Here is a 56179-nt window from a genome sequence, read left to right as displayed (position 1 = left end):
CAACTGTCCGGAATGGATTTCGGCTGAAGGCGCCATCGAAGCCGGTACGCCGGCCAAGCTCAAGCGCATATTGAAGACGCTAGGCCGTCGCCAACTGCCGATTATCGTCAACTCCCCTGGCGGCAATGTCGACGCCGCGCTCCAGCTCGGCCGCATAATCCGCAAGAACAAACTCGATGTAGCCGTCGGTGCCACCAAATTCTCCGGCTGTCAGCCGGGGATGGGCGATTGTCGGGCCAAGGATGGCAAGGGCGCCACCTACTTCGGCATCGCGTCCGACGGCGGTGCCATGTGTAATTCCGCCTGTCCGCTGATGTTTGCCGGAGGTGTCCAACGCCTGGTCGGGCGATGGGCTTATCTGGGCGTCCACCAGATCACCACGACATTCCAACGCCAACAGGTCTACTACCGTACCACGTACAGAATTGTGCGTGGCAGGAAGAAGGTTATCAGCAGCAAGATCGTCAGCCGTACGAACGTCGGCACCTACAAGACCTACGAGATGAGCAAGGCGGTTGAGAGGAAGCTGTCGGCCTATCTCAGGGAAATGGGTGTAGGACAGGGTGTTCTCGACATCATGAAAGCCACGTCCGCGGGTGACATCCGCCAGGTCACCCTCGACGACATGACCACGATGAAGTTGGTCACCAGCAAGGGCACTGTCGACCTGCTTATATGGGCGGGCATATGCCTGCGAAGTCCGGCGCCGACGAGCTGCAGGGAAATCCCTGCAAACGCCAAGCCGGCCGACGTGGCGGCCATTGAGGCCAAGCCCGCACCCTCCCAACCGGCTCAAGTCTCACTTTCGCAGCCTGTCAAGGCAGCACCCACTCAGCCTGCCGAGGCAGCATTAACTCAGCCTATCAAGGCAGCACCGGTCCAGCCTGCCAAGGCAGCAACAACCCAGCATGCCAAGGCTCCGCTCCCCAAGCCGTTCTGGGCCGCGCCAGGAAATGGGGCGCCGGAGATGCGCTTCGTGGTTGTTCGTGGCAGCGACGCGCTCTGCAATCCCGACTGCCCGGAATGGATCTCGGCCGAAGGCGCGGTCACGCCTCAGGCCCCGCAGAGGCTTAGCCAGTTGCTCGCCATGCTTGGCAAAACGCGGCTGCCCGTTGTGATCAGTTCACGGGGAGGCGACCTGTTCAGCGCTTTGATGGTGGGTCGGCTCATCCGGGAACGGAGGCTCGACGTCGCGGTCGCCCGCACCAATATCACCGGCTGCGATCCGGTAGGGGGATCTTGCTTGGCCGACAACGGCGCCTATATCGGGCTGATCAGCGATTTTGGCGTAGAGTGCGATTCAGCCTGCGCGCTCGTGCTTGCCGGCGGCGTCAGGCGGCTGGTCGATCCCGAGGCCCGGGTCAGCATGTACACAATGGGGCAGAAGCGGATAGTCAAAGCCTACCTGGAGGAAATGGCGATCGATCCCGGTCTGTTCGCGGCGCTCGAGCAGCGCTCGGTCGAGCGCCAGCTTGAGCCCGAGCTGATGCTGAGGATGGGATTGATCACCGGGCCGCAATCGGTCAACGTGCTGACAGGCCCCACCATTTGCAAATCAGCGCCAAAACCGGACAATTGCCGGTCTCTGTCATCGGCTGACGCCGAGGCAAGGACGCCGCCTAAACTTTAGCGTTGGAGTAATTTGGAGGCCGGAACGCGCCAAGTCATAACTCTACTGGTTCTGTTGACGACGGCGCTGGCCTTTCAAAGCCCGGCGTTCGGAACAGGTTGCCCCGAACGTCCCGCATGCAAGGGGTGCGGTTGCAAGGGAGGGCCTGGTTATCGTGGACCTGACGGCAAATGTGTAGGGTTCAAAGCCCTGGACAAGGTCTGCGGGATTCCGCCGGAAACGCGTTGCACTTTCGAGAATGCGCCTGGCACCGGAGCGAACCATGACTGCGCCCTGGCCCCCAAAAAAGCCAAAGACCAGACACCCGTTTCACTGCCTCCTCAGTAGCCTTCCTCAACGACAAATGACGAGGCGGCTCTCCGGCTGCCTTTTTCTGCTTTTTCACCCCAGCGACACCACGTGCCAGCTATGTCGAACCCTGTTGCAAGCCTTTGGGCCTCGTCTAGTATAGGTTGCGCCGAGGGAGCTTTGCCGCAGTGGTTCCGGACAGCCGTTTGGACAGGGATACATGGTGGTCGCAGGCGCTGGCTGGTCTTGCGCTGTTGATTGCCATCGCACTGCTTGCTGCGGCGGCGCAGGCCCAGGAGCAGTCGCTGGAGATACCCTCGATGCGGTTTGCCGTCGTGCGCAGCAATGCGCCGGGTTGCGAGCCTAATTGTCCGGAATGGATATCGGCCGAAGGCACCATCGAGGCGGGCACACCGTCGCTGCTCAAGCGAACGCTCAAGGCGCTCAAAGGCCGGCAATTGCCGGTGGTCGTCAATTCCCCCGGCGGCAATGTCGATGCGGCGGTGACACTTGGCCAGATGATCCGCAAGAACAAGCTCGACATCGCCGTCGGTACGACGGTGTTTTCCGGCTGCGAGCCGGAGATGAAGAATTGCAGGGATAACCAGGGCAAGGGCGCCGACTATTTCGGCATGGCCTATGACAGCGGCGCCATGTGCAATTCCGCCTGCCCGCTGATGTTTTCCGGCGGTGTCCGCCGCGTCGTCGGGGATTTCGCCTATCTCGGCGTCCACCAGATCACCACCACCTATAAGCGCGAGAAGCTGCTTTACCGAACCACCTACCGGATCGTGAACGGTAAGAAGAAGATCATCAGCACCAAGGTCGTCAGCCGCAAGAACGCGGGCAGCTACAAGACCTACGAAATGAGCAAGGCGGTCGAGAAGAGGCTTTCGGCCTATTTGCAGGGGATGGGGATAGGCCAAGGCGTGTTCATCACGATGAAGAACACGCCGGCCAGCGAAATCCATCAGCTGGTTCTCGACAACATGCTCCGCATGAACCTCGTCACCTCGCTCGACACCGTCGAGCTTTTCACCGGCGGAACCATTTGCAAGGCAAATCCGATGCCGGGAAACTGCCGGGAGATACCGGCTGATAAACAGGCGACGCCGGCCAATCTCCCGACCGCCCAGGCAAAACCGGCTCCCGCTGCGCCGGCTGAGGCCCCGAAGGAGGCGGACATGCGCTTCGTGCTTGTCCGCGGCAGCAACCCGCTCTGCAATCCCGACTGCCCGGAATGGATCTCGGCGGAAGGCACGATCACCGCGCAGACGCCGGAAAAACTACGCCAGGCACTCGATGCCGTCGCCGGCCGGCGGCTACCGATCGTCATCAGCTCGCAGGGTGGCGATGTCGAGAGCGCGCTTGCCGCCGGCAGGTTGATCCGCGAACGCAAGCTCGATGTCGTCGTCGCCCACACGGATTTCGTCGATTGCGATCCCTCGGCGGATTGCATGGCCAAGGACGGCACCCACACCGGGCTCACCATCGAATCGGAGGGCGAATGTGCTTTAGCCTGTCCGATCATGGTTGCCGGTGGCGTCAGGCGCTTCATCGGCCCGTCCGTGCGCCTCAGCGTGAGCTCCGTTGGGCCTGCGGATAAGGTCAAGGCGTATCTGGACGAGATGGCGATCGGACCCGGCCTGTTCGCCGCCATAGAGCTCTCCTCATCCAAACGGCAGCTCTATCAGCAGGCGATACTGAAATTCGGGCTGGCGACCGGGCCGCAGTCCGCCGACGAACTGACGGGCGCCACCATCTGCAGGTCGTCTCCGAGACCGGAAAATTGCCGGGTCATGCCGTCAGCCAACGCCGAAGCCGACATGCCGGCCAAGCTGTAACTGGCCATCGAGGCAGGTTGAGGCCCGTCGGGTCTTTCCGCTACCGTCCGTGACGATCGAGGACAGGTGACCGCCATGCGCAAGGATGTTCCGACACTCTACGAATGGGCCGGCGGCAGCGACGCCCTGAACCGGCTGACACAGACCTTCTATGACAAGGTGGCAAAGGATCCGGTCGTCGGGCCCGTGTTCAAGACCATGTCGCCGGATCATCCCGCCCATGTCGCCGCCTTCATCGGCGAAGTCTTCGGCGGACCGAAGACCTACAGCGAAAAGTTCGGCGGCCACCGCGAGATGGTGATGCATCATCTGGGCAAGCATTTGACCGAAGAGCAGCGCCGCCGCTGGATCAACCTGCTTGCCGACGCCGCCGATGCCGTCGGTCTGCCCGACGATCCCGAATTCCGCTCGGCCTTCATGGGCTATGTCGAATGGGGATCGCGGCTGGCCAAGATGAATTCCAATCTCGGCGAGACCTGCGATCCCGAGACCGAACCAATGCCGGCCTGGGGCTGGGGCGTGCCCGGCGGGCCGTATACGCCGCCGGAAACAAAGTAGCTTCCAGCCGCCCGGAGTGCAGGACTGTGTCGGATGATTTGAAGATCGTGCGCTGGCGCGAGTGGGACGGCCCCGGCATCGAGCATCTCGAACTGCGCGAGCGGGCAGGGGAGGTCCTGGCCGACTCCGTCGTCATTTGCTCCGGCCAAACCCCTTTTGCCGTCCGCTATCGCATAGAGTGCGACGTGATCTGGCGCACGAGGAGTGTCCAGCTCGACATGATCGGCTCTGGCCGGACGCTGGTTCTTGCCTCCGACGGTGACGGCCGCTGGACTCGGGACGGTCTGCCGATGCCAGAACTGGACGGTGTGCTCGACCCTGATCTCACCGTCACCCCGTTCACCAACACGCTGCCGATCCGGCGCTTGCGGCTTTCCACCGGGCAGAGTGCCGAGATCACCACCGCTTTCATCGAATTCCCGGCGCTCACGGTCGTCAGCAACCCGCAGCGCTACACATGCCTCGAGGAGGGCAGGCAATATCTTTATGAATCGCGCGCCAGCGACTTCAAGCGCGAACTCGAGATCGACCGCGATGGGCTGGTCGTTGCCTATCCCGGTTTCTGGCAAAGGGGATGAAGGCGCGTTTGCGTGCAAACCACTCTTTACAGAGAGCGCGGAAGCTTTTAGGAAGCCCCTGCTGCGCCGAGGCGCGCACGATACGGGCATAGCTCAGTTGGTAGAGCGGCGGTCTCCAAAACCGCAGGTCGTAGGTTCGAGCCCTGCTGCCCGTGCCATTTCAAGAATGGCCATTGGAAACGATTTTTTGTGGGCCGCCTTTGAAAATCGGCGACACGCTTGCCATATCAGGCCGATTGAGGCATAAGGGCGCCATAGCCGGGACGGAACGACTGGATGGTTCCGAGGCGGTGTTTGGTCATAAAGCGGACACTTGCCACTTGCGTGGATCAAGAATCGGTTTTATGTAGACAGAACAGACACGCGACGCGTGGAGCTGGGAAACCGGCTTTACGCGTCTGATTTGCATGGGCGAAATGATTGCGCTGATTCGGCGCGATACTGGGCTCAGGCGGCACGTCCCGGCCAGCGGGATCATCCAGGAGACCCGGCCAACGGGTCTTGAAGACAGAGCGGCATATGGCTTCGAAAACCACAAATCCTTTCGTCTTTCTCCAGCAGGTTCGCTCGGAGACCGCCAAGGTGACTTGGCCGTCGCGGCGCGAAACGATGATCTCGACGGTGATGGTTCTGGCCTTCGCTGTGATTGCGATGATTTTTTTCTTTAGCGCCGATCAGCTGATGGGCTTCGCGATCGAACAGATTCTGGGCATTGGACGCTAAGTCCGGCGACTACGGAGAAGTCTAAAAAAATGGCTGCGCGCTGGTACATCGTCCACGCTTATTCGAACTTTGAAAAGAAGGTCGCCGAGGACATCGAGAACAAGGCCAAGCAAAAGGGCCTGTCCGCCGATATCGAGCAGATCGTGGTGCCGACCGAGAAGGTCGTCGAGGTTCGCCGTGGCCGCAAGGTCGATGCCGAGCGCAAGTTCTTCCCGGGCTACGTGCTCCTGAAGGCCAATCTGACCGATGCCGTGTTCTCGCTGGTGAAGAATACGCCGAAGGTCACCGGCTTCCTGGGTGACTCCAAGCCGGTGCCGATCACCGAGGCGGAAGCACAGCGCATCCTGAACCAGGTGCAGGAAGGCGTCGAGCGACCGAAGCCCTCGGTCACTTTCGAGATCGGCGAAGCGATCCGCGTTTCGGACGGTCCTTTCGCGTCCTTCAACGGTTTCGTCCAGGAAGTGGACGAGGAGCGGGCGCGGCTCAAGGTGGAAGTTTCGATCTTCGGGCGCGCTGTGCCTGTCGATCTGGAATTCGGACAGGTCGAAAAGGGCTGATCCGAAATCCCCGATGTTGAGCCGGCGATGCCGGCTCGACGATCAGGGCGGGCGGTGCGGAAACGCGCGGCCTTGGGAACGGTGGAGACGAATGCGGCTTTAGCCGGCCGCATGGATCGCACCACCAGACTGCAACCGCCGGTGTTTCCCAGATGGTGGGGCCGGCATAGACAAAGGCAGGAAAAGAGATGGCTAAGAAAATTGCAGGCCAGCTCAAGCTCCAGGTTAAAGCGGGATCGGCTACGCCGTCTCCGCCGATCGGCCCGGCGCTTGGTCAGCGTGGCATCAACATCATGGAATTCTGCAAGGCGTTCAACGCGCAGACCCAGGAAATGGAAAAGGGATCGCCGGTTCCGGTCGTCATCACCTATTACCAGGACAAGTCGTTCACCTTCGTCATGAAGACGGCACCGGTGAGCTACTTCCTGAAGAAGGCGGCGAACCTCACGTCAGGTTCGAAGGAGCCGGGCAAGGTCAAGGCTGGCACCGTTTCACGCGACAAGGTTCGCGAGATCGCCACTGCCAAGATGAAGGATCTGAACGCAAACGACGTCGAGGCGGCCATGCGCATGGTCGAGGGCTCCGCCCGCTCGATGGGTCTGGAAGTGGTGGGTTAAGATCATGGCAAAGATTGCAAAGCGTGTATCGAAGACCCGTGAAGGCATTGATCCCAACAAGGCTTATGCCCTGGGTGATGCGCTGAAGCTGCTCAAGGACCGTTCCTCGGTCAAGTTCGACGAGACCGTCGAAGTCGCCATGAACCTCGGCGTCGACCCGCGCCACGCCGACCAGATGGTCCGCGGCGTGGTCAATTTGCCGAACGGCACCGGCCGCTCGGTTCGCGTTGCCGTGTTCGCCCGTGGCGACAAGGCGGAAGAGGCCAAGGCCGCAGGCGCCGACATCGTCGGTGCCGAGGATCTGGTCGACATCGTCCAGAAGGGCACGATCGATTTCGATCGATGCATCGCCACGCCGGACATGATGCCGCTGGTCGGCCGTCTCGGTAAGGTGCTCGGCCCGCGCGGCATGATGCCGAACCCGAAGGTCGGCACCGTCACCACCGACGTCGCCGCCGCCGTCAAGGCATCGAAGGGTGGCGCGGTCGAGTTCCGCGTCGAGAAGGCCGGCATCGTTCATGCCGGCGTCGGCAAGGTCTCGTTCGACGTCAAGGCGCTGGAAGAGAACATCCGTGCCTTCACTGACGCGGTGACCAAGGCAAAGCCGGCTGGCGCCAAGGGCAACTACGTCAAGAAGGTGTCGGTCACCTCGACGATGGGCCCGGGCCTCAAGCTCGACGTCTCGACGCTCGCAGCGTCCTGATTAAGACCATTTGGATCGGCCGCTGGAAGGCTGATCCGTGACTGAATTCCGGGCCTCGGATTTATCCTGGGCCCGGTGCCGGAAGTCGAAAGGCTTCCGGACATCCTGTCCGAGATTGCAGGCGGCCCAAAAGCCTTAATTCATGTGGGCCTGCATGAGACGGGTGAAGACCCGACAAAGGAGCAAGTGCTCCAATGAAAGGTTCGAACCGTGTTTGCCTTTTGTCTGCGCATCGTCGGCTTGCCGGCGGTGTGGCGAAAGGGGGCAGGATCCTCGAGCGTCGTTCGGGAGATCCGTTACTGGATGGCCCGGCCGGCAAAAGGCAACCCGACGCCTGTCCTCGTCAATGGGAATGTTCCCGTTGAACAGGATAGGGGTCAACTGGAGATAGGCAGTGGACAGAGCGGAAAAACGCGAACTCGTCACGGGCCTGAATGATGCGTTTTCGGGCGCAGGTTCAGTCGTAGTGGCCCACTATGCCGGTATCACCGTCGCGCAAATGAACGACCTTCGGTCGAAAATGCGCGCTGCCGGTGGCACCGTTAAAGTCGCGAAGAACCGTCTCGCCAAAATCGCTCTTCAGGGCACGGACTCCGCATCGATCATCGACCTGTTCAAGGGACAGACGCTGATTGCTTATTCGGAGGATCCGATTGCGGCGCCGAAGGTCGCGTCCGATTTCGCCAAGGGGAATGACAAGTTGATCATTCTCGGCGGCGCAATGGGCACCACCTCGCTCAATGCTGACGGTGTGAAGGCACTCGCCACACTTCCGTCGCTCGATGAGCTGCGCGCCAGGCTGGTTGGCATGATCGCCACGCCGGCAACCCGGATCGCCCAGATCGTCAATGCGCCAGCGGCTTCGGTCGCGCGCGTCATCGGCGCTTACGCCCGGAAGGACGAGGCGGCATGAGGCCGTTCCTCGCTATCACAAACACACGTTCGAACCTTATGAAGGAATACAACAATGGCTGATCTCGCAAAGATCGTAGACGACCTTTCGAAGCTGACCGTCCTCGAGGCGGCCGAGCTGTCGAAGCTTCTGGAAGAAAAGTGGGGCGTTTCGGCTGCTGCTCCGGTGGCGGTTGCCGCTGCTGGCGGCGCTGCTGCTGCCGCTGCTCCGGCCGAGGAAAAGACGGAATTCGACGTCGTCCTCACCGAAGCTGGCGCTCAGAAGATCAACGTCATCAAGGAAGTCCGCGCCATCACCGGTCTTGGCCTCAAGGAAGCCAAGGACCTGGTCGAAGCGGCTCCGAAGCCGGTCAAGGAAGGCGTTTCCAAGGCCGACGCTGACAAGTTCAAGGCCCAGCTGGAAGCAGCCGGCGCCAAGGTCGACCTGAAGTAAGCGTAAAAGCGGCGGGCGGCCTCGCGCCGTCCGCCACTCCCTTCGCCCGAAGGGAGGACGCGTAGCGCGAGATGTACGAGAACCTCTTTCCTGAGGGCCGCAACCGGCCTTCAGGAAACGGGTTTTCTCCCGTTTTAGCCGGCCGCCGCCAAGCAATTGGTTGGGGCGGACGGAGAACAGACAGAGAGCCGCCGCCCAGGCGGCTCGGTATGCAAGGCGGGCCGCGGCGAGGCCCGTCCCGAGTTTAGAGCTAAGGAGCGACGATGGCCCAGACCCAGACTTTCAATGGCCGCAGACGCGTACGCAAGTTCTTCGGAAAGATTCCGGAAGTTGCGGAGATGCCGAACCTGATCGAGGTTCAGAAGGCATCTTATGACCAGTTCCTGATGGTGGCGGAGCCCAAGGGTGGGCGTCCGGACGAGGGACTGCAGGCTGTTTTCAAGTCGGTCTTCCCGATTCAGGACTTTTCCGGCTCCTCCATGCTGGAGTTCGTGAAGTACGAGTTCGAAGGACCGAAATTCGACGTTGACGAATGCCGTCAGCGCGACCTGACCTATGCCGCGCCGCTGAAGGTGACGCTGCGCCTCATCGTGTTCGATATCGACGAGGATACCGGCGCCAAGTCGATCAAGGACATCAAGGAGCAGGACGTCTACATGGGCGACATGCCGCTCATGACCTTGAACGGTACCTTTATCGTCAACGGCACCGAGCGCGTCATCGTCTCGCAGATGCACCGCTCGCCGGGCGTCTTCTTCGACCACGACAAGGGCAAGTCGCACTCGTCTGGCAAGCTTTTGTTTGCCGCGCGCGTCATTCCCTATCGTGGTTCGTGGCTCGACATCGAGTTCGATTCCAAGGACGTCGTGCACGCCCGCATCGACCGTCGCCGCAAGATTCCGGTGACGTCGCTCTTGATGGCGCTCGGCATGGATGGCGAAGAGATCCTGTCGACCTTCTACAACAAGATCACCTACAAGCGTGCCGGCGACCACTGGCGCATCCCGTTCAACGTCGAGCGTTTCCGCGGCCTCAAGGCTGTCGGCGACCTGGTCGACGCCGATACGGGCGAGATCGTTGTCGAAGCTGGCAAGAAGATCACCGCCCGCCAGGCCAGGGCGCTTGGCGAAAAGGGTCTCAAGGCGATCAAGGCGACCGACGAGGATCTGCTCGGCAACTACCTGGCCGAGGACATCGTCAACTACGCCACCGGCGAGATTTTCCTCGAAGCCGGCGACGAGATCGATGAAAAGACGCTGAAGGTGCTGCTTGGCACGGGCGAGAACGAGATCAAGGTTCTCGACATCGACCACGTCAATGTCGGCGCCTACATCAGAAACACGCTCAACGTCGACAAGAACGAGAGCCGCCAGGACGCGCTGTTCGACATCTATCGTGTCATGCGCCCCGGCGAGCCGCCGACGCTCGAGACCGCCGAAGCCATGTTCAACTCGCTGTTCTTCGACAGCGAGCGCTATGACCTGTCGGCCGTTGGCCGCGTCAAGATGAACATGCGCCTCGAACTCAAGGCCGAGGACACCGTGCGCGTGCTGCGCAAGGACGACATCCTGGCCGTGGTCAGGACGCTGGTCGAACTGCGCGACGGCAAGGGCGAGATCGACGACATCGACAATCTCGGCAACCGCCGCGTGCGTTCTGTCGGCGAGCTGATGGAGAACCAGTACCGCGTCGGCCTGCTGCGCATGGAGCGCGCGATCAAGGAGCGTATGTCTTCGATCGAGATCGACACGGTGATGCCGCAGGACCTGATCAACGCCAAGCCGGCGGCTGCCGCCGTGCGCGAGTTCTTCGGTTCCTCGCAGCTGTCGCAGTTCATGGACCAGACCAACCCGCTGTCGGAGATCACCCACAAGCGTCGTCTTTCGGCGCTTGGACCGGGCGGTCTGACCCGCGAGCGCGCCGGCTTCGAAGTGCGCGACGTGCACCCGACGCATTACGGCCGTATCTGCCCGATCGAGACGCCGGAAGGCCCGAATATCGGCCTGATCAACTCGCTGGCCACTTTCGCACGTGTCAACAAGTACGGCTTCATCGAGAGCCCGTACCGCAAGATCGTCGACGGCAAGCTGACCAATGACGTCGTCTATCTCTCGGCGATGGAAGAAGCCAAGCACCATGTCGCGCAGGCCAACGCCGAGCTCGACAAGAATGGCGGCTTCGTCGACGAGTTCGTCATTTGCCGCAGCGCCGGCGAAGTGATGATGGCGCCGCGCGAAAACGTCGATCTGATGGACGTTTCGCCGAAGCAGATGGTGTCGGTGGCCGCGGCCCTGATCCCGTTCCTCGAGAACGACGACGCCAACCGCGCGCTGATGGGCTCGAACATGCAGCGTCAGGCCGTGCCGCTGGTGCGCGCCGAGGCGCCGTTCGTCGGCACCGGCATGGAGCCGATCGTTGCCCGTGACTTAGGCGCCGCCATCGGCGCCCGCCGCGGCGGCATCGTCGACCAGGTGGACGCGACACGTATCGTTATCCGCGCGACGGAAGATCTCGATCCGGGCAAGTCCGGCGTCGACATCTACCGGTTGATGAAGTTCCAGCGTTCGAACCAGAACACCTGCATCAACCAGCGTCCGCTGGTGCGTATGGGTGACCGGGTCAACAAGGGCGACATCATTGCCGACGGTCCGTCGACCGAGCTCGGTGATCTGGCGCTCGGCCGCAACGTGCTGGTCGCGTTCATGCCGTGGAATGGCTACAACTACGAGGACTCGATCCTGCTCTCCGAGCGCATCGTCGCCGACGACGTCTTCACCTCGATCCACATCGAGGAGTTCGAGGTCATGGCGCGCGATACCAAGCTCGGTCCGGAGGAAATCACGCGTGATATTCCGAACGTTTCGGAAGAAGCGCTGAAGAACCTCGACGAAGCCGGCATCGTCTATATCGGTGCGGAAGTTCAGCCGGGCGACATCCTGGTCGGCAAGATCACGCCGAAGGGCGAAAGCCCGATGACGCCGGAAGAGAAGCTTCTGCGCGCCATCTTCGGTGAAAAGGCTTCGGACGTGCGCGACACTTCGATGCGCATGCCTCCGGGCACCTTCGGCACCGTCGTCGAGGTGCGTGTGTTCAATCGCCACGGTGTGGAGAAGGACGAGCGCGCCATGGCGATCGAGCGCGAGGAGATCGAACGCCTCGCCAAGGACCGTGACGACGAGCAGGCCATTCTGGACCGCAACGTCTACGCGCGTCTTTCCGACGTGCTTGTCGGCAAGGAAGCGATCGCTGGACCGAAGGGCTTCAAGAAGGGCTCGACGCTGTCCAAGGATACGCTCGACGAGTATCCGCGTTCGCAGTGGTGGCAGTTTGCCGTGGAGAACGAAAAGCTCCAGAGCGAACTGGAAGCCCTGCGTGGCCAGTACGACGACTCCAAGAAGGCGCTCGAGCAGCGCTTCATGGACAAGGTCGAGAAGGTCCAGCGCGGCGACGAAATGCCTCCGGGCGTCATGAAGATGGTCAAGGTCTTCGTGGCGGTGAAGCGCAAGATGCAGCCGGGCGACAAGATGGCCGGCCGTCACGGCAACAAGGGTGTCGTGTCGCGCATCGTTCCGGTCGAGGACATGCCTTTCCTCGAGGACGGCACGCATGCCGATATCGTGCTCAACCCGCTGGGTGTGCCGAGCCGCATGAATGTCGGCCAGATCCTGGAAACGCATCTGGGCTGGGCTTGCGCGGGCATGGGCAAGAAGATCGGCGAGCTGATCGACGCGTACAAGGTGGCCGGCGACATCAAGCCGCTGCGCAAGACGCTCGAGAGCTTCATTCCGGCGAATGACCGCAACGAGCCGGTCCGTGATTATGACGACGAGAGCATTGTTCGCCTCAGCGAGCAGATGCGCCGCGGCGTCTCGATCGCGACCCCGGTGTTCGACGGCGCGCACGAGGCTGACATCAACATCATGCTGGAGCAGGCGGGCCTGCACACCAGCGGTCAGTCGCAGCTCTATGATGGACGCACGGGCGAGCCGTTCGATCGCAAGGTGACGATGGGCTATATCTACATGCTCAAGCTTCACCACCTGGTGGACGACAAGATCCACGCGCGTTCGATCGGTCCGTACTCGCTCGTCACCCAGCAGCCTCTGGGCGGCAAGGCGCAGTTCGGTGGCCAGCGCTTCGGCGAGATGGAGGTCTGGGCGCTGGAAGCCTATGGCGCCGCCTACACGCTGCAGGAAATGCTGACGGTGAAGTCGGACGACGTCGCCGGCCGCACCAAGGTCTACGAGGCGATTGTCCGCGGCGACGACACCTTCGAGGCCGGCATCCCGGAGAGCTTCAACGTGCTCGTCAAGGAAATGCGGTCTCTCGGCCTCAATGTCGAGCTGGAGAACACCAAGCTCGACGACAACCCGATCCGGCTGCCCGACGCAGCCGAGTAAGACGAAGACATGGCGCGTCGCGGAAGCCTGCGACGCGCCTATCGAATTCGACGGCCAGTGGCCGACAAAGACGGCGGGCGTTTGGTCCGCGTTAGATGCAAGGGGTTTCGAGGACCCCGAAAAGGAGAACGGCATGAACCAAGAGGTCATGAATCTCTTCAATCCGCAGGCGCCGGCGCAGGTGTTCGATTCCATCCGGATATCGCTCGCCAGCCCTGAGAGATTCTGTCCTGGTCGTTCGGCGAGATCAAGAAGCCGGAGACCATCAACTACCGCACCTTCAAGCCGGAGCGTGACGGTCTGTTCTGCGCGCGCATTTTTGGCCCGATCAAAGACTATGAGTGCCTGTGCGGCAAGTACAAGCGCATGAAGTACAAGGGCGTCATCTGCGAGAAGTGCGGCGTCGAAGTCACGCTGTCGCGCGTCCGCCGCGAGCGCATGGGCCATATCGAGCTCGCCGCGCCCGTCGCCCATATCTGGTTCCTGAAGTCGCTGCCCTCGCGCATCGGCACGCTGCTCGACATGACCTTGAAGGACATCGAGCGCGTCCTCTACTTCGAGAACTACATCGTCACCGAGCCTGGCCTCACCGCGCTGAAGGAGCACCAGCTGCTCAGCGAGGAAGAGTACATGATCGCCGTCGACGAGTATGGCGAGGACTCGTTCACCGCCATGATCGGCGCCGAGGCCATTCATGACCTTCTGGCCGGGATGGACCTGGAGAAGATCGCCGGCGACCTGCGTTCGGAACTGGCTTCGACCACGTCCGAGCTGAAGCAGAAGAAGTATCTGAAGCGGCTCAAGGTCGTCGAGAACTTCATGGAATCCGGCAACCGTCCGGAATGGATGATCATGAAGGTGGTTCCGGTGATCCCGCCGGACCTGCGTCCGCTGGTTCCTCTGGATGGTGGACGTTTCGCCACCTCGGACCTGAACGACCTCTATCGCCGCGTCATCAACCGCAACAACCGTCTGAAGCGGCTGATCGAGCTGCGCGCCCCCGGCATCATCGTGCGCAATGAAAAGCGCATGTTGCAGGAAGCCGTCGACGCACTGTTCGACAACGGCCGTCGCGGCCGCGTCATCACCGGCGCCAACAAGCGTCCGCTGAAGTCGCTGTCCGACATGCTCAAGGGCAAGCAGGGCCGGTTCCGCCAGAACCTGCTCGGCAAGCGCGTCGACTATTCCGGCCGCTCGGTCATCGTCACCGGTCCGGAGCTCAAGCTGCACCAGTGCGGCCTGCCGAAGAAGATGGCGCTCGAACTGTTCAAGCCCTTCATCTACGCCCGTCTCGACGCCAAGGGTTATTCCTCGACCGTCAAGCAGGCGAAGAAGCTGGTCGAGAAGGAGCGTCCGGAAGTCTGGGATATCCTTGACGAGGTCATCCGCGAGCACCCGGTTCTCCTGAACCGCGCGCCGACGCTGCACCGCCTCGGCATCCAGGCGTTCGAGCCGATCCTGATCGAAGGCAAGGCGATCCAGCTGCATCCGCTGGTCTGCACGGCCTTCAACGCCGACTTCGACGGCGATCAGATGGCCGTTCACGTGCCGCTGTCCTTGGAAGCGCAGCTTGAAGCCCGCGTTCTGATGATGTCGACCAACAACATCCTGCACCCGGCTTCCGGCGCGCCGATCATCGTGCCCTCGCAGGACATGGTTCTCGGTCTCTACTATCTCTCGATCGTCAACCAGAACGAGCCGGGCGAGGGCATGGTGTTTGCCGACATGGGCGAACTCCAGCATGCGCTCGAGACCAAGGCGGTCACGCTGCACGCCAAGATCAAGGGCCGCTTCCGCACGGTCGACGCCGAAGGCAAGGTCGTGTCGAAGATACATGACACCACGCCTGGCCGCATGATCATCGGCGAGCTTCTGCCGAAGAACGTCAATGTGCCTTACGAGACCGCCAACCAGGAGATGACCAAGAAGAACATCTCCAAGATGATCGACACCGTCTACCGCCACTGCGGTCAGAAGGAGACGGTCATTTTCTGCGATCGCATCATGGCACTCGGCTTCGCTCATGCCTGCCGCGCCGGCATTTCGTTCGGCAAGGACGACATGCTGATCCCGGATAGCAAGATCAAGCTGGTCTCCGACACCGAGGCTTTGGCCAAGGAATACGAGCAGCAGTACAATGACGGCCTGATCACGCAGGGCGAGAAGTACAACAAGGTCGTCGACGCCTGGGCCAAGTGCTCGGAAAAGGTCGCCGACGAGATGATGGCCCGCATCAAGGCGGTCGAGTTCGAGGACAATGGCCGTCAGAAGCCGATGAACTCGATCTACATGATGTCGCACTCCGGTGCGCGTGGCTCGCCCACCCAGATGCGTCAGCTCGCCGGCATGCGCGGCCTGATGGCGAAGCCCTCGGGTGAAATCATCGAGACGCCGATCATCTCGAACTTCAAGGAAGGCCTGACCGTGCTCGAGTACTTCAACTCGACCCACGGCGCCCGCAAGGGTCTGGCCGACACCGCCTTGAAGACGGCGAACTCGGGTTACCTCACCCGCCGTCTGGTCGACGTGGCGCAGGACTGCATCGTCAACTCCGTGGATTGCGGCACCGACAAGGGCCTCACCATGCAGCCGATCGTCGATGCCGGTCAGGTTGTCGCTTCGGTCGGCCAGCGCGTGCTGGGCCGCACCTCGCTCGACGACATCAACCATCCGGTGACCGGCGACCTGCTGGTCAAGGCCGGAACGCTGATGGACGAGCGTGACGTGGAACAGATCGAAAAGGCCGGCGTCCAGTCGGTCCGCATTCGCTCGGCACTGACCTGCGAAGTCAGGATCGGCGTCTGCGCGGTCTGCTACGGTCGCGATCTGGCGCGCGGCACCCCGGTCAACCAGGGTGAAGCCGTTGGCGTCATCGCGGCGCAGTCGATCGGTGAGCCGGGTACCCAGCTCACCATGCGTACCTTCCACATGGGCGGTACCGCGCAGGTGGTGGACTCTTCGTTCCTTGAAGCCTCCTATGAGGGGAAGGTCGAGATCCGCAACCGCAACGTGGTGCGCAACTCCGACGGCCAGCAGATGGTCATGGGCCGCAACATGGCGGTGCTGATCCTCGACGAGGCCGGCAAGGAACGCGCCACGCACCGTGTCACCTATGGTTCGCGTATCTTCGTGGACGATGGCGACAAGGTGAAGCGCGGCCAGCGCATCGCCGAGTGGGATCCCTATACCCGCCCGGTCCTCACCGAAATCGAGGGCAAGGTGTCGTATGAGGATCTGGTCGACGGCATTTCCGTTCAGGAAACGGCCGACGAGTCGACCGGCATCACCAAGCGTGAGGTCATCGACTGGCGCTCGACGCCGCGCGGCAACGACCTGAAGCCGGCGATTGCCATTCAGGACGCCAAGGGCAAGGTCGGCAAGCTGTCGAAGGGTGGCGACGCCCGCTTCCTGCTCTCGGTCGAGGCCATTCTCTCGGTCGAGCCGGGTGCGCAGGTTCGTCCCGGCGACGTGCTGGCGCGTATCCCGATGGAAAGCGCCAAGACCAAGGACATCACCGGCGGTCTGCCGCGTGTTGCCGAACTGTTCGAGGCACGTCGTCCGAAGGATCACGCCATCATCGCCGAGATCGATGGCACGATCCGCTTCGGCCGCGACTACAAGAACAAGCGCCGCATCATCATCGAGCCGCATGACTCGACGCTTGAGCCGGTCGAGTACCTGATCCCGAAGGGCAAGCCGTTCCATCTCCAGGACGGCGACGTCATCGAGAAGGGCGACTACATCCTCGACGGCAATCCGGCGCCGCACGACATCCTGGCGATCAAGGGCGTGGAAGCACTTGCTTCCTACCTCGTCAACGAGATCCAGGAAGTCTACCGCCTGCAGGGCGTGTCGATCAACGACAAGCACATCGAGGTGATCGTTCGCCAGATGCTGCAGAAGGTCGAGATCACCGTGCAGGGCGACTCGACCTACATTCCGGGCGACCACGTCGACGTGATCGAGCTGGAAGAGGTCAACGAGCGCCTGGTCGAGGACGGCAAGAAGCCGGCCGAAGGCCTGCCGGTTCTGCTCGGCATCACCAAGGCCTCGCTGCAGACGCCGTCCTTCATCTCGGCCGCCTCCTTCCAGGAGACGACCCGGGTGCTGACGGAAGCCGCGGTTGCCGGCAAGACCGACATGCTGCAGGGCTTGAAGGAAAACGTCATCGTCGGCCGGCTGATCCCGGCCGGTACCGGCGGCACGATGAGCCAGATCCGGCGCATCGCCACCTCGCGCGACGAACTGATCATCGACGAGCGCCGCAAGGCCTCCGGTGTGGAAATCGCCGAGCCGATGCTGGCCGATATGACAACCGCCGCGCAGTAAGCGCGGCGCCAAGACATCTCAGGCAACAAGGCCGTCGGGGCAACCCGGCGGCTTTTTGTTTTCCGGGGCATGGCGAAGTTGGTATCCATGGCGGCAAGAGAGGTTCACGCGTTCCTACCCTTTCGCCTTTCGGCTCTCGATCGGAGAAGACAACGATGAGCAAGAAGACCTGGGCTGCTGTCGACGGCTACATCGTTGATGCCCTGTTCGAGGCGGATCCCGCCCTCGATGCTGTCCCGGCGGCCAACCGTGATCAAGGTTTGCCACCGATCGACGTCTCGCCGGCGCAAGGCAAGCTGCTTTCACTTCTGGCGCGCATTCAGGGAGCGAAGAAGATCCTCGAAATCGGCACGCTGGGCGGCTATTCGACGATCTGGATGGCGCGCGCCTTGCCTGCGAGCGGCAGGATCGTGACGCTTGAACTCGACCCGCATCACGCCAGCGTCGCGCAGTCGAATTTCGAACGGGCAGGTGTGTCGGAACGGGTGGACCTGCGAATCGGGCCGGCCCTCCAGTCGCTTGCCGCACTAAGCACTGAGAATGCCGGGCCGTTCGATCTTATCTTCATCGACGCCGACAAGCCGAACAACCCGAATTATCTGTCCTGGGCGATGCGGCTTTCGCGGCCGGGGACAGTGATCATCTGCGACAATGTCATCCGCGACGGCGCAGTGCTCGACGGGGGCGGCCATGACGCCAATGTCGTGGGCGCTCGGGCGGCCTTCTCGTTCATCGGCGGCGACAAGCGTCTGGATGGCACCGCGATTCAGACGGTCGGCGCCAAGGGCTATGACGGCTTTGCGATTGCGATCGTCGAGTGAAAACGCAAACCGGATCTCGAAGGGTATTTGACAGATGAAGGAGACAGCTCTCTGGGACCTGATCAACGAGCGCCGGGAGCGAATGAGCTTTGCGCAGCGAAGGCTCTGGAACACGATTAGCATTGATCCGGAACAATGGATTCACCGGACCCTCGGCTGGCGCTGATCTTCACATTTGGGTTGTAGCGCTGATCGGCCGAACTGTGATCTCATACAACGATCTTGAGCACGGTTTCGACCGCTCAAATTTCGTTAGGTATGGCGAGATCACGCAGCTTGGCTGGGGTCAATCCGATCTTGAGATCGCCGTCCAAGATGTGTTGAACGAGCTGGAATTCGGACGTCGCACCGCACCAAACGTCTCCGAACCTAAGCCGGGAACATATCCCGGCCAAGGTTCACGATAGCAACGCCTCGGTTCAATCGAAGAACGCCTCGACCACGTTGCGCTTGCCGAGCATGAAGGCATCGGCGACATGCTGCAGCGGAGCCAGATCGACGTCGGAGGTGCCGGCGCGCACGATCTCGGCGAAGCGGCGGTAGAGCTGGGGATATTCGGCTTCCGGCTCGTCATGAACCACCTTGCCGTCAATGGCGAGCTTGGCGCCGCCACCGGAAAGCACCATCTTGCCCTGGTCCGTGTCGGCCAGGATGTCCCAGCTCTGCGGGCCGGTTTGCAGCCAATCGAGGTCCATTGTCACCGGCAATCCGTTCGAGGTGCGGAAGGTGACTTGCGCCGCGACCGGGGCGGCGCGGTTTTCCGGAAAATCGAGCACGGCCGAGGTGATGAACATCGCCGGCAGGATGTGGGTCGCGATCGACAGCGCGTTGATGCCGGGATCGAAGACGCCAAAGCCGCCGGGCGCCCAGATCCAGTCCTGGTTGGGGTGCCAGCGACGGACATCTTCCTTCCAGTTGATGGCCGCCGACTTGACCTTGGCCGAAGCCAGGAAGGCGCGTGCGGCTTCCACCGCCGGCGCGTAGCGCGAATGCCAGCTGGCGAACAGCGAGACGCCATTGACTGTTGCCAATCTCTTCAGGTCCTCGACCTCGCTGACCGTGGCGCCGGGCGGCTTCTCCAGGAAGACGTGCTTTTTCGCGATCAGCGCCGTGCGCGCCGCATCGTAGCGGAACTGCGGCGGCATGCAGAGTGACACGGCCTCGAGTTCAGGCACTGCGTCGAGCATTGCTTCGATGGTCGGGAAATTCGGAATGTTGTCGACCTTGCCGTGCCGGCTGGCGGCGGCGATGAGGCGATAGCTCTGGTCTTTCGCCAAAGCCGGCAGGTGCTGGTCGCGGACGATCTTGCCGACGCCGACGATGCCGATCTTGATGGGGCCTATCTTGATGGGCTCGGACACGGCCGCTCCGTCTGTTTGGTGATGGTGAGCGTTTCTAGCAGAACACTTGCCCCGGGCAAGCCGAAGCCGCCAAGTGGGAGCCAGAAAGCTCAGCCCCAGCTTTCCTCGAACTGCAGCGCCAGCTTTTCGCCCGCCAGAAAGGCTTCGATCGCAGGTTCGAAGGGCGAGGGGTCGAGGCCGTTGGCGGCCAGCCATTCGTCGGAATAATAAGTGTTGGCATAGCGGTCGCCGGAATCGCAGATCAGCGTCACCAGCGAACCGGTCTTGCCATGCTCGATCATGCGCGCGGCCTGAAAGCACATGGCTATGAAGTTGGTGCCGGTCGAGCCACCGACACGGCGGCCGAGTCGGCGCGACAACACCCGCATCGCCGCCAGCGATAACGCATCCGGTACCCTCAGCATGTGGTCGATCACGCCCGGCACGAAGGATGGCTCCATGCGCGGCCGACCGATGCCCTCGATTCGCGACGGCTGCTCGCAGCGACAATCGCGATCATGCGTGGCAAAGCCGTCAAAGAAAGCCGAGCGCTCGACGTCCACGACCGACAGCCGGGTCGCATGCCGCTTGTATCGCAGGTAGCGGCCGATCGTGGCCGTGGTGCCGCCAGTGCCGGCACTCATCACGATCCAGCTTGGGATCGGGTGCCGCTCCTCGCGCATCTGTCCGAAGATGGAATCGGCGATGTTGTTGTTGCCGCGCCAGTCGGTGGCCCGTTCGGCGTGAGTGAACTGATCCACGAAATGACCGCCGAGCCGTTCCGTGAGTTCGGCCGACTCGGCATAGATTCGCCTGCCGTCATCGATGAAATGACAGTTGCCGCCATAGTGTTCGATCGCGGCTATCTTCTCGCGCGAGGTCGAACGCGGCATCACCGCATAGAACGGCACGCCGATCATGCGGGCGAAATAGGCTTCCGACACCGCCGTCGAACCGGATGACGCCTCGATCACCGGCGAGCCTTCGCGGATGAGGCCATTGCACAGCCCATAGAGAAACAGTGAACGCGCCAGCCGGTGCTTCAGGCTGCCGGTCGGATGGGTGGATTCATCCTTGAGATAGAAGTCGATGCCAGCCAGCGCCGGCAGGTCGAGTTTCCAGAGGTGGGTGTCGGCCGAACGATGCTGATCGGCCTCGATCGCGGCGACCGCCCGGTCGGCCCATGCCCGGGATGCAGGTTCAACCGCTTTCGCTCCAGCCATTATCTATGCCCTTGGGTTCAGATCGGCACGTCGAAGGTGACGATCGACACTTCGCCTTCAAGCGCGCCCTGGAAAGCGGAAAGATGCGGCTCCTCGTCGGGCACGCCGTCCATATCGCCGATCTGGTCGAGCTCGGCCTCGGCGTAACCCTCCGCGGCAAGCGATTCGAGCGCGCGGCGCACTGCCGAATCGTCGTCGGGCGCAACCAGCATGACATGCACGCCCTCCACCTTGCCGCCCTTCCTCTTCCATACCCGGCCGGTGATGATGGTGACCGGGCGCTCCTCATTGTCGTTCACGGGCTAATTCCTGTTTTTGCCAAAGATACTGGGTGGGCGAGGGGATTTGGGCTGCTCATGGCGACTTTTCGCATGAAGCATGGCTTTGCAACAGTCGAACGCGGGTCACTTTCTTCCTTGCGCTTGCAAAACGGCGAAAGAAAATTACATGCGGTTTTCGCATAGCTGCCAAGCCCCGGCTTCGATGCAATATTTGCCACTCCGGGGTTGACGGTTCGCGGGCTTACGAGTAGAAGCCGCCCAGTCAGAACCGATGTGAGGCTCTCCCTTCCGAAGCGACACGCTTTGGAGTTTGCCTCAAACAGGGTTCGTTTTACGAGCGAAAAGACATTTCCGGCGTGCACGAAGCGGCTTCCGCTTCCTCTGCCATTTGTTCGGGCAAGACCGCGAGTCGCGGTTTATGGCCCGAATTTGCGTATGGAAATGACGCTTTGAGCGGCCCTGACCGGGCGAGACACGGAATTGAGAGACAAGAGGGTTTAATGCCTACCGTCAACCAGCTGATCCGCAAGCCGCGCATTGCGCCGGTGAAGCGCAACAAGGTCCCGGCCATGCAGCAGAACCCGCAGAAGCGGGGCGTCTGCACACGCGTCTATACAACGACGCCGAAGAAGCCGAACTCGGCGCTGCGCAAGGTGGCCAAGATCCGCCTGACCAATGGTTTTGAAGTGATCGGTTACATCCCCGGCGAAGGTCACAACCTTCAGGAACACTCCGTGGTCATGATCCGCGGCGGCCGCGTCAAGGATCTTCCGGGCGTTCGCTACCACATCATCCGCGGCGTGCTCGACACGCAGGGCGTGAAGAACCGCAAGCAGCGCCGTTCGAAGTACGGCGCCAAGCGTCCGAAGTAAGATTTTCCGGCCCGGGCGCTGCTTGAATGCGTCGGGCTATGAGATTGAGAGACAAAAGCCATGTCGCGTCGTCACAGTGCAGAAAAGCGTGAGATCAACCCGGACCCGAAGTTCGGCGATCTGATCGTTACCAAGTTCATGAATGCCGTCATGTATGACGGCAAGAAGTCGGTTGCCGAGACCATCGTCTACGGTGCGCTCGACCAGGTTCAGTCGAAGACCAAGCAGGAGCCGGTCACCGTCTTCCATCAGGCGCTCGACAATGTCGCGCCGCATGTGGAAGTCCGGTCGCGTCGCGTCGGCGGTGCCACCTACCAGGTTCCGGTCGACGTGCGCCCCGAGCGCCGTCAGGCGCTTGCCATTCGTTGGCTGATCGCTGCCGCCCGCAACCGCAACGAGACGACGATGGTCGACCGCCTGTCGGGCGAGCTGATGGACGCGGCCAACAACCGCGGCACCGCCGTCAAGAAGCGTGAAGACACCCACAAGATGGCTGAAGCCAACCGCGCTTTCGCGCACTACCGCTGGTAAAGCGCGAACGAGACTGAGAGGCAGCTACGATGGCCCGCGAATACAAAATCGAAGACTACCGCAATTTCGGTATCATGGCGCATATTGACGCCGGCAAGACGACGACCACCGAGCGCGTCCTCTATTACACGGGCAAGTCGCACAAGATCGGCGAAGTGCACGATGGCGCTGCCACCATGGATTGGATGGAGCAGGAGCAGGAGCGCGGCATCACCATCACGTCCGCCGCGACCACGACCTTCTGGAAGGGTCGTAGCGGCAAGATGTACCGCTTCAACATCATCGACACCCCCGGACACGTCGACTTCACCATCGAAGTCGAGCGTTCGCTGCGCGTTCTCGACGGCGCCATCGCGCTCCTCGATGCCAATGCCGGCGTCGAGCCGCAGACGGAAACCGTCTGGCGCCAGGCCGACAAGTATCGCGTTCCGCGCATGATCTTCTGCAACAAGATGGACAAGATCGGCGCCGACTTCTACCGCTCGGTCGAGATGATCGGTTCGCGCCTCGGTGCGCATGCCGTCGTCATGCAGCTGCCGATCGGCGCCGAGACCGAGTTCAAGGGCGTTGTCGACCTCGTCGAGATGAACGCGCTGGTCTGGCGCGACGAGACGCTGGGCGCTGCCTGGGACGTCGTCGAGATCCCGGCCGACCTTCAGGCTCGTGCGGAAGAATACCGCGAGAAGATGATCGAAGCCGCCGTCGAAATGGACGAGACGGCGCTTGAGAATTACCTCGAAGGCAAGATGCCGTCGAACGACGAGATCCGCGCGCTGATCCGTAAGGGCACCATCGCGGTCAAGTTCTACCCGATGTTCTGCGGCTCGGCCTTCAAGAACAAGGGCGTGCAGCCGCTGCTCGACGCCGTCGTCGAATATCTGCCTTCGCCGGCCGATGTTCCCGCCATCAAGGGTGTCGACGCCAAGACCGACGCTGACATCGAGCGTCACGCCGACGACAACGAGCCGCTGTCGATGCTCGCCTTCAAGATCATGAACGACCCGTTCGTCGGTTCGCTCACCTTTGCCCGCATCTATTCGGGCAAGCTCACCAAGGGCATCTCGGTCGACAACACCGTGAAGGGCAAGAAGGAGCGCATTGGCCGCATGCTGCAGATGCATGCGAACTCGCGCGCCGACGTCGAAGAGGCTTTTGCCGGCGACATCGTCGCTCTGGCCGGCCTCAAGGACACGACCACTGGCGATACGCTCAGCGATCCGCTGCACCCGGTCATCCTGGAGCGCATGGAATTCCCGGATCCGGTCATTCAGATCGCCATCGAGCCGAAGACCAAGAACGACCAGGAAAAGATGGGCCTCGCCCTTCACCGCCTGGCCGCCGAGGATCCGTCCTTCCGCGTCAAGACCGATGAGGAATCCGGCCAGACCATCATTTCCGGTATGGGCGAGCTCCACCTCGACATCATCGTCGACCGCATGCGTCGCGAGTTCAAGGTCGAGGCCAATGTCGGCGCTCCGCAGGTGGCTTATCGCGAGACGATCACCCGCAAGCACGAGCAGGACTACACGCACAAGAAGCAGACCGGCGGTACCGGTCAGTTCGCTCGCGTCAAGATCGTGTTCGAGCCGAATCCGGAAAGCAGCGAGTTCGAGTTCGAGACCAAGATCGTCGGCGGCGCCGTGCCGAAGGAATACATCCCCGGTGTCGAAAAGGGCATCAACAGCGTCATGACCTCGGGTCCGTTCGCGGGCTTCCCGATGATCGGCGTCAAGGCAACCCTGATCGATGGCGCTTACCACGACGTGGACTCGAGCGTTCTGGCCTTCGAAATCGCCGGCCGCGCCTGCTTCCGCGAAGCCGCGCCCAAGCTTGGCGTGCAGCTGCTCGAGCCGATCATGAAGGTCGAAGTCGTGACGCCGGAAGACTACGTCGGCAGCGTCATTGGTGACCTGAACGGCCGTCGTGGCCAGATCCAGGGCCAGGAAGCGCGTGGCGTGGCTGTCGTCATCAACGCGATGGTGCCGCTCGCCAACATGTTCAAGTACGTCGACAACCTGCGCTCGATGAGCCAGGGCCGTGCGGCCTACACGATGCAGTTCGATCACTACGAGCCTGTGCCGACCGCGGTCGCCCAGGAAGTTCAGAAGAAATACGCGTAACCCGAACGGGTTGCATCGGTAACTTAATTCAAGGCCCGTATGGGCGAGCAGATTGGAGACATCACATGGCAAAAGGTAAATTCGAGCGTAACAAGCCTCATGTGAACATCGGCACGATTGGTCACGTTGACCATGGCAAGACGTCGCTGACGGCGGCGATCACGAAGTATTTTGGCGAGTACAAGCGCTACGACCAGATCGATGCGGCGCCGGAAGAGAAGGCACGCGGCATCACCATCTCGACGGCTCACGTCGAATACGAGACGGCTGCCCGCCACTATGCCCACGTCGACTGCCCCGGCCACGCCGACTATGTGAAGAACATGATCACCGGTGCCGCGCAGATGGACGGCGCGATCCTGGTCGTGTCGGCCGCCGACGGCCCGATGCCGCAGACCCGCGAGCACATCCTGCTTGCCCGTCAGGTCGGCGTGCCGTCGATCGTGGTGTTCCTCAACAAGGTCGACCAGGTCGACGACGCCGAACTGCTCGAACTGGTCGAGCTCGAGGTTCGCGAGCTTCTGTCGAAGAACGAATTCCCCGGCGACGACATTCCGATCGTCAAGGGGTCGGCGCTCGCCGCTCTTGAAGATTCCAACAAGACGATCGGCGAAGACGCGATCCGCGAGCTGATGGCTGCGGTCGATGCCTACATCCCGACCCCGGTTCGTCCGCTCGACAAGCCGTTCCTGATGCCGATCGAAGACGTGTTCTCGATCTCGGGCCGCGGCACGGTCGTCACCGGCCGCGTCGAGCGCGGCATTGTCAAGGTTGGCGAGGAACTCGAGATCATCGGCATCCGTCCGACGACCAAGACGACCTGCACGGGCGTTGAAATGTTCCGCAAGCTGCTCGATCAGGGCCAGGCTGGCGACAACATCGGCGCGCTGCTGCGTGGCGTTGATCGTGAAGGTGTCGAGCGCGGCCAGGTTCTGGCCAAGCCGGGCACGGTGAAGCCGCACAAGAAGTTCGTGGCCGAAGCCTACATCCTGACCAAGGACGAAGGTGGCCGTCACACGCCGTTCTTCACCAACTACCGTCCGCAGTTCTACTTCCGCACGACGGATGTGACCGGCATCGTATCGCTGCCGGAAGGCACCGAGATGGTGATGCCTGGCGACAACATCACGGTCGATGTCGAGCTGATCGTTCCGATCGCCATGGAAGAGAAGCTGCGCTTCGCCATCCGTGAAGGCGGCCGCACCGTCGGTGCCGGCATCGTCGTCACCATCAAAGAGTAATTTGGACTTAAACCGATCTGTCGCGGGCGCGGAAGTTGCCCGCGCCGCGCCAGAACAAGGAAGTGACGCATGAACGGACAGAATATCCGCATCCGCCTGAAGGCGTTTGATCACCGCGTGCTCGACGCCTCGACGAAGGAAATCGTGTCGACGGCCAAGCGCACCGGTGCCAACGTCCGCGGCCCCATTCCGCTGCCGACGCGGATCGAAAAGTTTACGGTCAACCGGTCGCCTCACGTCGACAAGAAGAGCCGCGAGCAGTTCGAGATGCGCACGCACAAGCGTCTGCTCGACATCGTCGATCCGACCCCGCAGACCGTCGATGCTTTGATGAAGCTCGATCTGGCCGCCGGCGTCGACGTCGAGATCAAGCTCTAAGGGAATGAGAGCGCGGTAAGGGGCGGTGCCCCTGGCCCGGAACTCTAAAGGAATTGAACCGATGCGTTCAGGTGTGATTGCAAAGAAGGTGGGAATGACCCGCATCTACAACGATGCCGGGGAACATGTTCCCGTCACCGTTCTCCAGATGGAGAACTGCCAGGTCGTGGCGCAGCGCACGCAGGAGAAGAATGGCTACACCGCCGTTCAGCTCGGCGTTGGCCTCGCCAAGGTGAAGAACACGTCGAAGGCGATGCGCGGCCATTTCGCGACCGCTTCCGTCGAGCCGAAGGCGAAGGTCGCCGAGTTCCGCGTCTCCGCCGACAACATGATCGATGTCGGCGCCGAGATCACCGTCGAGCATTTCGTCGCCGGCCAGAAGGTCGATGTGACGGGCACGACGATTGGTAAGGGTTTCCAGGGCGTCATCAAGCGTCACCACATGGGTGGTGGCCGCGCGACGCACGGTAACTCGGTTTCGCACCGTACGCACGGTTCGACCGGCCAGCGCCAGGACCCGGGCAAGGTGTTCAAGGGCAAGCATATGGCTGGCCACATGGGCGACACCCGCGTCACCACACAGAATGTCGAGATCGTTTCGACCGACGCCGATCGCGGCCTGATCCTGATCCGCGGTGCGGTTCCCGGATCGAAGGGCGCCTGGATCCTGGTCCGCGATGCGGCCAAGGTGGCACTGCCGGCCAATGCGCCGAAGCCTGCCGCGATCCGCGCCGTTGCCAAGAACGAGGCTCCGGCCGCTGAGGGAGCAGAATAATGGATCTCAAGATCACAACGCTCGGCGGTAAAGACGCCGGCAAGGTGGAACTCTCCGAGGAGATTTTCGGCCTTGATCCGCGCGAGGACATCCTGCAGCGCGTCGTGCGCTGGCAGCTTGCCAAGAAGCAGCAGGGCACGCACAAGGCCAAGGGCCGCGCTGAAATCGCGCGTACCGGCGCCAAGATGTACAAGCAGAAGGGTACGGGCCGCGCCCGTCACCACTCGGCACGTGCTCCGCAGTTCCGCGGCGGCGGCAAGGCCCACGGCCCGGTCGTTCGCAGCCATGAGCATGAACTGCCCAAGAAGGTTCGTGCGCTTGGCCTCAAGCATGCTCTCTCGGCCAAGGCCAAGAGCGCGTCGATCATCATCATCGACGAGCTGAAGCTGACCGAGGCCAAGACGAAGGCGCTGATCGCGAATTTCGCGACGCTGGGCCTGACCAACGCCCTGGTGATTGGCGGCGCCGAGCTTGACAAGAACTTCAAGCTGGCAGCCACCAACATCCCCAACATCGACGTGCTGCCCATCCAGGGCATCAACGTCTACGACATTCTGCGCCGCGGCACGCTGGTCCTTTCGAAGGCCGCCGTCGAGGCTCTCGAGGAGCGCTTTAAATGACCGACCTTCGTCATTACGACGTGATCGTCTCGCCGGCGATCACCGAAAAGTCGACCATGGCCTCCGAGCAGAACCAGGTCGTCTTCAACGTCGCCAAGAAGGCGTCGAAGCCGGAAATCAAGGCCGCCGTTGAAGCGCTGTTTGGCGTCAAGGTGATGGCCGTGAACACGCTTGTCCGCAAGGGCAAGATCAAGCGCTTCCGCGGCACGATCGGCCGCCAGAGCGACGTCAAGAAGGCGATTGTGACGCTGGCCGACGGCCAGTCGATCGACGTCGCGACGGGTCTCTGAGCAAGACCGCGAGGACAGAACAATGGCACTGAAAAAATTCAACCCGGTAACGCCGAGCACCCGCCAGCTGGTCATCGTCGACCGCTCGGGCCTCTACAAGGGCAAGCCCGTCAAGGGTTTGACCGAGGGCCTGACCAAGTCGGGCGGCCGCAACAATCACGGTCGTATCACCGCCCGCTTCATCGGTGGTGGCCACAAGCGTTCGTACCGCATCATCGACTTCAAGCGTCGCAAGTTCGACGTTGTCGGCACGGTCGAGCGTATCGAGTATGATCCGAACCGCACCGCCTTCATCGCGCTGATCAAGTATGATGATGGTGAGCTGTCCTACATCATTGCTCCGCAGCGTTTGGCTCCTGGCGACAAGATCGTGGCCGGCGAGTCGGTCGACGTGAAGCCGGGCAACGCGATGCCGCTGGCCTCGATGCCGGTCGGCACCATCGTCCACAACATCGAGCTGAAGCCGGGCAAGGGCGCCCAGGTCGCTCGTTCGGCAGGCGGCTACGGCCAGCTGGTCGGTCGTGACCAGGGCATGGCGATCCTGCGCCTCAATTCGGGCGAGCAGCGTGTCGTTCACGGCTCCTGCATGGCCACTGTCGGTGCCGTGTCCAACCCGGACCATGGCAACATCAACGACGGCAAGGCCGGCCGCACGGTTTGGCGTGGCAAGCGTCCGCACAATCGCGGCGTGACCATGAACCCGGTTGACCACCCGCACGGCGGCGGCGAAGGCCGCACCTCCGGTGGTCGTCATCCGGTCAGCCCGTGGGGCAAGCCGACCAAGGGCAAGAAGACGCGGTCCAATAAGGCGACCGACAAGTTCATCCTGCGCTCGCGCCATCAGCGCAAGAGCTAAGAAGAGGTAACGCCAAGTGACTCGTTCTATTTGGAAAGGCCCCTTCATCGACGGCTACCTTCTCAAGAAGGTGGATAAGGTTCGTGAAGGTGGTCGCAATGAGGTGATCAAGATGTGGAGCCGTCGCTCCACCATCCTGCCGCAGTTCGTCGGCTTCACCTTCGGTGTCTATAACGGCCAGAAGCATGTTCCTGTTGCGGTCAACGAGGACATGGTCGGTCACAAGTTCGGTGAATTCGCTCCGACCCGGACCTATTACGGTCACGGCGCGGATAAGAAGGCGAAGAGGAAATAATCATGGGCAAGGCCAAAGCTCCGCGCAGGCTTGCTGATAACGAAGCGCGCGCCGTATTGCGCACGATCCGTATCAGCCCGCAGAAGCTGAACCTCGTTGCCGCGCTGATCCGCGGCAAGAAGGTCGCGACAGCGCTTTCCGACCTCGAATTCTCAGCCAAGCGGATTTCCGGCACGGTCAAGAAGACGCTGGAATCGGCGATTGCCAACGCGGAAAACAACCACGACCTGGACGTCGATGCGCTGATCGTGGCGGAAGCCTATGTCGGTAAGTCGATTGTCATGAAGCGGTTCCACGCTCGTGGCCGTGGTCGCGCCAGCCGTATCGAGAAGCCGTTCTCGCACCTCACGATCGTCGTTCGTGAAGTCGAAGAAAAGGGGAGGCCGCATAATGGGCCAGAAAGTCAATCCGATCGGTCTTCGCCTCGGCATCAACCGCACCTGGGATTCGCGCTGGTTCGCGAACACCGGCGAGTACGGCAAGCTGCTGCATGAGGACATCAAGATCCGCAAGTATCTTGAGAAGGAACTCAAGCAGGCCGCGATCTCCAAGGTCGTGATCGAGCGCCCGCACAAGAAGTGCCGCGTCACCATCCATGCCGCGCGCCCGGGTCTGATCATCGGCAAGAAGGGCGCCGACATCGAGAAGCTTCGCAAGAAGCTGATGGAGATGACGAAGTCCGAGACGCACCTCAACATCGTTGAAGTGCGCAAGCCGGAAATCGACGCGACCCTGGTCGCCCAGTCGATCGCCCAGCAGCTCGAGCGTCGTATTGCGTTCCGCCGCGCCATGAAGCGCGCCGTTCAGTCGGCGATGCGCCTCGGTGCCGAAGGCATCCGCATCAACTGCGCCGGCCGTCTTGGCGGCGCCGAGATCGCGCGCATGGAATGGTATCGTGAAGGCCGCGTGCCGCTGCATACGCTGCGCGCCGATGTCGACTACGGCACGGCTGAAGCGCATACTGCTTACGGTATCTGCGGCGTCAAGGTCTGGGTATTCAAGGGCGAGATCCTCGAGCACGATCCGATGGCTTCGGAGCGTCGCGCGACCGAGGGTGATGCTGCGCATGGCGGTGGTGGTGATCGCGAACGCGGTCGTCGTCGCGAAAACGCCTGAGACATTTAGGAATTTGGAGTTAGAACGATGCTGCAGCCAAAGCGCACAAAGTTCCGCAAGCAGTTCAAGGGCCGTATCCATGGTACCGCAAAGGGCGGCACCAACCTGGATTTCGGTGGTTTCGGGCTGAAGGCGCTTGAGCCGAACCGCGTCACCGCGCGTGAGATCGAGGCGGCCCGCCGCGCGATCACTCGTGAAATGAAGCGTGCCGGCCGCGTCTGGATCCGTATTTTCCCAGACGTGCCGGTCACCTCGAAGCCGACCGAAGTGCGCATGGGCAAGGGCAAGGGCGCGGTCGACTACTGGGCGGCGCGCGTCAAGCCGGGCCGCATCATGTTCGAGATCGACGGCGTCAATGAAGAAACCGCCCGTGAGGCGCTGCGTCTCGGCGCGGCCAAGCTCTCGGTCAAGACGCGCTTCGTACAGCGCATCGCAGAATAGGACGGGCTGATCATGAAAGCCGAAGACATCCGGACCAAGACCCAGGATCAGCTGACCGACGACCTGGCCAGCCTGAAGAAGGAGCAGTTCAACCTGCGCTTCCAGAAGGCCACCGGCCAGCTTGAGAAGACCGCGCGCGTGAGACAGGTCCGTAAGGACATTGCGCGCATCAGGACCATCGCTGCGGAAAAGTCCGCGGCTAAGAAGGCTTAAGGACGAAAACCATGCCAAAGCGCATTCTGCAGGGCACCGTCGTCAGCGACAAGAACGAGAAGACGGTTGTCGTCAAGGTCGAACGGCGCTTCACGCATCCCGTGATGAAGAAGACCGTGCGCATGACCAAGAAGTACAAGGCGCACGACGAGAACAACGCCCACAAGGTGGGCGATCAGGTGTTCATCCAGGAATCGAAGCCGATTTCCAAGGACAAGCGCTGGATCGTCGTGTCTTCGGACCAGGCGTAAACAAACGAATTTTGGACAGACCGGGGAGGGGCTTGAGCCCGTCCCGTTAGAAAAGAAGAAGGCGGCCAGTCATGATTCAGATGCAAACAAACCTCGACGTGGCGGATAATTCCGGCGCGCGTCGTGTCATGTGCATCAAGGTGCTGGGCGGCTCGAAGCGGAAATACGCTTCCGTGGGCGACATCATCGTGGTGTCCATCAAGGAAGCCATTCCGCGCGGCCGCGTTAAGAAGGGCGATGTGATGAAGGCGGTCGTGGTTCGCACGGCCAAGGACATCCGCCGCCCGGACGGCAGCGTGATCCGTTTCGACAAGAACGCGGCCGTTCTCGTCGACAACAAGAAGAGCCGATCGGCACGCGTATCTTCGGACCGGTTCCGCGCGAACTTCGCGCCAAGAACCACATGAAGATCATCTCGCTCGCGCCTGAAGTGCTGTAAGGAGCCGGACCAATGCAAAAGATTAGAAAAGGCGACAAGGTCGTCGTGCTGGCCGGCAAGGACAAGGGCCGTTCGGGCGAAGTCCTGTCGGTTCAGCCGAAGGATGACACCGCGCTGGTGCGCGGCGTCAACATGATCCGTCGTCACCAGAAGCAGTCCCAGTCCCAAGAGGGCGGGATCATCACCAAGGAAGCGCCGATCCAGCTGTCGAACATCGCGCTGGCCGACCCCAAGGATGGCAAGCCGACCCGCGTCGGTTTCATCTTCCAGAAGGACGGCAAGAAGGTGCGCGTCGCCAAGCGCTCGGGAGAAGTCATCAATGGCTAAGTCTCAAACCAAGCAGGCGACTGCAACCAACACGCCGCGCCTCAAGCAGGTCTACAATGAGACCATCCGCAAGGCGCTGCAGGAGCAGTTCGGCTACGACAACGACATGCAGGTTCCGCGCCTCGACAAGATCGTGCTGAACATGGGTGTCGGCGAAGCCACCGCCGATTCCAAGAAGCCTTCGGTTGCGGCCGAAGACCTGGCGATGATCGCCGGCCAGAAGGCCGTCGTCACCCGCGCCCGCAATTCGATCGCAGGCTTCAAGGTCCGCGAGAACATGCCGATCGGCGCCAAGGTCACGCTGCGCAAGGAACGTATGTACGAGTTCCTCGACCGCCTCGTGAACATCGCGCTGCCACGCGTCCGCGACTTTCGCGGACTGAACCCCAAGAGCTTCGATGGCCGTGGCAACTACGCCATGGGCATCAAGGAGCACATCGTGTTCCCGGAGATCAACTACGACAAGGTTGATCAGATCTGGGGCATGGACGTCATCGTTTGTACGACTGCGAAGACGGACGACGAAGCCCGGGCATTGCTCAAGGCTTTCAACTTCCCCTTCCGCCAGTAACGGCAGCGAGAAAAGGAAAAATCTGAAATGGCAAAGACCAGCTCAGTCGAGAAGAACAACAGGCGCCGCAAGCTTGCCGACCAGTACGGTCCCAAGCGCGCTGCCCTGAAGGCGATCATCATGGATCAGTCCAAGCCGATGGAAGAGCGCTTTCGCGCTCAGCTCAAGCTTGCCGCCATGCCGCGCAACTCGGCCAAGATCCGCATCCGCAACCGCTGCGAAGTCACCGGCCGCCCGCGTGCCTACTATCGCAAGCTCAAAGTATCGCGCATCGCGCTTCGTGATCTCGGCAACAACGGCCAGATCCCGGGCCTGGTCAAGTCGAGCTGGTAAGGAGGACATAACATGTCATTGAGCGATCCTCTCGGCGATATGCTGACCCGCATCCGCAACGCCTACGGCCGCAAGAAGTCGAGTGTCTCGACGCCGGCTTCGCGTCTGCGCACCCGCGTCCTCGACGTGCTGAAGGCTGAAGGCTATATCCGCGACTACAGCCAGACCGACTTCGATAACGGCAAGTCCGAAATCGAAATCGAGCTGAAGTATTTCGACGGTGCGCCGGTCGTGCGCGAAATCGCCCGCGTCTCGAAGCCGGGCCGCCGCGTTTACGTCTCGGCCAAGTCGATCCCGCACGTCGCCAACGGCCTCGGCATCGCCATCCTTTCGACGCCGAAGGGCGTGATGGCCGATCACGAAGCACGCGAACAGAACGTCGGCGGCGAGATCCTCTGCCAGATCTTCTGATCTGGCAGCTGACCCGCAAAGTGGAATCCGGTCTTCGGATCGTTCCGAAGACAGAGACCTGAAACAAGAGAAGTGACGAGGACAACAAAATGTCTCGTATTGGAAAGAAACCCGTTTCGCTGCCGCAGGGCGTGACCGCGACCGTCAACGGCCAGACCGTGACGGCGAAGGGCCCCAAGGGCGAGCTGAAGTTCGTGGTGAACGACGAAGTCCTGGTCAAGATGGAAGGCAGCGAGATCGCTGTCCAGCCGCGCGACCAGACCAAGACCGCTCGCTCCAAGTGGGGCATGTCGCGCACGCAGATCGTCAACATCCTGCAGGGCGTGAAGGACGGCTTTGAGAAGAAGCTCGAGATCACCGGCGTCGGCTATCGTGCGGCACTTCAGGGCAAGAACCTGCAGCTGGCACTTGGCTTTAGCCATGACGTCGTCTACGAGACGCCGGCCGGCATCACCATCACGGTGCCGAAGCCGACGGAAATCACCGTGACCGGCATCGACAAGCAGCAGGTTGGCCAGGTGGCTGCCGAGATCCGCGAATACCGCGGCCCCGAGCCCTACAAGGGCAAGGGCGTCCGTTACGCTGGCGAGAAGATCGTCCGCAAGGAAGGCAAGAAGAAGTAGTGGGCATGGTCCCGAAAAGTTGCAGACTTTTCGGAAAGGGCCAAGCCAAATAAGTGCAACGCCGCGGGGAGCGGTCGCGGGAGGCGCTTTCGCCTACCGCATATGGCGGCCCCCGTTTTTTGAAGGCAAGGAACTATCATGGCTAGCAAAGAATCCATCCAGCGCCGCGCGCAGCGCGTCCGCCGTCAGATCAAGAAAGTCGCCGGCGAGCGTCCGCGTCTCTCGGTTCACCGCACGTCGAAGAACATCTACGTTCAGGTCATCGACGACGCCAAGGGCCACACCATCGCCGCCGCTTCGACGCTTGAGAAGGACCTCAAGGGTTCGCTGAAGACCGGCGCCGACACCGCGGCTGCGGCTGCGATCGGCAAGCTGATCGCCGAGCGCGCCACCAAGGCCGGCGTCAAGGAAGTCGTCTTCGATCGCGGCGCCTACATCTATCACGGCCGCGTCAAGGCGCTGGCAGAAGCCGCTCGCGAAGGCGGTCTCAGCTTCTAAGAACTTTCGCCCCCGGTGACCCACAGAGGCGCCGGATCTTATCATCAACCGTGCTTCCGGAAAAAAACAAGGAACAGGATATGGCACAGGAACGTAGGGATGGCGGCCGCGGCCGCGATCGTGAAGAACGCGATGACGGCATGGTGGACAAGCTCGTCCACATCAACCGCGTCGCCAAGGTCGTCAAGGGCGGCCGTCGCTTTGGTTTTGCAGCACTCGTCGTCGTCGGCGACCAGAAGGGTCGCGTCGGCTTCGGTCATGGCAAGGCACGCGAAGTGCCGGAAGCCATCCGCAAGGCAACCGAATCGGCAAAGCGCGACATGATCTTCGTGCCGCTGCGCTCGGGTCGTACGCTGCATCATGACGTCGAGGGACGTTGGGGTGCCGGACGCGTTCTGCTGCGCGCTGCCAAGCAGGGTACCGGCATCATCGCCGGCGGCCCGATGCGCGCTGTCTTCGAGACGCTCGGCATGCATGACGTGGTCGCCAAGTCGATGGGTTCGTCGAACCCCTACAACATGGTTCGCGCCACTTTCGACGCGCTGAAGAGCCAGATGCATCCCAAGGATGTGGCTGCTGCGCGCGGCATCAAGTATTCGACCCTTCAGGCCCGCCGCGGCACCGCCGTTGCGGCTGAAGAATAGTCGATCTGACCAGGGATTTTGACCATGGCCAAGAAAGCAACCAAGACCATCACCGTTGAGCAGATCGGTTCGCCGATCCGCCGCCCGAAGGAACAGCGCGCGACGCTGGTCGGCCTCGGCCTCAACAAGATGCACAAGCAGCGCACGCTGGAAGATACGCCTTCCGTGCGCGGCATGATCGCCGCCGTTCAGCATCTCGTCCGCGTCGTGGACGAGGGCTGAGCCAAAGCGCAGGAGAACTCAGATGAAACTCAACGATCTGCGTGACAAGGACGGCGCGACGCACTCCAAGAAGCGTCTCGGCCGTGGCATCGGTTCCGGCTCCGGCAAGACCGCCGGTCGCGGCGTCAAGGGCCAGAAGGCGCGCTCCGGCGTCGCCATCAACGGCTTCGAGGGTGGCCAGATGCCGCTCTACAGGCGCCTGCCGAAGCGTGGCTTCAACAACATCTTCGCCAAGAGCTTCACTGTCGTGTCGCTGGCCCGTATCCAGGTCGCCATCGACGCCAAGAAGCTCGACGCCAAGGCTACCGTGACGGCTGAATCGCCGTTGCCGCCGGCGTCATTCGCCGCGTCAAGGACGGCGTTCGCATCCTCTCGGACGGTGAGATCAAGGCAAAGCTCGCCTTCGACGTCGCCGGTGCCTCCAAGGCCGCGATCGAGAAGATCGAAAAGGCCGGCGGCTCGGTCAAGTTGCCGGAAAAGGCAGCTGCCGAGTAACGGCAATTTGAAGCGCGATCGGCAAGAATGGGATCCCGTTTTTGCTCACGATTGTGCTTTGATCTGCTAATTAAGCGGCCGCGTCAACGCGGCCGCTTGCATGTTTAGAGCCCGGAGCTTATCTCGTGGGCTTCGGTGAAACGCGCCGCCTGACCTCACGGGCCATCAAGCGTTACCAAGCGGAGAATCAGGCATGGCTTCGGCTGCTGAACAACTAGCCTCGAATCTGAATTTCTCGGCCTTCGCCAAGGCGGAGGACCTGAAGAAACGCATCTGGTTCACGATCGGCGCTTTGCTCGTCTATCGCCTCGGCACCTACATTCCGCTTCCCGGCATCAACCCCGATGCCTTTGCCCAGGCCTTCTCCTCGCAGAGCAAGGGCGTGCTCGGCATGTTCAACATGTTCGCCGGCGGCGCCGTGCAGCGCATGGCGATCTTCGCGCTCGGCATCATGCCTTACATCTCCGCCTCCATCATCATGCAGCTGATGACGTCTGTCATCCCGTCGCTGGAAGCGCTGAAGAAGGAAGGCGAACAGGGCCGCAAGGTCATCAACCAGTACACGCGCTACGGCACCGTGCTTCTGGCATTGGTGCAGGCCTACGGCATTTCGGTGGGTCTCGAGAACGGCCACGGCATCGTCAATGATCCCGGCATGTTCTTCCGCCTCTCGACCGTCGTCACGCTGGTTGGCGGCACCATGTTCCTGATGTGGCTTGGCGAGCAGATCACCGCGCGCGGCATCGGCAACGGCATTTCGCTGATCATCTTCTCCGGCATCGTCGCCGGCCTGCCGCGCGCCATCTCCGGCACGCTGGAACTCGGCCGCACCGGCGCCTTGTCGACCGGTCTGATCCTGGCGATCATCGTTCTGGCCATCGTCGTCATCGCGCTCATCGTGTTCTTCGAGCGCGCCCAGCGCCGCCTGCTGATCCAGTATCCGAAGCGCCAGGTCGGCAACCGCATGTTCCAGGGCGACACCTCGCATTTGCCGCTGAAGCTCAACACATCGGGCGTCATCCCGCCGATCTTCGCGTCGTCGCTGCTTCTGCTGCCGGCCACCGTTGCCGGTTTCTCGCAGACGACCAACATGCCGGCCTGGGCGAGCACCATCCTGGCCTCGCTTGGCCACGGCCAGCCGCTCTACATGCTGTTTTATGCGGCGATGATCGTGTTTTTCGCCTTCTTCTACACTGCGATTGTCTTCAACCCGAAGGACACCGCCGACCAGCTCAAGAAGCATTCGGGCTTCATCCCGGGCTATCGTCCGGGCGAGCGCACCGCCGATTATATCGATTACGTTCTCACCCGCATCACCGTCGTCGGCGCCATCTATCTGGTGCTGGTGTGCCTGCTGCCGGAGTTCCTGATCTCGGCGACTGGCGTACCATTCTACCTTGGTGGCACATCGCTTCTGATCGTGGTCAGTGTCACGCTCGATACGGTTGCGCAGATTCAGGGCCACCTGATCGCGCACCAGTATGAAGGCCTGATCAAGAAGTCGAAGCTGCGCGGGGGAGAAAGCCAGATGAGGTTGATTTTGCTTGGGCCGCCAGGGGCGGGCAAGGGGACACAAGCACAAAGACTGGTAGACAAATACGGCATACCCCAGCTTTCGACGGGCGACATGCTGCGTGCCGCCGTTCAGGCCGGGTCCGAAGTCGGCAAGCGTGCCAAGGCGGTGATGGATGCCGGTGAGCTGGTGTCCGACGCCATCGTCAACGCCATCGTCGCCGAGCGGATCGACCAGGCCGATTGCGCCGGAGGTTTCATTCTCGACGGCTACCCGCGCACGCTGGTGCAGGCCGATGCGGTTGAATCGATGCTCTCGGAGCGTGGCATCAGCCTCGACACGGTCATCGAACTGGTCGTCGACGACAGGGCCCTGGTCGGCCGCATCGTCAAGCGTGCCGAGGATGCCAAGGCGGCCGGCCAGCCGGTGCGCAAGGATGACAATCCTGCGGTGTTCGAAGAGCGCCTGCGCGAGTACTACAAGAAGACCGCTCCGCTGACCGGCTACTACTACGCCAAAGGCAGGCTCAAGACTGTCGACGGCATGGCCAGCATCGACGCGGTGACCGCCGAGATCGAAGCCGTGCTCGCGGCGGCTGCAAAGGCGCGGTAAGGGAATCTAAAGATTAAGCTTGACGGGGACAGTTCGCTGCGGTATGGCGGCCCGTCTTCCTATCAGATGCACACTTTGCTTGTCCGCAAGGGCAAGGCAGTCGCTTTGAACTGGAAACTCCCGCAAGGGCCGGCCTCCACCGGACGCGGGGCAATCTGAATAACGCCGGCTTGTCCGGCCCACATGGAGAAGAGAAGAACATGGCTCGTATAGCCGGCGTCAATATTCCGACCAACAAGCGCGTCGTCATTGCGCTTCAGTACATTCACGGCATTGGCAAGAAGTTCGCCCAGGAGATCGTCGACAAGGTCGGCATCCCGGCCGAGCGCCGCGTCAACCAGCTGACCGACGCGGAAGTCTTGCAGATCCGCGAGACCATCGACCGCGACTACCAGGTCGAAGGCGACCTGCGCCGCGAAGTCTCGATGAACATCAAGCGGCTCATGGACCTCGGCTGCTATCGCGGTCTGCGTCACCGCCGCTCGCTGCCGGTTCGCGGCCAGCGCACGCACACCAATGCGCGTACCCGCAAGGGCCCGGCCAAGTCGATCGCCGGCAAGAAGAAGTAATTTAGGGCAGTAAGGGAGTAGGGCAGTAAGGCAATAGGAACGGCAGACATACTGCCCTACTGCCATATTCCCCCACTGCCTTCTCCCTGGTGGAGCCGCTGGCATTACGGCGGTGTAGAGATCAACTGAAAGGACTATCATGGCCAAGGAAGCCGCTCGTGTTCGCCGTCGCGAACGCAAGAATATCTCGTCGGGCGTTGCCCACGTCAATTCGACCTTCAACAACACGATGATCACCATCACCGACGCGCAGGGCAATTCGATTGCCTGGTCGTCGGCCGGTGCCCAGGGCTTCAAGGGTTCGCGCAAGTCGACCCCGTTCGCCGCCCAGATGGCTGCCGAGGACGTTGCCAAGAAGGCCCAGGAACACGGCATGCGCATGCTCGAAGTCGAGGTCTGCGGACCCGGCTCCGGTCGTGAATCGGCTTTGCGCGCCCTGCAGGCGGCCGGCTTCACCATCACCTCGATCCGTGATGTGACGCCGATCCCGCACAATGGATGCCGCCCGCGCAAGAAGCGCCGCGTCTAAGAAATTACCGAACGCCGCGCGAACGCCGAAAGGCGTTCCTCCGCGGTATTCCAGGTCGCCCGCCACGATTGGATGGTGGCGGGTCAACGGAAGGAAAGCATCATGATCCAGAAAAATTGGCAGGAACTGATCAAGCCGAACAAGATCGAGTTCTCGTCGAAGAAGAAGACTCTGACCACGCTGGTCGCCGAGCCGCTCGAGCGCGGCTTTGGCCTCACGCTTGGCAACGCGCTGCGCCGCGTGCTTCTGTCTTCGCTGCGCGGTGCGGCCGTCACCGCCGTGCAGATCGACGGCGTCCTGCATGAATTCTCGTCCATCGCCGGTGTGCGCGAGGACGTGACCGACATCGTTCTGAACATCAAGGAAATCGCCATCCGTATGGAAGGCGACGGCCCCAAGCGCATGGTCGTTCGCAAGCAGGGCCCGGGCGCGGTTCTCTCCGGCGACATCCAGACGGTTGGCGACGTCGAGATCCTCAATCCCGACCACGTCATCTGCACGCTCGACGAAGGCGCTGAAATCCGCATGGAATTCACCGTCGACACCGGCAAGGGTTATGTGCCGGCCGAGCGCAACCGCGCCGAGGACGCGCCGATCGGCCTGATCCCGGTCGACAGCCTCTACTCGCCGGTCAAGAAGGTCTCCTACAAGGTCGAAAACACCCGCGAGGGCCAGGTTCTCGACTATGACAAGCTGACCATGACCATCGAGACCGACGGTTCGATCTCGGGCGAAGACGCGGTGGCTTTCGCCGCCCGCATCCTGCAGGACCAGCTCGGCCTGTTCGTCAACTTCGACGAGCCGCAGAAGGAAGTCGCTGCCGAAGCCGTCACAGAGCTCGCCTTCAACCCGGCGCTGCTCAAGAAGGTCGACGAACTCGAGCTTTCGGTGCGTTCGGCCAACTGCCTGAAGAACGACAACATCGTCTACATCGGCGATCTCATTCAGAAGACCGAAGCCGAGATGCTGCGCACCCCGAACTTCGGCCGCAAGTCGCTGAACGAGATCAAGGAAGTCCTGGCGGCGATGGGCCTGCACCTCGGCATGGAAGTGCCGGACTGGCCGCCGGAAAACATCGAAGACCTCGCCAAGCGTTACGAAGATCAATATTGAGCATGAATTCCAAGGATCGGCGGCGTGGGCCGCTCGATCCGACGGTCATGCGGAAAACCATCAGGGGCCGCGGCCTCTTGACCAACTGAAGAAGGAAAAGAGCCATGCGCCACGGTTTCAAAGGCCGCCGCTTCGCCCGAAGCATTAGCCATCGCAAGTCGATGTTCGCCAACCTCGCCGTGTCGCTGCTCGAGCACGAGCAGATCGTCACCACCTTGCCGAAGGCCAAGGACCTGCGTCCGATCGTCGAGAAGCTGGTGACGCTCGGCAAGCGCGGTGACCTGCACGCCCGCCGCCAGGTCATTGCCCAGATCGGCAATGAAGGCGTCGTCAAGCGCCTGTTCGACACCATCGCGCCGCGCTACGCCAACCGCAACGGCGGCTACCTGCGCATCATGAAGGCGGGCTTCCGTCACGGCGACAATGCCGCGATGGCCGTCATCGAGTTCGTCGATCGCGACACTTCGGCCAAGGGCGCCGGCGATCGCGCCCGCATCGAAGCCGAAGGCACCGAAGCGGACGCCGCTGCCGCATAAGGCTTCGTCTTTCCGAAATGAATTAAAGGGGCCTGCGGGCCCCTTTTTCATGTTCTGCGCGTTCCTATGCGTGTCTTAAACGATCTGCCGACGCGAAAATAATCGGATTTCAGCGGCTTAGCCTTTCATTTTGCACAATCGTCGGGACAATGCGCCCGAACTTGCCTTGGAGGATTCGCGAATGCGCGCCAAAAGACTGTCCCTCGTTCTGCTCTGCGCCTTCATGGTGTTCGCAGCCGCACCGGCAGTCCGGCAGGCGCTGGCCGAAGACGCCGCAAAGCCCGCCGATCCGGGGTTGTCGGACGTACTGACCGACCTGTTGCATGGCGTTGAAGGCGAGAATTCCACCTCCGGTCCAGACAAGCGCGTGCCGTTCGGCCGCGAGGAGGTGCAGCTTTCGTTCGCGCCGCTGGTCAAGCAGACGGCACCCGCCGTGGTCAACGTCTATGCCTCGCAGACGGCCAAGGTCACATCGCCTTTTGAAGGCGATCCGTTCTTCGAGGAGTTTTTCGGCCGCGCCCAGCCGCGCGCGCAGTCTTCGCTGGGCTCGGGCGTGCTCGTCGATCCGAGCGGTGTCATCGTCACCAATTTCCACGTCATCAAGGATGCCGACGAGGTCAAGGTGGCGACCGCCGACGGGCGGGAATTCACCAGCAAGGTGATGCTCAAGGACGAGACGCTCGACCTTGCGGTACTCAAGATCGAATCCGACAAACCCTTCCCGGTCATCGCCATCGGCGATTCCGACGCGCTTGAGGTCGGCGATCTGGTGCTGGCCATCGGCAACCCCTTCGGCGTCGGCCAGACCACCACCAGCGGCATCGTTTCAGCACTGGCCCGCAGCCATATCGGCGTTTCGGATTCCGGCTATTTCATCCAGACGGACGCTGCCATCAATCCCGGCAATTCCGGCGGCGCGCTGATCAACATGGGCGGCCAGCTGGTTGGCATCAACACCGCCATCTACAGCCGCAGTGGCGGCTCGATCGGCATTGGCTTTGCCATCCCCGCCAACATGGTGCGGGCTTTTGCCGATGCCGCCAAGGCCGGCCTCGATTTCTTCGAACGGCCTTATATCGGCGCCGAGTTCGAAGCTGTGACGCCGCAGATCGCCGAATCGCTCGGCATGGAGAAGCCGACAGGGGCGCTTGTGTCTTCTGTCGAAGCCACGGGTCCAGCCGGCAAGGCTGGGCTGAAGGCGGGCGATGTCGTGCTGCAGATCAACGGCAAGCCCGTCGAGAGCATCGAGGCGCTGGACTATCGCATGGCGACGCTCTCGATCGGCACCAAGGCGAATTTCGCGATCCTGACCAAGGGCCAGCAAGCGGCCATGGACATTGCGCTGGAGCGCGCGCCGGAAGGTGCGAAAGCCTCGGAAGTGACGCTGCATGGCCGCAGCCCGTTCTCGGGCGCCAAGGTTGCCGAACTGTCGCCGCGGCTGGCTCAGAAGCTCGGCCTGCGCACGGATCTCAAAGGCGTGACGGTGATCGACATCAACCGCGATTCGCCGGCCGCCGATTTCGGCTTCCAGCCGGGCGACATCGTGCGCGAGGTCAACGGCACCACCATCGATACCGCCGCGACGCTGGCGCAGGTTGCCCAGCAGGATACGCGCTGGTGGCGCTTTACCGTCGAGCGCGGCGGGCAGATACTGCGCCAGGTGTTGCGTTACTGAGTTCGATCTGAAGGGATCGCGCTCCAAACCAAAAGAAGTGCATGGCCGATCTGTTCAGCGTTGACGAACCGGAAAAGGCGCCGCCCGGGCGGCCGCTGGCCGACAGGCTGCGGCCGAAGATCTTGGCGAGGTCGTCGGCCAGGAACATCTGACGGGGCCTGATGGCGCGCTGACCCGGCTGATTGGTTCGGGTTCGCTCGGCTCGATGATCTTCTGGGGGCCGCCGGGTACCGGCAAGACCACAGTGGCGAGGTTGCTCGCCGGCGAAACCAGCCTTGCTTTCGAGCAGATATCGGCGGTGTTTTCCGGCGTCGCCGACCTGAAGAAGGTGTTCGAAGCGGCCAAGCTTCGCCGCGCCAACGGTCGCCAGACCCTGCTTTTCGTCGACGAAATCCATCGCTTCAACCGTGCTCAGCAGGATTCTTTCCTCCCCGTCATGGAGGATGGGACGGTCGTTCTGGTTGGCGCCACGACAGAGAACCCGTCCTTCGAATTGAATGCCGCGTTGCTGTCTCGCGCGCGCGTCATGGTCTTTCATTCGCTTGGTGAGGAGAGCATCGCCAAGCTGATGGTGCGGGCGGAGGAGACGGAGGGCAGGGCGCTGCCGCTCGACGACGAGGCGCGTACGATGCTGATCCGCATGAGCGATGGCGATGGACGCGCATCGCTGACGCTCGCCGAGGAAGTCTGGCGTGCCGCCAAGCCCGGCGAGATATTCGACCCCGAAGGGCTGCAGCGCATCGTCCAGCGCCGCGCGCCGATCTACGACAAGGGCCAGGACGGCCATTACAATCTGATCTCGGCGCTGCACAAATCGGTGCGCGGCTCCGATCCTGATGCAGCGCTCTACTATCTCGCCCGCATGTTCGATGCCGGCGAGGATCCGCTCTATCTCGGCCGCCGGCTGGTGCGCATGGCGATGGAGGACATCGGCCTTGCCGATCCACAGGCGCTGGTCGTCGCCAATGCCGCCAAGGACGCCTATGACTATCTGGGCTCGCCGGAGGGCGAGCTCGCCTTTGCCGAGGCCACCGTCTATCTCGCCACTGCGCCGAAATCCAATGCCGTCTACACCGCCTTCAAGGCGGCCACACGCGCTGCCAAGGAGCATGGTTCGCTGCTGCCGCCTAAGCACATTCTGAATGCGCCCACCAGGCTGATGAAGGAAGAGGATTACGGCGCGGGCTATCGCTACGACCATGATGAGCCGGACGCTTTTTCGGGCCAGGACTATTTTCCAGAGAAGATGGGCCGCCAGACCTTCTACGATCCGCCTGAGCGTGGTTTCGAGCGCGATATCCGAAAGCGGCTCGACTATTGGGCAAAGCTGCGCAAAGAGCGGGAATAACAGGCTTGCGCGGCCCGGTGGTCGTCACGCTTCGAAGCGAGGCCTCGCCATGGGGCATTCCCGCCTCGGTTGTCCTTCACACGCTGCTCGCAGCAACGCTGGCCTTGATGTCGTTGCCGAAGCCGCCGAAGCGGCTGGAAGAGGAACGGGTGTCGGTCGACATCCTGACGCCACAGCAGTTCGAGGCTTCGACAAGACCGCCGCCAGCACCGGCACCGCCTCCGGCACACGAGGCACGTGCGCCGGTGCCCACACCATCGCCGAGTGCTCCTCAATCTCTACCGCCCTCCGCGCCGACCATGATCCGGCCGACCGAAATGCTGTCGGCCAAGACGCTCGCCGATCCACGCAGCCGGCAGGCGCGCGCCGATCTTGCGACCTTCGGTTCCGACGAGCGTATGGTGCAATTGTGCAATCTCGAGGCCATGGACCAGATCCGACGCTGGCGCGCGGACTTTCATCCGGAACGCGTCGTGCCTTACGCAACGGCCGAAGAGAAGGTCCGCGGCACCACGATCGCCGCCGACGGCGCGGCTTTCCGCAGTCGCAAAAACTGGTATAATCTGAAGTTCAAATGCCAGCTCGCACAAGACGGCGAAAGCGTCATCGGCTTTGAGTTCCTGGTCGGCGATCCCGTGGCCAGGGAGAAATGGGACGAGCTCGGCTTGCCAGCGGTGCATTGACCCCAGTGGTGCATTGACCGAAGTCTGGCAAATTCCACCAGGCAGTTGCCAGGCCACGACGTCGCGGCGTTGTGCGGCGACCCAAAAAACCTTATCAAGGCGCACGGCCGGGCGGTGGTCGTTGCCGAGATTTGGCACACTCATTCGCAACAGGATCGCGCTCCGCGCGTGGAAAAATGACAAAAACCCTTCGCAAATCGCTTCGCAAATTCGCCATCGCCATCCCGCTTCTCGCCCTTGGCTTCTATTTCATCCCCATTCTGACGACGATCTTCATCGTTTGCGGCCTGATCGACGTGCTGCGCAACGACAGGAAGGATCTGTCGCTGTTTTCAGGCTACTTCCTCGGCAACGGCCTGTTCACCTGGCTGCTGTCGCCGTTCAACCTGCTGGTCGACCTGCTCTGCTACAGGAATCCCGGCGTCTGGAAGCTGGAGCAGTTTCCGGAGGATTATCAGCGCGAGGTCAATGAGGTCCTGGACATCTTCAAGGCGCGCAAGGACGAGATCATCGCCGACATCGACGCCAATTTCGGCACCGGCCGGCGCGGCATGTATGTCTACCAGTGGTACGGCAAGCACAGGATCGACAACGTCGCCGAGTTCAACAAGGACTTCAAATACATCAAGACCATTGCCGTGTCGGTCTTCAGCAAGCGCGAATCGACCTCCTGGCATTTCGGCCCACTGCGGCTCAGCCTGCGCATCCTCTACAATCTGGTTCCGGTGAAGTCGGAAATCTTCGTCGAATGCGGCAATGTCAAGAACTACTGGTACGACAACCCGCTGTTCATTTTCGACGACACGCTGCTGCATCGGTCGGTCAACGAGTATGACGGCCGCCGCTACTGCGTGTTCATGGACATTATCAGGCCGTCCCCGGTTCCGCGCCTGATAGCAGGCATGCTCGCTGTCGTGTCAGTCAGCGTCGAACGCATCAATTCGATGTTCTACAAGAACTGGAAGATGATCGGCTCGACCAAGCCGAAGAAGGTCGAAACCACCTGAACTGAAACCTTCGCGGCGCTGCCGGCCTCGCTGGCAGCGTTCTGGCGCGCTTTTCGCGGTCGGCTACCTCCCGCAACTGCTGCTGTTGGACCATTGTCTTATAGCGTCGGCAGTCGCTGATCCCCTACAACTCGATGCAGCGGATATATCTGAGCGGATATAACGCTGCTTGAGTTGGAAGCGCCTTGGGAGGATGAGGTGAGCGGACAGCCGGCCCATCATGCCGATATCGTCCAGGCGGCCATTGCCACCAGCGATGCCGCCCGATCGGCGTTGGTTGCCTCCTGGAGACGCTCGCTCACGGTGCATGGACTGGATCCTGGCCAACGACAGGCGCCTCGACGGCTGACCGAAGGCGAGTTCAGGCTGGCGCGGCAGCGGGTCGAGCAGCTGCTGCGGGCCGCGGATGCGAGCCTTGATCGTCTCTATCTTGCGGTCGGCGGCATTGGCTGTTGCGTCCTGCTTGCCGATCGCGACGGTATCCCTGTCGAACGCCGCGGGGCTTCCGCCGATGACGAGACCTTCGACGAATGGGGCCTGTGGACCGGGACAGTATGGAGTGAGGACTCCGAGGGCACCAACGGCATCGGCACATGCCTGGCCGACCAGCGCGCGCTGACCATTCATCGTGACCAGCACTTCTTTTCGAGCAACACGCTGCTCAGTTGCACCACGGCGCCGATTTACGACCACGAGGGCAATCTGGCTGCCGCGCTCGATGTCTCGTCGTGCCGGTCGGATCTGACCGAAGGCTTTGTCGGCCTGATCGCCATGGCGGTCGGTGATGCTGCCCGCCGCATCGAGGCCGAGAATTTTCGCCTGTCTTTTCCCAATGCCCGCATTCTGCTTGCCTCGGCGGCCGAGCGCGGCGCCGGTGCGCTGATTGCGGTCAACGGCGATGATCTGGTCGTCGGCGCCACACGCTTGGCGCGGCAGACCCTCGGCATCACGCAACAGGCGCTGGCAAGGGGGTTGCCCGCCGCCGACATCCTCGGCGATTTCGCCAAGGCCGCGGAAGAACTGGAGGACGCGGAGCGCGGAGTGATCCAGCGGGCGATCGCGCGCGCCGATGGCAACGTCTCCGCCGCCGCGCACAATCTCGGCATTTCCCGGGCCACTCTGCATCGCAAGCTCGCCCGCTTCGGCATCCGCCGGCCACATTGAGGTTTCGGCGCCGAACCTGTCGCAATCTTGCGACAGTCGGCCCGGGGTGGATGACTTGGCTGGGCTGACAAAGCCCGATGGCATCCTCACTCTCCCTGGCAGCGCGGTACATCCCGTACCGCTGTTTCCTGGGAGGAAGACAATGAACAAGGTGGAATTTTCACGCACGGCCAAGGTGCCCTTCGCCAAGCGTTACGACAACTACATCGGCGGCAAATGGGTGGCGCCGCATTCAGGACGGTATTTCGACAACATCTCGCCGGTCAATGGGAAGCCGCTGGGCGAAATCGCCCGTTCGGATGCAAACGACATCGAGGCGGCACTCGATGCCGCGCACAAGGCCAAGGACGCCTGGGGCAGGACCAGTGCCGCTGCCCGTGCGCTGATCCTCAACCGCATCGCCGATCGTATGGAGGACAATCTCGACCTTCTGGCGCTCGCCGAGACCTGGGACAACGGCAAGCCGATCCGCGAGACGACCGCAGCTGACTTGCCGCTGGCCATCGACCATTTCCGCTATTTCGCCGGAGCCGTACGCGCCCAGGAAGGCGGCATCTCCGAGATCGACCATGACACCGTCGCCTATCATTTCCATGAGCCGCTTGGCGTCGTCGGCCAGATCATTCCGTGGAATTTTCCGCTGCTGATGGCGGTGTGGAAGCTGGCGCCGGCTCTTGCCGCCGGCAATTGCGTGGTGCTGAAGCCGGCCGAACAGACACCCGCCACCATCATGCTGTGGGCGGACCTGATCGGCGACCTGCTGCCGGATGGCGTGCTCAACATCGTCAACGGCTTTGGTCTCGAAGCCGGCAAGCCGCTTGCGTCGTCCAACCGCATCGCCAAGATCGCCTTCACCGGCGAGACCACGACCGGTCGCCTGATCTCGCAATATGCCAGCCAGAACCTCATCCCGGTGACGCTGGAACTCGGCGGCAAGTCGCCCAACATCTTCTTCCAGGACGTAACCTCGCAAGATGACGACTTCTTCGACAAGGCGATCGAAGGCTTCGTCATGTTCGCGCTCAACCAGGGCGAGGTCTGCACCTGCCCCAGCCGGGCGCTGGTACATGAGAAGATCTACGACAAGTTCATGGAAAAGGCGCTGAAGCGCGTCGAGGCGATCGTCCAGGGCGATCCGCTCGACCCGGCAACCATGATCGGCGCGCAGGCATCGAGCGAGCAGCTGGAGAAGATCCTGAGCTACTTCGACATCGGCAGGCAGGAAGGCGCCGAGGTGCTGATCGGCGGCGAGCAGAACCATCTGCCCGGCGATCTGGCCGGCGGCTACTACGTCAAGCCGACCGTGTTCAAAGGCCACAACAAGATGCGGGTCTTCCAGGAGGAGATTTTCGGGCCAGTGGTCTCGGTGACGACCTTCAAGGATGACGACGAGGCTCTGTCGATCGCCAATGACACGCTCTACGGTCTCGGCGCCGGCATCTGGAGCCGCGACGCCAACCGCTGCTACCGCTTCGGCCGCGCCATCCAGGCCGGCCGTGTGTGGACCAACTGCTACCACGCCTATCCCGCGCACGCGGCGTTCGGCGGCTACAAGCAGTCCGGCATCGGCCGCGAGAACCACAAGATGATGCTCGATCACTATCAGCAGACCAAGAACATGCTGGTCAGCTACAGCCCGAAGAAGCTCGGCTTCTTCTGAGAGCCCCTCCCGGGGCTGCGTATGACCTCGGAGGGCCCTATCTCTCCGACGGGATCATGCGTATCCGCAAAGGGGCGCGGCCATGCGCCGCGCCCCGATCGCTCGATGATGCCCGATCGCTTGATGATGGAGGAATGCCGTGCTCGACAAGGTTTCGCTTGGGAAAGTCTCGGCCACGCCGGAGGCCAGAACATTCCTGGCTGAAATCATCGCCGACCATGGCCCGGTGCTGTTCCATCAGTCGGGCGGCTGTTGCGACGGCTCCTCGCCAATGTGCTATCCCCGGAACGATTTCATCGTTGGCGACAATGACGTCATGCTGGGCGAGATTGGCGAGACACCGGTCTATATCAGCGCTTCGCAATATGAGGTGTGGAAACACACCGATCTCATCATCGACGTGGTGCCGGGCAGGGGCGGCATGTTCTCGCTCGACAACGGGCGCGAGAGGCGCTTTCTGACGCGTTCAACTGTGTGTGCGATCCCATCGCCCTCGGCGTGAGGGGATTGACGTCACCGCCCTTGCACGGGCAGTAGACGACGATGTTCAATCTGCTTCTCGTCGTCGTCGGCGGCGGCATCGGCGCCGGCATCCGCCATCTCACCAACATCGGCGCGTTGCGGCTCGTCGGCTCCAACTACCCCTGGGGCACGATGGCGATCAACATTGTCGGGTCTTTTGCCATGGGCCTGTTCATCGCCACCCTGGTGCGCCGCGGCGGATCGAACGAAGTCAGGCTGTTTGTCGCCACCGGCATCTTTGGTGGCTTCACCACGTTTTCCGCCTTTTCGCTCGATTTCGCGACATTGTGGGAGCGCGGCGCCACGCTGCCGGCGTTCGGATATGCGCTGGCCAGCGTCATTGGCGCCATCATCGCCCTGTTTCTGGGACTTTGGCTCGCAAGAAGCCTGCCTTAGTGCTATTGCCGCGCCAAGCGCAGGCTGAGCCCTGCTTTGGAAACGGATAAGCGAAGAAAAAATGGCAGGCGTTGAACAGATAACGGTGGAGGCCGGCGAGGCGGGCATGCGGCTCGATCGCTGGTTCAAGACCCATTTCCCGGGCCTTGGTTTTGGCCATCTGCAGAAGTTGCTGCGCTCCGGCCAGATCCGCGTCGACGGCGGCCGCGTCAAGGCCGACAGCCGTGTCGAGCCTGGCCAGGTGGTGCGTGTTCCGCCGCTCGAGGTCGACAAGAAGGGCGAGAGCGCGCTGACCGGTCACTCGATCCGCAACCAGGGCGATGCCGACGTCCTGGCGAAAATGCTGATCCACGAGGACCCGAAGGTTTTCGTCTTCAACAAACCGGCGGGCCTTGCGGTGCAGGGCGGTTCGGGAGTCACACGCAATGTCGACGACATGCTGGAAGCCTGGCGCAACCAGAAGGGTGAAAAGCCGCGGCTGGTCCACCGGCTCGACCGCGACACGTCGGGCGTGCTGGTCGTCGCCCGCTCGAGACTGGCGGCCATGAAGCTGTCGGAGGCGTTCCGCGCTCGCGAGACCAAGAAAACCTACTGGGCTCTGGTCAAAGGCGTGCCGCCGAAGCGCGAGGACAAGATCTCGACCTGGCTGATCAAGGAGCCGACTGAGGACGGCGATCGCGTTCGGGTCGCCGCGCATGGTGAAAAAGGCGCCGACCACGCCGTCTCCTATTACCGCATCATCGAACAGGCGGCGCAGACCATGACCTGGTTGGAGATGGAACCCTATACAGGCCGCACCCACCAGCTTCGTGTCCATGCCGCCTATATCGGCTGCCCGATCATCGGCGACCCGAAATATTTCGAGGCCGACACCAACTGGGATTTCCCAGGTGGTATTCAAAATCGCCTGCATCTGCACGCGCGCCGCATCATCATTCCGCATCCCGACAAGGGCGTCATCGACGTCACCGCGCCAATGCCGCCGCATATGCGTCAGAGCTGGAACCTGATCGGCTTCGACGACGCCAGCGCGGAGGACTGAGCTTGAGCGGCGCCACCGACGCGCTCGATCGGCGCGACACAATCGACATGGCCGCCGCCGCCATCATGGTCGGCCTGACCTTTTCCTGGGGCCTGAACTACGTCGCCGCCAAGATCTCCTACGCCGGCTACGACCCCGTCTTCCTGTCGATCGCACGCTCGATCATCGGCGGCTTCTGCGTCTTCCTCTGGTGCCGCTGGCGCGGCATCGCGCTGTTCACACGCGATGGCACGTTGCTGGCCGGCATCGCGGTTGGCGTGCTTTTCGGCGTCGAGTTCCTGTGCCTCTATGTCGGCCTTGAGCACACGACCGTTGCCCGCAACACGCTGCTGGTCAACTCCATGCCGTTCTGGATGCTGATTGGCGGCCACTTCCTGCTTGGCGAACAGATCACCATGCGCAAGTTCCTTGGCCTGCTGCTGGCCTTCGCCGGCCTTGCCGCCGTCTTTTCCGACAAGCTTGGCGGCGGCGGGGACATGCTGTTCGGCGATCTGCTGAGTCTCGGCTCCGGGTTTTTCTGGGCTCTGACCAATATTCTCATCAAACGGTCGAAACTGATTGAGGCGAGCGCCGAGAAGCTGCTGCTCTATCAACTCGCCGGCGCGGCGATCGTCGGCCTGTTGGTGCTGCCGCTCGCCGGCCCGCCGGTTCGCGATCCCTCGCTGTTGCCGACATTGGCACTGCTTTTCCAGGCGATCTACATCGTCGCTTTCACCTATGTCCTGTGGTTCTGGCTGCTGCGCCGCTATCCGGCCTCCGGCCTGTCCAGCTTCACCTTCCTGTCTCCGGTTTTTGGTGTTTTGTGCGGTGCGATCATCTTGAACGAACCACTGACCATTCGCATTTTTCTGGCACTCGGCCTGATTGCAGCGGGCCTGATCATCGTCAACCGGCCGGCACGCAAGCTGACCCCGGTGTAAGAGAGTTTCTTCATGCGTGACATCCTCAACGATCTCGAAGCGGGCAAGTATCTTTCCGATCCGGATCCGGTGCGCCGCGCCCAGATTCAGATGAAGACACCGCAGCCCAAGCGCTTCTACAAGACCGTCTCGGTTGCGCCGATAGAGGGCGGTTTTGCCGTGCATCTCGACGGCAAGCCGGTGCGCACGCCGGGCAAGGCGCTGCTGGCGCTACCGACCGAGGCGGCTGCAGCGCTGGTTGCCGAGGAATTCGCTCAGCAGGGCGAGACGATCAATCCGGTGACGATGCCGGTGATGCGGCTGGTCAACACCGCCATCGATGGCGTCGCCAGTGATCCGCAGGCGGTGCTGGAAGACATACTGCGCTTTGCCTCATCGGACCTGCTCTGTTACCGCGCCGATGCGCCGCAAGGGCTGGTCGAGCGACAGAACGACAAGTGGGATCCGGTCATCGATTGGGCGCGCGCCACGCTTGGAGCCCGCTTCAACCTTGCCGAAGGGATCATCCATGTCGAGCAGCCGCGTGAGTCCATCGCCGTTCTGGGCAGTCATCTTGCGCAGCGCGCGGAACCGCTGCGGCTGGCCGCCATCCACGTCATGACCTCGCTGACCGGTTCGGCGCTGCTGGCGCTGGCCGTCGATTTCGGCGAACTCGACGCAGAGGCCGCCTGGGCCGCCGGCCATGTCGACGAAGACTGGCAGATCGAGCATTGGGGGCAGGACGCCGAAGCAGTCGCGCGCCGCGCCGCCCGCAGGCGCGATATGGTGGCTGCGGTCAGCCTTCTCGAAGCGCTCAAGGCCTGACCGGCCGGTCCCTACCGCACTGCACCTAATACCAAAGTCATAATCCCATCGTCGCTCTGCCTTCGGCGAGCGCTTTCTGTCATTTTTTCCGTGATGGCTGTGGTGAGTCCGCGTTCGGAGGAGAGCGCGGACAGGAATGCACAGCATCGAGGACAGGGTCTCACGGGAGGACAACTCAATGGCAATTGCATCGACCGCCGGCGGAGCAAGCCGCGGCATGACGCGGGAGGAGAAGAAGGTCATCTTCGCTTCCTCGCTCGGCACCGTTTTCGAATGGTACGATTTCTATCTCTACGGCTCCCTCGCAGTATTCATTGGTTCGACTTTCTTCAGTCCGACCATTCCCGAAGCGACGCGCAACATTTTCGCGCTGCTGGCTTTCGCCGCTGGCTTCCTCGTGCGCCCGTTCGGCGCATTGCTGTTCGGCCGCATCGGCGATCTTGTCGGCCGCAAATATACATTCCTCGTCACTATGACCATCATGGGCCTGTCGACCTTCCTGGTCGGCTTGCTGCCTGGTTATGCTAGCTGGGGTATCGCCGCTCCGGTAATCCTGATCATCTTGCGCATGCTGCAGGGCCTGGCGCTCGGTGGTGAATATGGCGGTGCTGCGACCTATGTTGCCGAGCATGCACCTAACGACCGCCGCGGTTTCTATACATCATGGATCCAAACGACGGCGACACTCGGCCTGTTCCTGTCGCTGATCGTCATCCTGATCGTGCAGGCGTCACTGAGCAAGGAAACCTATGCCGCCTGGGGTTGGCGCATTCCTTTCATCGTCTCCTTCCTGCTGCTCGCGGTTTCAGTCTGGATCCGGCTGTCTCTCTCCGAGTCTCCGACGTTCCAGAAGATGAAGGACGAGGGCAAGGGTTCCAAGGCGCCGCTCTCGGAAGCCTTTGGCCAGTGGAAGAACGCCAAGATCGCCATCCTGGCGCTCCTCGGTCTCACCGCCGGTCAGGCCGTGGTCTGGTACAATGGCCAGTTCTACGCGCTGTTCTTCCTGCAGAACGTGCTCAAGGTTGACGCGCAGTCTGTCAATATCATGATCGCTATCGCGCTCGCCCTTGGGTCGATCTTCTTCGTCGTCTTCGGTTGGCTTTCCGACAAGATCGGCCGCAAGCCGATCATCATGGCGGGTCTCGCCTTGGCGATCGTCTGCACCTTTCCGCTGTTCAAGGCACTGACCTGGGCCGCCAACCCGGCGCTCGCCAACGCTCAGAAGAACACGCGTGCGACGGTGACCGCCGCACCTGGCGACTGCAAGTTCCAGTTCAACCCAGTCGGCACCGCCAAGTTCACGACGTCTTGCGACATCGCGACCTCGTTCCTGACCAAGAACTCGGTTCCCTATGACGTGTTGTCGACGGCGGCCCCCGGAGCGGCTGCGTCGGTCAAGATCGGCAATGAGACGGTGGACTCCTACGATGCCATCGCAGCTGGCGACCAGGCGAAAGCCAAGGACGCGGCCTTCGTCAAGGCCGTCAACATGTCCCTGCAGGACGGTGGCTATCCGCTGAAGCGTGGGGCGATCAAGATCGCTGACCAGAAGCTCGACGCGTTTGTCACCGCCAATCCGGAACTCAAGCTCGATGCCGCCGCCATCCGTGCCGGTGAGAAGGCGACTGTTCCGGTCGACCAGGCGATCAAGGACAAGATCCTGACCAAGGACGAGGCCGCGGGTGCGCCGGAGGTCACGGTCTACAACATACCGGGCGGTGGCGCTTTCGCCATGTTCGCCGACCCGGCCGGGATCAACTGGCCGATGACGATTGGCATCCTGTTTATCCTGATCCTCTTCGTGACCATGGTCTACGGGCCGATCGCGGCGATCCTTGTCGAGATGTTCCCGACCCGTATCCGCTACACCGGTATGTCTCTGCCCTATCACATCGGCAATGGCTGGTTCGGTGGTCTGCTGCCGGCGACGGTGTTCGCGCTCAGTGCCTACAAGGGCGACATCTACTACGGCCTTTGGTACCCGGTGGTGATCGCGGCCTTCACGCTCGTCATCGGCATGATCTTCGTCAAGGATACGCTTGGAACGGATCTGCACTCCAAGGAGTAGCCGACGGCCTACGGATCATCGGCCAACAGAAAGCCCGGCGTGATCGCTCACGCCGGGCTTTTCATGTTTCGGACCCGAAGAAGCGGATCAGCTCTTGCGCTGGTTTTCTTCCTCGACGGCTGCTTCGTGATACCAGCCGTCAAAATCGGCGTGCGTGTTGCGCAACGAAGCGATCTCTGCCGCGAATTTCGCCTTCGCGCCTAAATTTGAGGCAGAGTTGCGCGCTGCCAGAGGGAACATCAGAATTTTTGCCGACGGACGGGAGTGGACGACTTCCATGAGCGGTCTCCTTTCTTCTTCAGGAGCTTTTCGATTCAGCTTTCCCAGAAGATAGGTCCTGCGATTCATTTAGGCAATATGCCTACGAAAAGATCATCAAATGCCTAATATTTATGCATAATCTGGGTTTGATTGATATGGCCCCAGTGATGAGACGGCTGAGTAAATTCAGCGCAATATCGCGGCCATTTTGCCGCACCCGTCGACGCCGGAGTGGCACACGAATTGCATTTTATCAATCGGCAGCGCCGGCTGCCGACGGCAGACGCATGTCGACCCCGTCTGGTGTTCGGTGATCAAGCAACGAGAGGCTAGAATGACGAAATACAAGCTCGAGTACATTTGGCTCGATGGTTACACCCCGGTCCCCAACCTTCGCGGCAAGACGCAGGTCAAGGAATTCGCCGAATTCCCGACGCTCGAAGAGCTGCCGCTGTGGGGCTTCGATGGTTCCTCGACGATGCAGGCCGAGGGCCACAGCTCCGACTGCGTGTTGAAGCCGGTCGCGGTTTATCCGGACCCGACCCGCACCAATGGCGTGCTGGTCATGTGCGAAGTCATGATGCCCGACGGCGTCACGCCGCACGCTTCCAACAAGCGCGCCACGATCCTGGACGACGAGGGTGCCTGGTTCGGCTTCGAGCAGGAGTATTTCTTCTACAAGGATGGCCGCCCGCTCGGCTTCCCGGAGAGCGGCTATCCCGCGCCGCAGGGCCCGTACTACACCGGCGTCGGCTACAAGAACGTCGGCGATGTCGCGCGCCAGATCGTCGAAGACCATCTCGACCTTTGCCTTGCCGCCGGCATCAACCATGAAGGCATCAACGCCGAAGTGGCCAAGGGCCAGTGGGAATTCCAGATCTTTGGCAAGGGCTCCAAGAAGGCCGCCGACCAGATGTGGATCGCCCGCTATCTGCTTCTGCGCCTCACCGAAAAATACCGCATCGACATCGAGTTCCACTGCAAGCCGCTCGGCGATACCGATTGGAACGGCTCGGGCATGCATGCCAACTTCTCGACCGCCTATATGCGCGAAGTCGGCGGCAAGGCGTATTTCGAATCGCTGATGGCGCAGTTCGACAAGAACCTGATGGACCACATCGCCGTCTACGGGCCGGACAACGACAAGCGTCTGACCGGCAAGCACGAGACCGCGCCATGGAACAAGTTCAGCTATGGCATCGCCGACCGTGGTGCGTCGATCCGTGTGCCGCACTCCTTCATCAAGAATGACTACAAGGGCTATCTGGAAGACCGCCGCCCGAACTCGCAAGGCGACCCCTACCAGATAGCTTCGCAGATCCTGAAGACCATCTCGGAGGTTGCGACCGACGCGAAGGTCTCGGCTGCCGCGTAATCATTCGTCGAATGTGGGGCTGACGGCCCCATGCCATCTGACAACCGAACAAGAACCTCGGCGAAAGCCGGGGTTCTTTTCTGCCGCAGGTCTGGTGAGCGCCGGTTGACTATTGAACTGCCGCAAGCGCGGCATCCACGTCATTGCAGAAATCCAGACACCATTTTCTGGCATAGTCCTGATCGATCCCCACCAGGCTCGCCTGCTCAAGCGTGCTCCTTGCCTTGGGGAGATTGTCATTGCGAAGGTAGCGGCCAGACTTCAGGAGCAGCGCAAGCGAAAGAGTTTGCCGAGCGCTCTCATAAGGCGTCAGCGAAAGCGCCTTTCCCGCGTACTCGATAGCGCCGTCGGCGTCAGCAAAGCGCATCAGCAAAAACTGCGCATAGTTCGCGTTCAGGTTTGGCGCCGTTGGCGCCATTTCCAATTGCCGCAGGTAGTAGCGCTTCGCAGTGTCTCCGGTGCCGACACGCCCATCGGCCCTTGCAATCAATTCGTCATCCTGCAGGCCTGCTTGCTTGTAGAGAGCGATCAACTCCCTGAATTTTCCTTGAGCGTAGAGCTGTGTGCCTTTTTTGGGTGCTAC

General features: G+C 61.8%; 56 protein-coding genes, 1 tRNA gene and 6 pseudogenes (2 of these 63 only partly in view). 58 read left to right on the top strand and 5 right to left on the bottom strand.

All coding sequences use genetic code 11. The annotated features are described in order from the left end of the window. The 14 genes and pseudogenes from AC0V7N_RS24930 to AC0V7N_RS24865 all read left to right on the top strand — a co-directional run. Positions 1–1630, top strand: the 3' portion of a protein-coding gene (locus tag AC0V7N_RS24930; protein ID WP_496628024.1) for a COG3904 family protein. Its footprint begins 44 nt before the window's first position; only the last 1630 of its 1674 coding nucleotides appear in the window; its start codon lies off the left edge, out of view; the stop codon is at positions 1628–1630. A gap of 476 nt (positions 1631–2106) precedes the next feature. Beyond that, positions 2107–3762, top strand: coding sequence for a COG3904 family protein (locus AC0V7N_RS24925; protein WP_475450920.1), 1656 nt, complete (start codon positions 2107–2109; stop codon positions 3760–3762). Positions 3763–3837: 75 nt separating this feature from the next. After that, entirely contained in the window at positions 3838–4320 is a 483-nt protein-coding gene (locus tag AC0V7N_RS24920; RefSeq protein WP_475450919.1) for a group II truncated hemoglobin, read from the top strand. Between the two features lie 47 nt (positions 4321–4367). After that, a complete protein-coding gene (locus tag AC0V7N_RS24915) occupies positions 4368–4898 on the top strand; it encodes a putative glycolipid-binding domain-containing protein (protein ID WP_475460477.1) in 531 nt (176 codons plus the stop codon). Between the two features lie 82 nt (positions 4899–4980). After that, positions 4981–5056 (top strand) — tRNA-Trp (locus AC0V7N_RS24910). 361 nt (positions 5057–5417) lie between these two features. Continuing rightward, complete coding sequence (gene secE / locus AC0V7N_RS24905; RefSeq protein ID WP_027044964.1) at positions 5418–5621, top strand: preprotein translocase subunit SecE; 204 nt, start codon at positions 5418–5420, stop codon at positions 5619–5621. A gap of 29 nt (positions 5622–5650) precedes the next feature. Continuing rightward, positions 5651–6178 carry a transcription termination/antitermination protein NusG gene (gene nusG / locus AC0V7N_RS24900; RefSeq protein WP_010909261.1) on the top strand — a complete coding sequence of 176 codons (528 nt, stop codon included), beginning with the start codon at positions 5651–5653 and terminating at the stop codon, positions 6176–6178. Positions 6179–6366: 188 nt separating this feature from the next. After that, complete coding sequence (rplK, locus tag AC0V7N_RS24895) at positions 6367–6795, top strand: 50S ribosomal protein L11 (protein ID WP_013531410.1); 429 nt, start codon at positions 6367–6369, stop codon at positions 6793–6795. A 4-nt stretch (positions 6796–6799) separates the two neighbouring features. Further along, positions 6800–7498 carry a 50S ribosomal protein L1 gene (gene rplA, locus AC0V7N_RS24890; protein ID WP_172229162.1) on the top strand — a complete coding sequence of 233 codons (699 nt, stop codon included), beginning with the start codon at positions 6800–6802 and terminating at the stop codon, positions 7496–7498. Between the two features lie 394 nt (positions 7499–7892). Beyond that, positions 7893–8411: a 50S ribosomal protein L10 gene (rplJ, locus tag AC0V7N_RS24885; RefSeq protein WP_027044966.1), complete on the top strand. Its 519-nt coding sequence runs from the start codon at positions 7893–7895 to the stop codon at positions 8409–8411. Positions 8412–8465: 54 nt separating this feature from the next. Further along, positions 8466–8843 (top strand): 50S ribosomal protein L7/L12, encoded by a 378-nt coding sequence (rplL, locus tag AC0V7N_RS24880; RefSeq protein ID WP_008875658.1) that lies wholly within the window; start codon positions 8466–8468, stop codon positions 8841–8843. A gap of 263 nt (positions 8844–9106) precedes the next feature. Beyond that, a complete protein-coding gene (gene rpoB / locus AC0V7N_RS24875; protein ID WP_496627333.1) occupies positions 9107–13243 on the top strand; it encodes a DNA-directed RNA polymerase subunit beta in 4137 nt (1378 codons plus the stop codon). Positions 13244–13376: 133 nt separating this feature from the next. Beyond that, positions 13377–17572 (top strand): annotated as a pseudogene (gene rpoC / locus AC0V7N_RS24870) (DNA-directed RNA polymerase subunit beta'). Between the two features lie 155 nt (positions 17573–17727). Beyond that, positions 17728–18393, top strand: a complete 666-nt coding sequence (locus tag AC0V7N_RS24865) for an O-methyltransferase (RefSeq protein WP_475450916.1) — start codon at positions 17728–17730, stop codon at positions 18391–18393. Positions 18394–18812: 419 nt separating this feature from the next. On the opposite strand, the gene AC0V7N_RS24860 is transcribed toward AC0V7N_RS24865, so the two are convergent. The 3 genes from AC0V7N_RS24860 to AC0V7N_RS24850 all read right to left on the bottom strand — a co-directional run bounded on the left by AC0V7N_RS24860 (position 18813) and on the right by AC0V7N_RS24850 (position 21255). Then, entirely contained in the window at positions 18813–19736 is a 924-nt protein-coding gene (locus AC0V7N_RS24860) for a Gfo/Idh/MocA family protein (protein ID WP_475460475.1), read from the bottom strand. Positions 19737–19843: 107 nt separating this feature from the next. After that, positions 19844–20956 carry a PLP-dependent cysteine synthase family protein gene (locus AC0V7N_RS24855; RefSeq protein ID WP_475450915.1) on the bottom strand — a complete coding sequence of 371 codons (1113 nt, stop codon included), beginning with the start codon at positions 20954–20956 and terminating at the stop codon, positions 19844–19846. Positions 20957–20973: 17 nt separating this feature from the next. Beyond that, positions 20974–21255 (bottom strand): transcriptional regulator, encoded by a 282-nt coding sequence (locus AC0V7N_RS24850; RefSeq protein WP_475450914.1) that lies wholly within the window; start codon positions 21253–21255, stop codon positions 20974–20976. A gap of 482 nt (positions 21256–21737) precedes the next feature. Here AC0V7N_RS24850 and rpsL point away from each other — a divergent pair, with 482 nt between their 5' ends. From rpsL to AC0V7N_RS24635, 43 genes and pseudogenes are all read left to right on the top strand, one after another. Then, positions 21738–22109, top strand: coding sequence for a 30S ribosomal protein S12 (gene rpsL / locus AC0V7N_RS24845; RefSeq protein ID WP_006333356.1), 372 nt, complete (start codon positions 21738–21740; stop codon positions 22107–22109). Positions 22110–22169: 60 nt separating this feature from the next. Then, entirely contained in the window at positions 22170–22640 is a 471-nt protein-coding gene (rpsG, locus tag AC0V7N_RS24840; protein ID WP_008875664.1) for a 30S ribosomal protein S7, read from the top strand. A 29-nt stretch (positions 22641–22669) separates the two neighbouring features. Beyond that, positions 22670–24760: an elongation factor G gene (fusA, locus tag AC0V7N_RS24835; protein ID WP_464610642.1), complete on the top strand. Its 2091-nt coding sequence runs from the start codon at positions 22670–22672 to the stop codon at positions 24758–24760. Between the two features lie 65 nt (positions 24761–24825). Next, on the top strand, positions 24826–26001 hold the full coding sequence (gene tuf, locus AC0V7N_RS24830) for an elongation factor Tu (RefSeq protein WP_023723394.1): 1176 nt from the start codon (positions 24826–24828) through the stop codon (positions 25999–26001). A 69-nt stretch (positions 26002–26070) separates the two neighbouring features. After that, the gene (gene rpsJ, locus AC0V7N_RS24825) at positions 26071–26379 is read left to right on the top strand and encodes a 30S ribosomal protein S10 (RefSeq protein ID WP_010909272.1); all 309 of its coding nucleotides are present in this window, start codon (positions 26071–26073) and stop codon (positions 26377–26379) included. 61 nt (positions 26380–26440) lie between these two features. After that, the gene (gene rplC, locus AC0V7N_RS24820; RefSeq protein WP_112395064.1) at positions 26441–27154 is read left to right on the top strand and encodes a 50S ribosomal protein L3; all 714 of its coding nucleotides are present in this window, start codon (positions 26441–26443) and stop codon (positions 27152–27154) included. Continuing rightward, a complete protein-coding gene (gene rplD / locus AC0V7N_RS24815; RefSeq protein ID WP_006333366.1) occupies positions 27154–27774 on the top strand; it encodes a 50S ribosomal protein L4 in 621 nt (206 codons plus the stop codon). Before rplC ends, rplD begins: the two co-directional genes overlap by 1 nt. Beyond that, positions 27771–28064: a 50S ribosomal protein L23 gene (locus AC0V7N_RS24810; protein ID WP_010909275.1), complete on the top strand. Its 294-nt coding sequence runs from the start codon at positions 27771–27773 to the stop codon at positions 28062–28064. Before rplD ends, AC0V7N_RS24810 begins: the two co-directional genes overlap by 4 nt. A gap of 22 nt (positions 28065–28086) precedes the next feature. Further along, a complete protein-coding gene (rplB, locus tag AC0V7N_RS24805; RefSeq protein ID WP_172229142.1) occupies positions 28087–28920 on the top strand; it encodes a 50S ribosomal protein L2 in 834 nt (277 codons plus the stop codon). 16 nt (positions 28921–28936) lie between these two features. Further along, positions 28937–29215 carry a 30S ribosomal protein S19 gene (gene rpsS / locus AC0V7N_RS24800; protein WP_027044977.1) on the top strand — a complete coding sequence of 93 codons (279 nt, stop codon included), beginning with the start codon at positions 28937–28939 and terminating at the stop codon, positions 29213–29215. A 2-nt stretch (positions 29216–29217) separates the two neighbouring features. Next, positions 29218–29595: pseudogene (gene rplV / locus AC0V7N_RS24795) on the top strand (50S ribosomal protein L22); the annotation flags it as partial. 10 nt (positions 29596–29605) lie between these two features. Continuing rightward, positions 29606–30331, top strand: coding sequence for a 30S ribosomal protein S3 (gene rpsC, locus AC0V7N_RS24790; RefSeq protein ID WP_023672753.1), 726 nt, complete (start codon positions 29606–29608; stop codon positions 30329–30331). 27 nt (positions 30332–30358) lie between these two features. Continuing rightward, positions 30359–30772: a 50S ribosomal protein L16 gene (gene rplP / locus AC0V7N_RS24785; protein WP_013531427.1), complete on the top strand. Its 414-nt coding sequence runs from the start codon at positions 30359–30361 to the stop codon at positions 30770–30772. 12 nt (positions 30773–30784) lie between these two features. Further along, positions 30785–30985 carry a 50S ribosomal protein L29 gene (gene rpmC / locus AC0V7N_RS24780; RefSeq protein WP_475450913.1) on the top strand — a complete coding sequence of 67 codons (201 nt, stop codon included), beginning with the start codon at positions 30785–30787 and terminating at the stop codon, positions 30983–30985. An 11-nt stretch (positions 30986–30996) separates the two neighbouring features. Further along, positions 30997–31236, top strand: coding sequence for a 30S ribosomal protein S17 (gene rpsQ / locus AC0V7N_RS24775; RefSeq protein ID WP_010909280.1), 240 nt, complete (start codon positions 30997–30999; stop codon positions 31234–31236). A 71-nt stretch (positions 31237–31307) separates the two neighbouring features. Then, positions 31308–31675 (top strand): annotated as a pseudogene (gene rplN, locus AC0V7N_RS24770) (50S ribosomal protein L14). A 12-nt stretch (positions 31676–31687) separates the two neighbouring features. Beyond that, positions 31688–32002, top strand: a complete 315-nt coding sequence (rplX, locus tag AC0V7N_RS24765; RefSeq protein ID WP_006205456.1) for a 50S ribosomal protein L24 — start codon at positions 31688–31690, stop codon at positions 32000–32002. Next, positions 31995–32573 carry a 50S ribosomal protein L5 gene (rplE, locus tag AC0V7N_RS24760; RefSeq protein WP_172229140.1) on the top strand — a complete coding sequence of 193 codons (579 nt, stop codon included), beginning with the start codon at positions 31995–31997 and terminating at the stop codon, positions 32571–32573. The genes rplX and rplE overlap by 8 nt, the downstream gene beginning before the upstream one ends. A gap of 27 nt (positions 32574–32600) precedes the next feature. Then, a complete protein-coding gene (gene rpsN / locus AC0V7N_RS24755; RefSeq protein ID WP_013895695.1) occupies positions 32601–32906 on the top strand; it encodes a 30S ribosomal protein S14 in 306 nt (101 codons plus the stop codon). Positions 32907–32918: 12 nt separating this feature from the next. Beyond that, entirely contained in the window at positions 32919–33317 is a 399-nt protein-coding gene (rpsH, locus tag AC0V7N_RS24750) for a 30S ribosomal protein S8 (RefSeq protein ID WP_006205453.1), read from the top strand. Between the two features lie 89 nt (positions 33318–33406). Then, entirely contained in the window at positions 33407–33940 is a 534-nt protein-coding gene (gene rplF, locus AC0V7N_RS24745) for a 50S ribosomal protein L6 (protein ID WP_023682603.1), read from the top strand. Positions 33941–34078: 138 nt separating this feature from the next. Then, positions 34079–34438 carry a 50S ribosomal protein L18 gene (gene rplR / locus AC0V7N_RS24740; RefSeq protein ID WP_172229138.1) on the top strand — a complete coding sequence of 120 codons (360 nt, stop codon included), beginning with the start codon at positions 34079–34081 and terminating at the stop codon, positions 34436–34438. Between the two features lie 80 nt (positions 34439–34518). Continuing rightward, entirely contained in the window at positions 34519–35082 is a 564-nt protein-coding gene (gene rpsE, locus AC0V7N_RS24735) for a 30S ribosomal protein S5 (protein WP_006333394.1), read from the top strand. Positions 35083–35106: 24 nt separating this feature from the next. After that, the gene (gene rpmD / locus AC0V7N_RS24730; protein WP_006205449.1) at positions 35107–35304 is read left to right on the top strand and encodes a 50S ribosomal protein L30; all 198 of its coding nucleotides are present in this window, start codon (positions 35107–35109) and stop codon (positions 35302–35304) included. A 22-nt stretch (positions 35305–35326) separates the two neighbouring features. Then, positions 35327–35799, top strand: a pseudogene (rplO, locus tag AC0V7N_RS24725) (50S ribosomal protein L15). A gap of 193 nt (positions 35800–35992) precedes the next feature. Continuing rightward, a pseudogene (gene secY, locus AC0V7N_RS24720) lies at positions 35993–37321 on the top strand (preprotein translocase subunit SecY); the annotation flags it as partial. A gap of 6 nt (positions 37322–37327) precedes the next feature. Then, a complete protein-coding gene (locus AC0V7N_RS24715) occupies positions 37328–37924 on the top strand; it encodes an adenylate kinase (RefSeq protein ID WP_258583910.1) in 597 nt (198 codons plus the stop codon). 200 nt (positions 37925–38124) lie between these two features. Beyond that, positions 38125–38493: a 30S ribosomal protein S13 gene (gene rpsM, locus AC0V7N_RS24710; protein WP_006205445.1), complete on the top strand. Its 369-nt coding sequence runs from the start codon at positions 38125–38127 to the stop codon at positions 38491–38493. 139 nt (positions 38494–38632) lie between these two features. Then, the gene (rpsK, locus tag AC0V7N_RS24705; RefSeq protein WP_006205444.1) at positions 38633–39022 is read left to right on the top strand and encodes a 30S ribosomal protein S11; all 390 of its coding nucleotides are present in this window, start codon (positions 38633–38635) and stop codon (positions 39020–39022) included. A gap of 102 nt (positions 39023–39124) precedes the next feature. Then, on the top strand, positions 39125–40135 hold the full coding sequence (locus tag AC0V7N_RS24700) for a DNA-directed RNA polymerase subunit alpha (RefSeq protein ID WP_475450911.1): 1011 nt from the start codon (positions 39125–39127) through the stop codon (positions 40133–40135). A gap of 104 nt (positions 40136–40239) precedes the next feature. Then, positions 40240–40671, top strand: a complete 432-nt coding sequence (gene rplQ, locus AC0V7N_RS24695) for a 50S ribosomal protein L17 (protein ID WP_258583909.1) — start codon at positions 40240–40242, stop codon at positions 40669–40671. A 181-nt stretch (positions 40672–40852) separates the two neighbouring features. Then, a complete protein-coding gene (locus AC0V7N_RS24690) occupies positions 40853–42346 on the top strand; it encodes a Do family serine endopeptidase (protein WP_496627332.1) in 1494 nt (497 codons plus the stop codon). Positions 42347–42387: 41 nt separating this feature from the next. Beyond that, positions 42388–43694: pseudogene (locus AC0V7N_RS24685) on the top strand (replication-associated recombination protein A). Positions 43695–43699: 5 nt separating this feature from the next. After that, positions 43700–44377, top strand: a complete 678-nt coding sequence (locus tag AC0V7N_RS24680) for a DUF930 domain-containing protein (protein ID WP_475450910.1) — start codon at positions 43700–43702, stop codon at positions 44375–44377. A 176-nt stretch (positions 44378–44553) separates the two neighbouring features. Continuing rightward, on the top strand, positions 44554–45384 hold the full coding sequence (locus AC0V7N_RS24675) for an aspartyl/asparaginyl beta-hydroxylase domain-containing protein (protein WP_475450909.1): 831 nt from the start codon (positions 44554–44556) through the stop codon (positions 45382–45384). Between the two features lie 198 nt (positions 45385–45582). Then, positions 45583–46548 carry a helix-turn-helix domain-containing protein gene (locus tag AC0V7N_RS24670; protein ID WP_475450908.1) on the top strand — a complete coding sequence of 322 codons (966 nt, stop codon included), beginning with the start codon at positions 45583–45585 and terminating at the stop codon, positions 46546–46548. A 142-nt stretch (positions 46549–46690) separates the two neighbouring features. Continuing rightward, the gene (gene adh, locus AC0V7N_RS24665; protein ID WP_496627331.1) at positions 46691–48208 is read left to right on the top strand and encodes an aldehyde dehydrogenase; all 1518 of its coding nucleotides are present in this window, start codon (positions 46691–46693) and stop codon (positions 48206–48208) included. Between the two features lie 139 nt (positions 48209–48347). Further along, a complete protein-coding gene (locus AC0V7N_RS24660) occupies positions 48348–48710 on the top strand; it encodes a DUF779 domain-containing protein (RefSeq protein WP_475450907.1) in 363 nt (120 codons plus the stop codon). A 41-nt stretch (positions 48711–48751) separates the two neighbouring features. Continuing rightward, complete coding sequence (crcB, locus tag AC0V7N_RS24655; RefSeq protein WP_475450906.1) at positions 48752–49126, top strand: fluoride efflux transporter CrcB; 375 nt, start codon at positions 48752–48754, stop codon at positions 49124–49126. Positions 49127–49187: 61 nt separating this feature from the next. Further along, entirely contained in the window at positions 49188–50168 is a 981-nt protein-coding gene (locus tag AC0V7N_RS24650; RefSeq protein WP_027028859.1) for an RluA family pseudouridine synthase, read from the top strand. A gap of 47 nt (positions 50169–50215) precedes the next feature. Next, complete coding sequence (locus AC0V7N_RS24645) at positions 50216–51088, top strand: DMT family transporter (protein WP_475460473.1); 873 nt, start codon at positions 50216–50218, stop codon at positions 51086–51088. Positions 51089–51100: 12 nt separating this feature from the next. Continuing rightward, positions 51101–51892 (top strand): ATP12 family chaperone protein, encoded by a 792-nt coding sequence (locus tag AC0V7N_RS24640; RefSeq protein ID WP_475450905.1) that lies wholly within the window; start codon positions 51101–51103, stop codon positions 51890–51892. A gap of 178 nt (positions 51893–52070) precedes the next feature. Further along, the gene (locus AC0V7N_RS24635; protein WP_475450904.1) at positions 52071–53960 is read left to right on the top strand and encodes an MFS transporter; all 1890 of its coding nucleotides are present in this window, start codon (positions 52071–52073) and stop codon (positions 53958–53960) included. A gap of 87 nt (positions 53961–54047) precedes the next feature. On the opposite strand, the gene AC0V7N_RS24630 is transcribed toward AC0V7N_RS24635, so the two are convergent. Beyond that, a complete protein-coding gene (locus tag AC0V7N_RS24630; RefSeq protein ID WP_475450903.1) occupies positions 54048–54239 on the bottom strand; it encodes a DUF2735 domain-containing protein in 192 nt (63 codons plus the stop codon). Between the two features lie 316 nt (positions 54240–54555). Here AC0V7N_RS24630 and AC0V7N_RS24625 point away from each other — a divergent pair, with 316 nt between their 5' ends. Beyond that, complete coding sequence (locus tag AC0V7N_RS24625; RefSeq protein ID WP_095203299.1) at positions 54556–55596, top strand: glutamine synthetase beta-grasp domain-containing protein; 1041 nt, start codon at positions 54556–54558, stop codon at positions 55594–55596. Positions 55597–55705: 109 nt separating this feature from the next. Here the strand turns inward: AC0V7N_RS24625 and AC0V7N_RS24620 are convergent, their stop codons facing one another. After that, positions 55706–56179, bottom strand: the end of a protein-coding gene (locus AC0V7N_RS24620; RefSeq protein WP_496627330.1) for a hypothetical protein. Its footprint extends 1026 nt past the window's final position; the window shows 474 of its 1500 coding nt (coding positions 1027–1500); its start codon lies off the right edge, out of view — the gene reads right to left on this strand; its stop codon occupies positions 55706–55708.

The organism is Mesorhizobium kamtschaticum, from assembly GCF_056174585.1.
Note: the sequence above shows the minus strand (reverse complement) of the source record. Positions and strands in the feature narration are given on the sequence as shown.

What these genes read in the sequence shown, in the direction of transcription:
- secE (WP_027044964.1), top strand. Translation starts at nt 5,418, where the DNA reads ATGGCTTCGAAAACCACAAATCCTTTCGTCTTTCTCCAGCAGGTTCGC.
- rplE (WP_172229140.1), top strand. Translation starts at nt 31,995, where the DNA reads ATGGCTAAGTCTCAAACCAAGCAGGCGACTGCAACCAACACGCCGCGC.
- AC0V7N_RS24810 (WP_010909275.1), top strand. Translation starts at nt 27,771, where the DNA reads ATGACCGACCTTCGTCATTACGACGTGATCGTCTCGCCGGCGATCACC.
- rpoB (WP_496627333.1), top strand. Translation starts at nt 9,107, where the DNA reads ATGGCCCAGACCCAGACTTTCAATGGCCGCAGACGCGTACGCAAGTTC.
- rplX (WP_006205456.1), top strand. Translation starts at nt 31,688, where the DNA reads ATGCAAAAGATTAGAAAAGGCGACAAGGTCGTCGTGCTGGCCGGCAAG.
- rpsJ (WP_010909272.1), top strand. Translation starts at nt 26,071, where the DNA reads ATGAACGGACAGAATATCCGCATCCGCCTGAAGGCGTTTGATCACCGC.
- tuf (WP_023723394.1), top strand. Translation starts at nt 24,826, where the DNA reads ATGGCAAAAGGTAAATTCGAGCGTAACAAGCCTCATGTGAACATCGGC.
- rpsN (WP_013895695.1), top strand. Translation starts at nt 32,601, where the DNA reads ATGGCAAAGACCAGCTCAGTCGAGAAGAACAACAGGCGCCGCAAGCTT.
- rpsC (WP_023672753.1), top strand. Translation starts at nt 29,606, where the DNA reads ATGGGCCAGAAAGTCAATCCGATCGGTCTTCGCCTCGGCATCAACCGC.
- rpsK (WP_006205444.1), top strand. Translation starts at nt 38,633, where the DNA reads ATGGCCAAGGAAGCCGCTCGTGTTCGCCGTCGCGAACGCAAGAATATC.
- rplK (WP_013531410.1), top strand. Translation starts at nt 6,367, where the DNA reads ATGGCTAAGAAAATTGCAGGCCAGCTCAAGCTCCAGGTTAAAGCGGGA.
- rpmD (WP_006205449.1), top strand. Translation starts at nt 35,107, where the DNA reads ATGGCCAAGAAAGCAACCAAGACCATCACCGTTGAGCAGATCGGTTCG.
- fusA (WP_464610642.1), top strand. Translation starts at nt 22,670, where the DNA reads ATGGCCCGCGAATACAAAATCGAAGACTACCGCAATTTCGGTATCATG.
- rpsL (WP_006333356.1), top strand. Translation starts at nt 21,738, where the DNA reads ATGCCTACCGTCAACCAGCTGATCCGCAAGCCGCGCATTGCGCCGGTG.
- AC0V7N_RS24715 (WP_258583910.1), top strand. Translation starts at nt 37,328, where the DNA reads ATGAGGTTGATTTTGCTTGGGCCGCCAGGGGCGGGCAAGGGGACACAA.
- AC0V7N_RS24630 (WP_475450903.1), bottom strand. Translation starts at nt 54,239, where the DNA reads ATGGAAGTCGTCCACTCCCGTCCGTCGGCAAAAATTCTGATGTTCCCT.
- rplB (WP_172229142.1), top strand. Translation starts at nt 28,087, where the DNA reads ATGGCACTGAAAAAATTCAACCCGGTAACGCCGAGCACCCGCCAGCTG.
- AC0V7N_RS24645 (WP_475460473.1), top strand. Translation starts at nt 50,216, where the DNA reads ATGGCCGCCGCCGCCATCATGGTCGGCCTGACCTTTTCCTGGGGCCTG.
- nusG (WP_010909261.1), top strand. Translation starts at nt 5,651, where the DNA reads ATGGCTGCGCGCTGGTACATCGTCCACGCTTATTCGAACTTTGAAAAG.
- rpsE (WP_006333394.1), top strand. Translation starts at nt 34,519, where the DNA reads ATGGCACAGGAACGTAGGGATGGCGGCCGCGGCCGCGATCGTGAAGAA.
- adh (WP_496627331.1), top strand. Translation starts at nt 46,691, where the DNA reads ATGAACAAGGTGGAATTTTCACGCACGGCCAAGGTGCCCTTCGCCAAG.
- AC0V7N_RS24635 (WP_475450904.1), top strand. Translation starts at nt 52,071, where the DNA reads ATGGCAATTGCATCGACCGCCGGCGGAGCAAGCCGCGGCATGACGCGG.
- rplL (WP_008875658.1), top strand. Translation starts at nt 8,466, where the DNA reads ATGGCTGATCTCGCAAAGATCGTAGACGACCTTTCGAAGCTGACCGTC.
- AC0V7N_RS24865 (WP_475450916.1), top strand. Translation starts at nt 17,728, where the DNA reads ATGAGCAAGAAGACCTGGGCTGCTGTCGACGGCTACATCGTTGATGCC.
- rpsM (WP_006205445.1), top strand. Translation starts at nt 38,125, where the DNA reads ATGGCTCGTATAGCCGGCGTCAATATTCCGACCAACAAGCGCGTCGTC.
- rpsG (WP_008875664.1), top strand. Translation starts at nt 22,170, where the DNA reads ATGTCGCGTCGTCACAGTGCAGAAAAGCGTGAGATCAACCCGGACCCG.
- AC0V7N_RS24675 (WP_475450909.1), top strand. Translation starts at nt 44,554, where the DNA reads ATGACAAAAACCCTTCGCAAATCGCTTCGCAAATTCGCCATCGCCATC.
- rplF (WP_023682603.1), top strand. Translation starts at nt 33,407, where the DNA reads ATGTCTCGTATTGGAAAGAAACCCGTTTCGCTGCCGCAGGGCGTGACC.
- rplD (WP_006333366.1), top strand. Translation starts at nt 27,154, where the DNA reads ATGGATCTCAAGATCACAACGCTCGGCGGTAAAGACGCCGGCAAGGTG.
- rpsQ (WP_010909280.1), top strand. Translation starts at nt 30,997, where the DNA reads ATGCCAAAGCGCATTCTGCAGGGCACCGTCGTCAGCGACAAGAACGAG.
- AC0V7N_RS24920 (WP_475450919.1), top strand. Translation starts at nt 3,838, where the DNA reads ATGCGCAAGGATGTTCCGACACTCTACGAATGGGCCGGCGGCAGCGAC.
- AC0V7N_RS24625 (WP_095203299.1), top strand. Translation starts at nt 54,556, where the DNA reads ATGACGAAATACAAGCTCGAGTACATTTGGCTCGATGGTTACACCCCG.
- rpsH (WP_006205453.1), top strand. Translation starts at nt 32,919, where the DNA reads ATGTCATTGAGCGATCCTCTCGGCGATATGCTGACCCGCATCCGCAAC.
- crcB (WP_475450906.1), top strand. Translation starts at nt 48,752, where the DNA reads ATGTTCAATCTGCTTCTCGTCGTCGTCGGCGGCGGCATCGGCGCCGGC.
- rplQ (WP_258583909.1), top strand. Translation starts at nt 40,240, where the DNA reads ATGCGCCACGGTTTCAAAGGCCGCCGCTTCGCCCGAAGCATTAGCCAT.
- rplR (WP_172229138.1), top strand. Translation starts at nt 34,079, where the DNA reads ATGGCTAGCAAAGAATCCATCCAGCGCCGCGCGCAGCGCGTCCGCCGT.
- AC0V7N_RS24855 (WP_475450915.1), bottom strand. Translation starts at nt 20,956, where the DNA reads ATGGCTGGAGCGAAAGCGGTTGAACCTGCATCCCGGGCATGGGCCGAC.
- rplP (WP_013531427.1), top strand. Translation starts at nt 30,359, where the DNA reads ATGCTGCAGCCAAAGCGCACAAAGTTCCGCAAGCAGTTCAAGGGCCGT.
- AC0V7N_RS24700 (WP_475450911.1), top strand. Translation starts at nt 39,125, where the DNA reads ATGATCCAGAAAAATTGGCAGGAACTGATCAAGCCGAACAAGATCGAG.
- rpmC (WP_475450913.1), top strand. Translation starts at nt 30,785, where the DNA reads ATGAAAGCCGAAGACATCCGGACCAAGACCCAGGATCAGCTGACCGAC.
- rplC (WP_112395064.1), top strand. Translation starts at nt 26,441, where the DNA reads ATGCGTTCAGGTGTGATTGCAAAGAAGGTGGGAATGACCCGCATCTAC.
- AC0V7N_RS24640 (WP_475450905.1), top strand. Translation starts at nt 51,101, where the DNA reads ATGCGTGACATCCTCAACGATCTCGAAGCGGGCAAGTATCTTTCCGAT.
- rplA (WP_172229162.1), top strand. Translation starts at nt 6,800, where the DNA reads ATGGCAAAGATTGCAAAGCGTGTATCGAAGACCCGTGAAGGCATTGAT.
- AC0V7N_RS24650 (WP_027028859.1), top strand. Translation starts at nt 49,188, where the DNA reads ATGGCAGGCGTTGAACAGATAACGGTGGAGGCCGGCGAGGCGGGCATG.
- AC0V7N_RS24690 (WP_496627332.1), top strand. Translation starts at nt 40,853, where the DNA reads ATGCGCGCCAAAAGACTGTCCCTCGTTCTGCTCTGCGCCTTCATGGTG.